This is a genomic window from Dielma fastidiosa (genome assembly GCF_003475485.1).
GTDB lineage: Bacteria > Bacillota_I > Bacilli_A > Erysipelotrichales > Erysipelotrichaceae > Dielma > Dielma fastidiosa.
Genome location: NZ_QRQL01000001.1, coordinates 831354 through 889024, shown reverse-complemented (window position 1 = coordinate 889024; position 57671 = coordinate 831354). Strand labels below are relative to the sequence as shown.

General features: G+C 44.9%; 53 protein-coding genes and 5 tRNA genes. 19 read left to right on the top strand and 39 right to left on the bottom strand.

Annotation, left to right across the window (positions count from 1 at the left end):
* The first annotated feature begins 964 nt into the window (after positions 1–964).
* Genes DWZ33_RS04550 through DWZ33_RS04530 form a run of 5 tightly spaced genes read left to right on the top strand, consistent with a single transcriptional unit; the run spans position 965 to position 4357 of the window.
* On the top strand, positions 965–1834 hold the full coding sequence (locus tag DWZ33_RS04550; protein ID WP_002578944.1) for a hypothetical protein: 870 nt from the start codon (positions 965–967) through the stop codon (positions 1832–1834).
* A 19-nt stretch (positions 1835–1853) separates the two neighbouring features.
* Positions 1854–2894 carry a hypothetical protein gene (locus tag DWZ33_RS04545; protein WP_002304399.1) on the top strand — a complete coding sequence of 347 codons (1041 nt, stop codon included), beginning with the start codon at positions 1854–1856 and terminating at the stop codon, positions 2892–2894.
* Positions 2895–2903: 9 nt separating this feature from the next.
* Complete coding sequence (locus DWZ33_RS04540; protein WP_002588965.1) at positions 2904–3158, top strand: hypothetical protein; 255 nt, start codon at positions 2904–2906, stop codon at positions 3156–3158.
* Between the two features lie 16 nt (positions 3159–3174).
* Positions 3175–3438, top strand: a complete 264-nt coding sequence (locus tag DWZ33_RS04535; protein WP_002304397.1) for a DUF1292 domain-containing protein — start codon at positions 3175–3177, stop codon at positions 3436–3438.
* Positions 3439–3487: 49 nt separating this feature from the next.
* Positions 3488–4357 (top strand): zinc metalloprotease HtpX, encoded by an 870-nt coding sequence (locus DWZ33_RS04530; RefSeq protein ID WP_002588966.1) that lies wholly within the window; start codon positions 3488–3490, stop codon positions 4355–4357.
* A 278-nt stretch (positions 4358–4635) separates the two neighbouring features.
* Here the strand turns inward: DWZ33_RS04530 and DWZ33_RS04525 are convergent, their stop codons facing one another.
* From DWZ33_RS04525 to DWZ33_RS04370, 31 genes are all read right to left on the bottom strand, one after another.
* Positions 4636–6048: a relaxase/mobilization nuclease domain-containing protein gene (locus tag DWZ33_RS04525; RefSeq protein ID WP_002578945.1), complete on the bottom strand. Its 1413-nt coding sequence runs from the start codon at positions 6046–6048 to the stop codon at positions 4636–4638.
* A 62-nt stretch (positions 6049–6110) separates the two neighbouring features.
* Entirely contained in the window at positions 6111–6395 is a 285-nt protein-coding gene (locus tag DWZ33_RS04520; RefSeq protein WP_002578946.1) for a hypothetical protein, read from the bottom strand.
* 116 nt (positions 6396–6511) lie between these two features.
* Positions 6512–6844, bottom strand: a complete 333-nt coding sequence (locus DWZ33_RS04515) for a plasmid mobilization protein (RefSeq protein WP_002578947.1) — start codon at positions 6842–6844, stop codon at positions 6512–6514.
* Entirely contained in the window at positions 6844–15174 is an 8331-nt protein-coding gene (locus DWZ33_RS04510; RefSeq protein WP_118453927.1) for an LPD11 domain-containing protein, read from the bottom strand. The genes DWZ33_RS04515 and DWZ33_RS04510 overlap by 1 nt, the downstream gene beginning before the upstream one ends.
* A gap of 18 nt (positions 15175–15192) precedes the next feature.
* On the bottom strand, positions 15193–15396 hold the full coding sequence (locus DWZ33_RS04505) for a transposon-transfer assisting family protein (RefSeq protein ID WP_015564218.1): 204 nt from the start codon (positions 15394–15396) through the stop codon (positions 15193–15195).
* The gene (locus DWZ33_RS04500) at positions 15396–15992 is read right to left on the bottom strand and encodes a YodL domain-containing protein (protein ID WP_002304389.1); all 597 of its coding nucleotides are present in this window, start codon (positions 15990–15992) and stop codon (positions 15396–15398) included. The genes DWZ33_RS04505 and DWZ33_RS04500 overlap by 1 nt, the downstream gene beginning before the upstream one ends.
* Before the next feature lie 13 nt (positions 15993–16005).
* Positions 16006–16851 (bottom strand): LPD16 domain-containing protein, encoded by an 846-nt coding sequence (locus DWZ33_RS04495; protein WP_002304387.1) that lies wholly within the window; start codon positions 16849–16851, stop codon positions 16006–16008.
* Complete coding sequence (locus tag DWZ33_RS04490; RefSeq protein WP_002578949.1) at positions 16848–18923, bottom strand: DNA topoisomerase 3; 2076 nt, start codon at positions 18921–18923, stop codon at positions 16848–16850. Before DWZ33_RS04490 ends, DWZ33_RS04495 begins: the two co-directional genes overlap by 4 nt.
* A gap of 177 nt (positions 18924–19100) precedes the next feature.
* Positions 19101–20297, bottom strand: a complete 1197-nt coding sequence (locus tag DWZ33_RS04485) for an ATP-binding protein (protein ID WP_021386785.1) — start codon at positions 20295–20297, stop codon at positions 19101–19103.
* 187 nt (positions 20298–20484) lie between these two features.
* On the bottom strand, positions 20485–21168 hold the full coding sequence (locus DWZ33_RS04480) for a DUF4366 domain-containing protein (protein WP_002578950.1): 684 nt from the start codon (positions 21166–21168) through the stop codon (positions 20485–20487).
* Positions 21158–21415: a DUF4315 family protein gene (locus tag DWZ33_RS04475; protein WP_002304378.1), complete on the bottom strand. Its 258-nt coding sequence runs from the start codon at positions 21413–21415 to the stop codon at positions 21158–21160. The genes DWZ33_RS04480 and DWZ33_RS04475 overlap by 11 nt, the downstream gene beginning before the upstream one ends.
* Positions 21416–21429: 14 nt before the next feature.
* Positions 21430–23166: a C40 family peptidase gene (locus tag DWZ33_RS04470; protein WP_002304377.1), complete on the bottom strand. Its 1737-nt coding sequence runs from the start codon at positions 23164–23166 to the stop codon at positions 21430–21432.
* A 3-nt stretch (positions 23167–23169) separates the two neighbouring features.
* Positions 23170–25557, bottom strand: coding sequence for a VirB4-like conjugal transfer ATPase, CD1110 family (locus DWZ33_RS04465; protein ID WP_002588967.1), 2388 nt, complete (start codon positions 25555–25557; stop codon positions 23170–23172).
* Complete coding sequence (locus tag DWZ33_RS04460) at positions 25517–25951, bottom strand: PrgI family protein (RefSeq protein WP_002304375.1); 435 nt, start codon at positions 25949–25951, stop codon at positions 25517–25519. The genes DWZ33_RS04465 and DWZ33_RS04460 overlap by 41 nt, the downstream gene beginning before the upstream one ends.
* 17 nt (positions 25952–25968) lie before the next feature.
* Positions 25969–26835, bottom strand: coding sequence for a VirB6/TrbL-like conjugal transfer protein, CD1112 family (locus tag DWZ33_RS04455; protein ID WP_002304374.1), 867 nt, complete (start codon positions 26833–26835; stop codon positions 25969–25971).
* 25 nt (positions 26836–26860) lie between these two features.
* Positions 26861–27076 (bottom strand): Maff2 family mobile element protein, encoded by a 216-nt coding sequence (locus DWZ33_RS04450; RefSeq protein WP_002576404.1) that lies wholly within the window; start codon positions 27074–27076, stop codon positions 26861–26863.
* Between the two features lie 83 nt (positions 27077–27159).
* On the bottom strand, positions 27160–27552 hold the full coding sequence (locus tag DWZ33_RS04445; RefSeq protein ID WP_002304334.1) for a helix-turn-helix domain-containing protein: 393 nt from the start codon (positions 27550–27552) through the stop codon (positions 27160–27162).
* 5 nt (positions 27553–27557) lie between these two features.
* Positions 27558–27878: a hypothetical protein gene (locus DWZ33_RS04440; protein WP_002304332.1), complete on the bottom strand. Its 321-nt coding sequence runs from the start codon at positions 27876–27878 to the stop codon at positions 27558–27560.
* 12 nt (positions 27879–27890) lie between these two features.
* Positions 27891–29642 carry a VirD4-like conjugal transfer protein, CD1115 family gene (locus tag DWZ33_RS04435; protein WP_002588968.1) on the bottom strand — a complete coding sequence of 584 codons (1752 nt, stop codon included), beginning with the start codon at positions 29640–29642 and terminating at the stop codon, positions 27891–27893.
* On the bottom strand, positions 29642–30124 hold the full coding sequence (locus tag DWZ33_RS04430; RefSeq protein WP_002304320.1) for a PcfB family protein: 483 nt from the start codon (positions 30122–30124) through the stop codon (positions 29642–29644). Before DWZ33_RS04430 ends, DWZ33_RS04435 begins: the two co-directional genes overlap by 1 nt.
* A gap of 36 nt (positions 30125–30160) precedes the next feature.
* Positions 30161–30472: a DUF5720 family protein gene (locus tag DWZ33_RS04425; RefSeq protein WP_002304317.1), complete on the bottom strand. Its 312-nt coding sequence runs from the start codon at positions 30470–30472 to the stop codon at positions 30161–30163.
* 10 nt (positions 30473–30482) lie between these two features.
* The gene (locus DWZ33_RS04420; RefSeq protein ID WP_002588969.1) at positions 30483–31124 is read right to left on the bottom strand and encodes a DUF3846 domain-containing protein; all 642 of its coding nucleotides are present in this window, start codon (positions 31122–31124) and stop codon (positions 30483–30485) included.
* A 54-nt stretch (positions 31125–31178) separates the two neighbouring features.
* On the bottom strand, positions 31179–31706 hold the full coding sequence (locus DWZ33_RS04415) for a hypothetical protein (protein WP_002304315.1): 528 nt from the start codon (positions 31704–31706) through the stop codon (positions 31179–31181).
* An 8-nt stretch (positions 31707–31714) separates the two neighbouring features.
* Entirely contained in the window at positions 31715–32641 is a 927-nt protein-coding gene (locus tag DWZ33_RS04410; protein WP_002304314.1) for a ParB/RepB/Spo0J family partition protein, read from the bottom strand.
* On the bottom strand, positions 32598–33425 hold the full coding sequence (locus tag DWZ33_RS04405; RefSeq protein ID WP_002304313.1) for a ParA family protein: 828 nt from the start codon (positions 33423–33425) through the stop codon (positions 32598–32600). Before DWZ33_RS04405 ends, DWZ33_RS04410 begins: the two co-directional genes overlap by 44 nt.
* 6 nt (positions 33426–33431) lie before the next feature.
* Positions 33432–34361 (bottom strand): DUF6017 domain-containing protein, encoded by a 930-nt coding sequence (locus DWZ33_RS04400; protein WP_002304312.1) that lies wholly within the window; start codon positions 34359–34361, stop codon positions 33432–33434.
* A complete protein-coding gene (locus tag DWZ33_RS04395) occupies positions 34358–34513 on the bottom strand; it encodes a hypothetical protein (RefSeq protein ID WP_227131618.1) in 156 nt (51 codons plus the stop codon). Before DWZ33_RS04395 ends, DWZ33_RS04400 begins: the two co-directional genes overlap by 4 nt.
* 617 nt (positions 34514–35130) lie before the next feature.
* Positions 35131–35207 (bottom strand) — tRNA-Arg (locus tag DWZ33_RS04385).
* Positions 35208–35428: 221 nt separating this feature from the next.
* Positions 35429–36382, bottom strand: coding sequence for a 2-hydroxyacid dehydrogenase (locus tag DWZ33_RS04380; RefSeq protein WP_118453925.1), 954 nt, complete (start codon positions 36380–36382; stop codon positions 35429–35431).
* Entirely contained in the window at positions 36372–36902 is a 531-nt protein-coding gene (gene idi / locus DWZ33_RS04375; protein ID WP_118453924.1) for an isopentenyl-diphosphate Delta-isomerase, read from the bottom strand. Before idi ends, DWZ33_RS04380 begins: the two co-directional genes overlap by 11 nt.
* A 65-nt stretch (positions 36903–36967) precedes the next feature.
* Positions 36968–37044, bottom strand: a tRNA-Arg gene (locus tag DWZ33_RS04370).
* Between the two features lie 108 nt (positions 37045–37152).
* Between DWZ33_RS04370 and DWZ33_RS04365 the strand changes: the two genes are divergently transcribed.
* The 4 genes from DWZ33_RS04365 to DWZ33_RS17885 all read left to right on the top strand — a co-directional run bounded on the left by DWZ33_RS04365 (position 37153) and on the right by DWZ33_RS17885 (position 42081).
* Positions 37153–37710: a LemA family protein gene (locus DWZ33_RS04365; RefSeq protein ID WP_022936639.1), complete on the top strand. Its 558-nt coding sequence runs from the start codon at positions 37153–37155 to the stop codon at positions 37708–37710.
* A gap of 58 nt (positions 37711–37768) precedes the next feature.
* Positions 37769–39670 carry a DUF2207 domain-containing protein gene (locus DWZ33_RS04360; protein WP_244925845.1) on the top strand — a complete coding sequence of 634 codons (1902 nt, stop codon included), beginning with the start codon at positions 37769–37771 and terminating at the stop codon, positions 39668–39670.
* A gap of 146 nt (positions 39671–39816) precedes the next feature.
* Positions 39817–40404: an N-acetylmuramoyl-L-alanine amidase family protein gene (locus DWZ33_RS04355; protein WP_118453923.1), complete on the top strand. Its 588-nt coding sequence runs from the start codon at positions 39817–39819 to the stop codon at positions 40402–40404.
* 96 nt (positions 40405–40500) lie between these two features.
* A complete protein-coding gene (locus DWZ33_RS17885; RefSeq protein ID WP_220452388.1) occupies positions 40501–42081 on the top strand; it encodes a collagen-like protein in 1581 nt (526 codons plus the stop codon).
* A 31-nt stretch (positions 42082–42112) separates the two neighbouring features.
* Here the strand turns inward: DWZ33_RS17885 and DWZ33_RS04335 are convergent, their stop codons facing one another.
* The gene (locus tag DWZ33_RS04335; protein ID WP_118453921.1) at positions 42113–47245 is read right to left on the bottom strand and encodes a diguanylate cyclase domain-containing protein; all 5133 of its coding nucleotides are present in this window, start codon (positions 47243–47245) and stop codon (positions 42113–42115) included.
* A 244-nt stretch (positions 47246–47489) separates the two neighbouring features.
* Positions 47490–47708, bottom strand: coding sequence for a ribbon-helix-helix domain-containing protein (locus DWZ33_RS04330; protein ID WP_022936644.1), 219 nt, complete (start codon positions 47706–47708; stop codon positions 47490–47492).
* Between the two features lie 210 nt (positions 47709–47918).
* Between DWZ33_RS04330 and DWZ33_RS04325 the strand changes: the two genes are divergently transcribed.
* The gene (locus DWZ33_RS04325) at positions 47919–49004 is read left to right on the top strand and encodes a tetratricopeptide repeat-containing glycosyltransferase family 2 protein (protein WP_118453920.1); all 1086 of its coding nucleotides are present in this window, start codon (positions 47919–47921) and stop codon (positions 49002–49004) included.
* Positions 49005–49092: 88 nt separating this feature from the next.
* On the opposite strand, the gene DWZ33_RS04320 is transcribed toward DWZ33_RS04325, so the two are convergent.
* The 5 genes from DWZ33_RS04320 to DWZ33_RS04300 all read right to left on the bottom strand — a co-directional run bounded on the left by DWZ33_RS04320 (position 49093) and on the right by DWZ33_RS04300 (position 52079).
* Positions 49093–49542 (bottom strand): NanQ anomerase/TabA/YiaL family protein, encoded by a 450-nt coding sequence (locus tag DWZ33_RS04320; RefSeq protein ID WP_118453919.1) that lies wholly within the window; start codon positions 49540–49542, stop codon positions 49093–49095.
* Between the two features lie 103 nt (positions 49543–49645).
* Positions 49646–50263 carry a thiamine phosphate synthase gene (gene thiE / locus DWZ33_RS04315; protein ID WP_244925844.1) on the bottom strand — a complete coding sequence of 206 codons (618 nt, stop codon included), beginning with the start codon at positions 50261–50263 and terminating at the stop codon, positions 49646–49648.
* Entirely contained in the window at positions 50250–51059 is an 810-nt protein-coding gene (thiD, locus tag DWZ33_RS04310) for a bifunctional hydroxymethylpyrimidine kinase/phosphomethylpyrimidine kinase (protein ID WP_118453918.1), read from the bottom strand. Before thiD ends, thiE begins: the two co-directional genes overlap by 14 nt.
* A complete protein-coding gene (locus DWZ33_RS04305; protein WP_118453917.1) occupies positions 51056–51712 on the bottom strand; it encodes a thiaminase II/PqqC family protein in 657 nt (218 codons plus the stop codon). The genes thiD and DWZ33_RS04305 overlap by 4 nt, the downstream gene beginning before the upstream one ends.
* Positions 51713–51993: 281 nt before the next feature.
* Positions 51994–52079 (bottom strand) — tRNA-Leu (locus DWZ33_RS04300).
* A 123-nt stretch (positions 52080–52202) separates the two neighbouring features.
* On the opposite strand from DWZ33_RS04300, the gene DWZ33_RS04295 reads away from it, so the two are divergent.
* From DWZ33_RS04295 to DWZ33_RS04260, 8 genes are all read left to right on the top strand, one after another.
* A complete protein-coding gene (locus DWZ33_RS04295) occupies positions 52203–52925 on the top strand; it encodes an aspartate kinase (RefSeq protein ID WP_022936650.1) in 723 nt (240 codons plus the stop codon).
* Between the two features lie 50 nt (positions 52926–52975).
* Positions 52976–53170, top strand: a complete 195-nt coding sequence (locus DWZ33_RS04290) for a hypothetical protein (RefSeq protein WP_022936651.1) — start codon at positions 52976–52978, stop codon at positions 53168–53170.
* 91 nt (positions 53171–53261) lie between these two features.
* Positions 53262–54254 carry a LolA family protein gene (locus tag DWZ33_RS04285; protein WP_022936652.1) on the top strand — a complete coding sequence of 331 codons (993 nt, stop codon included), beginning with the start codon at positions 53262–53264 and terminating at the stop codon, positions 54252–54254.
* Entirely contained in the window at positions 54255–54587 is a 333-nt protein-coding gene (locus DWZ33_RS04280) for a type II toxin-antitoxin system PemK/MazF family toxin (RefSeq protein ID WP_022936653.1), read from the top strand. It begins immediately after the preceding gene.
* 43 nt (positions 54588–54630) lie between these two features.
* On the top strand, positions 54631–55143 hold the full coding sequence (locus DWZ33_RS04275; protein WP_022936654.1) for an ECF transporter S component: 513 nt from the start codon (positions 54631–54633) through the stop codon (positions 55141–55143).
* A gap of 94 nt (positions 55144–55237) precedes the next feature.
* Complete coding sequence (locus DWZ33_RS04270) at positions 55238–55534, top strand: hypothetical protein (protein WP_022936655.1); 297 nt, start codon at positions 55238–55240, stop codon at positions 55532–55534.
* A 102-nt stretch (positions 55535–55636) separates the two neighbouring features.
* Positions 55637–55712, top strand: a tRNA-Asp gene (locus DWZ33_RS04265).
* 6 nt (positions 55713–55718) lie between these two features.
* Positions 55719–55792, top strand: a tRNA-Gly gene (locus tag DWZ33_RS04260).
* 145 nt (positions 55793–55937) lie between these two features.
* Here DWZ33_RS04260 and DWZ33_RS04255 read toward each other — a convergent pair.
* A complete protein-coding gene (locus DWZ33_RS04255) occupies positions 55938–56543 on the bottom strand; it encodes a sugar O-acetyltransferase (protein ID WP_118453916.1) in 606 nt (201 codons plus the stop codon).
* 162 nt (positions 56544–56705) lie between these two features.
* On the opposite strand from DWZ33_RS04255, the gene DWZ33_RS04250 reads away from it, so the two are divergent.
* Positions 56706–57563, top strand: coding sequence for a hypothetical protein (locus DWZ33_RS04250; protein WP_118453915.1), 858 nt, complete (start codon positions 56706–56708; stop codon positions 57561–57563).
* The last annotated feature ends 108 nt before the right edge of the window (positions 57564–57671 follow it).

The window sequence follows — 57671 nt, the reverse complement described above, 5'->3', positions numbered from 1 at the left end:
CCCTAAAATGGCTTCCCGCCCATTTCAATTTTTAGAAAAGAAACGCTCCAAAATCAGAAAGAGAGCGTCCAAGCACTTTGAGGGATTGGCCGCCTTGTCCACCCATTCAGCGGGACAGCGGGCGGAGGTCAAGGCCGGGTGTAAACCCGTTCATTTCAGCTTAGAAACCCTTCATAAAACGGGCTTATTTAGCGATATAAGGCTTTATAATAGAGAAGGAGTGAAACTTCTATTCAAGTTTAGAAACGCCTTCCATTAGTCCGAAAGAGACCTTAGAAAGAGAATTAAATCGTAAAGTATCAGGGAAAGAAATTCAACCGACTTTGGAGAGAATAGAGCAAAAAATGGTTCAAAATCAACACCAAGAAACCCCTGAATTTAAAGCAATTCAACAAAAATTGGAAAGCTTGCAGCTACCTACACCACCAATACCCAAAACACCTAAACTTCCAGGACTTTAAACCTTAAAAAAGGAAAAGAGTAGTTACCAAAAAACGGTAACTACTCTTTTTTTATAAAAACCTTTCCTCATGTTTGAAAAGCTGATCGAGAAATAAAGCACACAACGGTATTCTTTCTTTTTTCAGTTGGTACATTTTGCAGTCTGTAACGTGTCATTTACTGTTTGTTACCTTAACATATCCAGTCGAAAACACAAGGGTATATAAACGAGCAAGCTCGCCCTTGTGTTTTCTTTGTGTCTATGTTGCGTTCTCGTCACAGCAAACGACACGAACACACTGGCGAAAATGAACCAACAAAACGAAAAAAGAAAGGAGCGTATACTTCACAGACGGTGTTAAGGATACTTACCAGATGAAACCGTACATTGCACCGACCGCTGCTGAGTTGGAACAATTTCTTTCCTCTCTAAATTAAATCTTGCCGAAGCAGTGATGTGTCAGACTTTCCTGACACATCGCCGCTTTGCACTTCACAAAATCCGCTGCCAGGAGGTGATGAAATGAGTATGGTAAATGCTGACTCCGTTCAGCTATTCGCAATGCTGAAAAAAATGCAGGATTCCATTTCCTCCATCGAAACTACCAAAAAATCTGTAAAGATGAAATATGAACAGTTAGGTGCTGGATGGCAAGATAAAAAATACAACGAGTTGGGCGTGGTTGTAAGAGACTGCAACAAGGCTCTCAATGACATATTGGTAATTATGCTTCAAGCAGAAAAATATGTGGCTTTACTCGCCAAGAGCCTTAGTGAATACGAAAGTGTTCAACTAGGATCTACAAATGGAATATCTGCAAGCACACCTCAGACCAGTAGTTTTGCTGTTACACCATCAAGTGCAGATACAACCACCTTTGAGTCAAATACCTTTGGTTCTAATCTTGCATTTGTTCAAGACAGACTATCAGCTGAACGATATTTTTCCCGTGGAAATCACTATGAAGAATATCGAGATTATTGGGAGAACGGGAACTATACCTTTTCTCGAAATGAAAATCCAGAACTCGTATACGTTAGAGCAAGGGATATTGAAGGAGTTTATCTCAGTGACCGAGAACTTGGGAACCCGGAAGGATTTTGGACACGGAATGGTCGAGAGGGATGGTCGAGAGAAAACATTCTAAGGCGAGCTTCGCACATCCAAGATGTTCGTCAAAATACTGAGTCAGGAATGTCTTTGGATGAGCTTTCACAAAACCCAGTGTTAGATGATACCATTCGTAGCTATTACAATAATCCTGTCCAGGTTGCGCAGGTAGGTTCTTATTATGTATTTCAGAGTGATGGGCGACATCGAACACTTGCAGCTCAATCGCTTGATACATATATCCCGGTTTTAGTAACAGGTAGCTACACTCGAAATGATTAACAAATGAGGAGGTGAGTGTTTGAGCAACGTAAATGCTGATGCAACTCAATTACTGACAATACTGAAAAATATGCGGACCTCCATTTCTTCTATCGAAACTACAAGAAGTTCTGTGAAGATGAAATATCAGCAATTGGGAATTGGATGGAATGACAAGAAGTACGATGAGCTGGGAACTATCGTAAAAGATTGCAACAAAGCCCTGAATGATATTTTACAGATTATGCTTCAGGCCGAAAAATACGTTGCTTCACTTGCCAAAAGTGTACAAGAATATGATAATGTTAATTTGGACACTCCTTCTGCACGAAATTCTTTCCTCCAGGGTCTGCAAACACCTAATGTTGGTAATTCGTCTTATCAGTATTGCCTTGGCGTGCTAACCCAAGGTAGCACACCAGACGGATATATCGCTGTTATATCACAACGCCATGAAAATGCAGAGCAGAATGTCAGAGAAGTGTTTGACCATTTCGCTGGTAAACTGATGATACAAGATTCTGAATATCCACCGGATCAGACAGCACATTACTCACCGGGAAATTATATAGGGCATTCACGAGGAGTCTACTACAATGCAGCTTCTGATATGACAAATCCAAGAGGTGCAGGAACAACTTATTTCCACGAGCTTGCTCACATGATCGACCATGCTTCGTGCAACTATCGGAGCAATCTATCCAATACTCCAGAATTTGCTGAGGCACTGGTTGAGGACGGACAAAGAATCCTGAGCTTATATAACAATCTTCCAGTGGAAAAGCAAACTGCTTTTCTGACCCGTATTAGGCAGGATTCAGCTCACTCCTTCTCGGACTTAATTGATGCGACAACAAATGGTCAATTGCACGGAAATTATGGTCACTCAAGGAACTATTGGACGAGACCGGGCAATCTACAAGCAGAAGCCTTTGCCCACTTTTTTGAAGCGTCTATGGGAGACCAAGGCAAATTAGAGCTATTAGCAAATTTCTTTCCTACAGCGTTTGGTATTTTTTCTTCAATGATTGATTCTATTAGACCAGATAATCATGTTAGGGTCTTGAGCAGAGAAAGGTAGGTGCATACAATGGACAAAAACAAGAGCGTTGCAGATTTTATGAATAGCTTCCTTAATACACCTGAACCGAAAATTGATAATGAGTATTATGAAATCGAAGAACAGTATTTTCGGCAATTCGGTCATGGTGTCCCAAGGGAAATGTTGCCTGATAGCATTTCAACGGAACAAATTAAACAAGCCATGAAAAAATGCATTCTTTCCAAAAAGGATAATCTCTTTGAACTATTAGGCATCATTATCAACGATAATTATTTATATTAAGAAAAGGAACGACGACATGGATGAAGACAACATTATAACTTTGAATGATGAGAATGGGAACGAAGTTGAATTTGAATTTCTTGACTTAATACCGTATCGCCAGAACGAATATGTTGTCCTGCTTCCTATTGGAGATTCGGATGGGCAAGTTGTTATTTTGCAGCTGAAAGAAATTGACGATGAAACAGAAGAATATGTTGGTGTTGAAAACGAATTTGTGTTAGAGACTGTCTTTGCTCTGTTCAAAGAGCGAAACAAAGATTTCTTTACATTTGAGTAATTAAACAATGCAAGCTCAAACCAACAACACGATAAAAGGGGGGTGCATTATGGATATTTGGCATCGTGTAGGCAGAATTGTTCGCTTCTCAAACTTAGGAACTCTTCTGTTCTTTACTCTTAATATTCTGCTGATTGTTGCTGTGTTCGGTTCGTCAGGAAGCATTGTTGAACTGATTTGTATTTACTTTTTCACAGTAGCTATCAGCTTATCCCCATTAGGCGAAATGTGCCTGGCTGCCTTCGCAGGAGCAAGCGATATAAAAAGAGTAGATATAAAACTTCGAGTTGTCCCGCTGGTTCAATATGTTTTAGATAAAGCAAAAGAGAACACATCATACTGTCCTAAAAAAGTGAAAGTGAAGATTATCCATGATCCTGCTCCAAATGCATTTGCTCTAGGTAGGCAAACACTATGCATAACTGACGGATTGCTTTTACTCTCCGATGATATGATACTTGGAATTCTCGCCCATGAGATCGGACATCTCTCATACGGACATACTGTTATCCAATTATTGATTGGCGGGGGCAATATATTTATATCCGGGTGCCTCCTGTTAATCAAAATATCCTACTGGATTTTTTCTGCAATCATGGGGCTGTTCGCAATATGCTCTCGTAGTGGTGTAATGGGTATAATTACCGCAGTTTTCGCAGGAATATCAACAGCACTTTCTTGGTTATGGGTAAAGTTCTGTATGCTTTTTCTGATGTGGTCTATGAGACAAAATGAGTATCTGGCTGATGAATTTGCTTATAAAATTGGTTTTGGTCTTGAATTAGCGACGGTATTAGACCAACATATCTCAGATGTTCCGCATGATGGTTTTCTCAGTGCAATATACTCAACTCATCCATGCAACGATGATAGGGTTGCAGCATTGCAAAATTTAGGTGTACCCTATTCTCGATACTAAATTCATAATCTCACAAATTGGCAAGCAGTGTAAACCTGTACAGGTTCACTCATTTTCTCGATTTTCCCTTCGGTGCAATCTTCGCAAATTTGCTTGTTGGGGAAGCATCCCCAATCCCCTTTGAACATCATCTGCCGATGATGGCTACACGATTTTCAATCGTTTCTCAAAGAACAGTAGAATAAAAATTTGCCCATGGTTGAAAGCACCGAAATCGAAAAGCAAAAAAGCAGCCACGATCCGCACCCTTTGGGGAGTGCAGACCGTGGCTTTTTGCTTTAACGGAAGTTCTTCTTTTCCTCTTTCTCTTTCTCTTTTTCCTGCTCTTTCTGCCTGTCGATATTCAAAATCGTTTCAACCGTCCGTTTGGCAATCAGCAGTTCTTCTTTCTCTTTTCTGATCTGACGGTACTCAGCGTAGTCCTGCTTTTTCTGGACTGCCAGCTGATGAAACTCCTCATACAATGATTGCATGGACGGGAGCTTTGTAATCTGCAATTCATCAAAGGCTTGCTTCGCCGCTTTATGAATTGTGATTTCCTGACGGTGTTCTTCAAAGAATTTTTTGCTATATCCAGACTTGCGGTACTCGATATAAATTTGCCTTGTGTTGCGATAATTTTTGATGTGCTGCTGCAACGCCTGAACCTCAACCATACGTTTCTCTGCGACCTTGATAGAATCAGAAAGCGCATCGAACCGGGCAGACAGATTTTCAATATGAGCAGTCAGATCGTCGTAGTTGCCCAAGCCTTTTTCTTTCAGTAGGATTACCGTTCGGGCAGCTTCTTTTCGGTTGAACTTCTTCGCCCACTTTTCATAACCGACCGTCTTGCCCTCGGCCATCTTTGCCTGAATATCAATCAGCATCTGGAACTGCTTCGGGGCAGGAGCCTTGGCAGAGCCGCCTTTTGATTTGTGCAGGTTCTTGCCGGAGATAACCGCTTGAATTTCCTCTTTGCTATATCCTTCGCCCAGGGAACGCAGCCGAATGAAACGCTTCTGATTCTCGCCCTTGAACGCAGGCTGCTTTCCATCCTTGAACTCAAATCCCATGTCAGCCAGAGCCTGAACAAAGCCATCAAAGCTCTTTGGTTTCTGCTTCAGCACCGCATCAATCGCATCACATAATTCGTCACGCTGGGTACGCTTCTTGGGATAAACAGTTCTTTTCTGGCGCTCCCGATACGGCTTCGGTGTAATAATGGACAGCCCGTGTTCCAGGCAAACCATATCACTGAGTCTTTGCACCGCCAGACCGGAAAGAAAGAAGTTTTTGAATTTCCGTGTGGCATCCAGCGAGGTCGAATTATAAATGATATGATTGTGAATGTGGGATTTGTCGATGTGGGTCGCAACGATGAAAGCGTGTTTTCCCTTTGTCCATCGCATCGCTGTTTCATAGCCGACTTGGTTCGCTTCTTCCGGGGTGATTTCTCCCGGCTTAAAGGACTGGCGTATCTGGTATGCGATGATATTGTTCTTCTGCTGTCTGCCGGTAATATGCTGATACTGCCGTTTGGAAAGCAGAAATTCCTCATCTGCTGTCTTTGGATCACACTCATAGGAACTGATAAATTCGCCATCATTGGTTTTTGCGGCATTTTGTGAGTAGTCGGTTCTGTCTGCCAAACATTGAGCGACCGTCTTTCCCTTATTCACATGGAGTGCAATCAATCTTGTCGCTGCCATTCCCATCACTTCCTTCCCAAAAAGAAAAAGCCACCGGTCGGTGACTTTTCTCTGATATTATCTTATGACCTGATAAATGCTCCCAGACTTTCTCCAATATTCTCGACTTTCATAACAGCCCAGACGAGCAAGAACACCGCTGCTATTGTCGCAATTCCAAGAACCACAAGAATAAGCAGGGACTGCCACAAAGCCTTTACAATGCAGTAAATCGCAGATCCGCCAATGACCAAGAGCAATAAACCAATTACATAGGACACAACATTTGTAAGCAGATTTCCAAGAATGCAAATCACTTTTACAACGAACAGCACCGGCAGTGCCAATATCTTCAATACCAGCTTCATAGGCTCAACCCCTTTCTTTTAATTATATTGTACAAGGGTATCTGCCATAACGCAATGATGTCAACCCTTATGTAAAAGCCGCAGCCGAAACTGCGACTTCCCAACAAGTTGTCGGATTACTGGATTGAGGACAGGCGAACAAGAACTTCTCTCATGTCCGTCCAGATCTCCTCCAGCCGTTTTTGCAAATCCTCAATGTCAGCACGATAGATGCTGCCTGTTTCGTTCGCTCGCTTTGCGTACTGGTTCAGGTTGTTGGAGCAGATTCGCAGGAGCGAAACCAGGGCTTTCACATCCTGCAAATCCAGTCTGATACAGTAACCATCCAGAGCCATTTTCCGCAGATAGGCTCCCATGCTGCGGATGCCAAGCTCGTCCATCTTCTCATGGATTCGCTCGACCTCCTCCTTGGATGCAAGGAAATGAACATCCTGATCTCGCTTTGCCATTACAACACCTCCTCACGGGTTTCAGAGTATTTTGCAGGCGGGATATGCTCCGCTTTGGATTTCAGATCAGCCAACACAGAAGGACGCTCTGACTCGCTTCTTTCGTCACGATTTTCCACAGAGTCCTCCATATTCAGGGCTGCATCCAGTTCTGCCAGTCGCTGACTTTTGGCTGTCAGCTCTGCTTCCTGCGGGAACGGTTTTCCAACCTCCGCCTTGGCTGCTTCCTGCTGATTGTAGAGATTATTCAACTGCTCATTGGCTCGTTCTAAGCGCTCAAGGATGCCTGCAAGGGCATTGTCCAGTCGGGTGATATTTCCTCGTGCGTCCGTTCCAAGGGCTACTCTGTGGCTCACAGCGCCCTTCAGGGTCACATCGAACTCGTTCCGGAAACTGTCAAACGAAAGCTCCATCTGAAAGCCACGGTAACTGCCAAGAGGAACCGGATCGGCACTTTTCGTGTCCTTACAAGCCGCAAGGAGGATTTCACCGGCATCTGCCTTTTCGGTGTAGGCTTTGCCCATGATTTCCATGCCGCAAAAGCCATCGGCAATCTGCGGGTGTGCTTCCACGGTTTTAATATCAGCTTCAAAGCCATGAATATAGCCTGTCTGCTTTTCAATCTCAGCCGGGAAGTATTTCAGAAGCTTATCTTCCATACGGTACTGCTGGCTCTGGTGGTCAGCTTTCAGCACCTTCAGCCTTGCCACATCAATGTCCAAGTCCATCTTTTCCTTGATAAGCGGATTGCCGGCACACAGCGCCTTGATCTCCGCATAGGACAGCGCCTGCTCATCCACATCGTCACAGGAGCGAACCGGTGATTTGGAGGTCATAATCTGAGAAATAAACTTCTGCTTGTTTTCCAAGGTCTGATACAGGTAGGCATCGAAGGTTCCCTCGGTCACATACTGATACACCTGAACCTCTTTGTTCCGGTTGCCCTGACGGATGATACGACCGTTTCTCTGGGTCATATCAGACGGACGCCAACCCACATCCAAGTGGTGAACTGCCACCAATTTGTCCTGGACGTTGGTTCCTGCACCCATCTTTTGCGTACTGCCAAGAAGCACTCGCACCTGCCCGGTACGAACCTTGGCAAAGAGGTCTTTTTTCTTTGCCTCGGTATCTGCATCATGGATAAAGGCAACTTCTTCCGCAGGCACACCGTTTGCAATCAGCTTGGTTTTGACATCATCATAGACATTGAAGGTTCCATCATTTTTCGGTGTGCTAAGGTCGCAGAACACCAACTGGGTCAATTTGTCAGCCTGACCGTCCTGCCAGATACGCAGGATATTTCCCACGCAGGCATTGAGCTTGCTGTCAGGGTCATCGGGTAACAGGGTGTTCATTAGCCGCTGATCCAGTCCCAATTTTCGTCCGTCGCTGGTAATCTTGAGCATATTATCGACGGACGGGTCTACAATACCGGCATGAACATCTGCTGCTCTCTCTGAAAGGGAAGCCACCATATCCTTCTGGTACTCAGAGGGCTGAACCACAACCGTTTCAAACTTTGCTTCGGGAACAGGGAGATGCAACTGGTCAGAGGTCTTGATGTCGGCAACCTCCTTGAACATATTCATCAGTTCAGGCAGGTTGAAGAACTTCGCAAATCGGGTTCTGGCACGATAGCCGGTTCCCTCCGGTGCAAGCTCAATCGCAGTTGTTGTTTCTCCGAAGGTCGATGCCCAGGAATCAAAATGGGTCAGGTTCTTTTGCTGGAGCGTACTGTACTGGAGATAGCGCATGACCGTATAAAGCTCGGTCATCGAGTTACTTACTGGAGTACCGGTTGCAAAGATCACACCACGCCCGCCGGTCAGCTCATCCATATAGCGGCACTTCATAAACATATCCGAAGATTTCTGGGCTTCGGAGGTGGACAGACCTGCCACATTTCGCATTTTTGTGTAGAGGAACAAATTCTTGAACGCATGGCTTTCGTCCACAAACAGCCGGTCTACACCCAACTGCTCAAAGGTAATGACATCATCTTTCTTGTCAGCGGCAAGGAGCTTGTCCAGTCTGGCTTCCAATGATTTTCGTGTTTTCTCCATCTGCTTGATCGTGAAGTTTTCGCCACGCTGCCATTTCAGCTCCGCAATCGCACCCTCGATCTCATCAATCTGCTCCCGCAGCTGCCGTTCCTGTCGTTCGGCAGAAAGCGGGATTTTTTCAAACTGGCTGTGACCGATGATGACTGCATCATAGTCACCCGTTGCGATACGAGCGCAGAACTTCTTACGGTTTGCTGTTTCAAAATCCTTCTTGGTGGCAACAAGGAGCTTGGCACTCGGATAGAGGTGCAGGAACTCGTTTGCCCACTGTAAGGTCAAGTGATTCGGCACAACGAACAGGGATTTCTGGCTCAATCCAAGCCGTTTACTCTCCATAGCCGATGCAGCCATCTCGAAGGTCTTGCCCGCACCAACTTCGTGTGCAAGCAGCGTATTTCCACCATATAGCACATGAGCGATAGCATTTCTCTGGTGTTCACGGAGGGTAATATCCGGGTTCATGCCGCCGAAACGGATATGAGAGCCATCATACTCACGAGGTCTGGTGGAGTTAAAAAGTTCGTTGTACTTGGTGGAAAGGGTTTCTCGTCTGTGCGGATCTCTCCAAATCCAATCTCGGAACGCATCCTTGATTGCCTGCTGTTTCTGCTGTGCCAGGGTAGTTTCTTTTTTATTGAGGACACGCTTCTGCTTACCATCTGCATCTTCAATCGTATCATAGATACGAATATCCTTCAGATTCAGCGTTTCCTCCAGAATCCGATATGCGTTGGCTCGCTCTGTACCGTAGGTGACATACGCCGCCACATCGTTGTAGTTGGGAGAACTCTTACCGTTGATGCGCCACTCTGCGGTCAGCTCGGAGAACTTGACCTCAATGGAACGGCGCAAGTAATACGGCGTTTCAAAGGTTTCCTCCATGAACTGCTGAATATAATCGGCATCAATCCATGTTGCACCCAAACGCACATCAATCTCGGACGCATCCAAGTCCTTCGGCTGTGCTTTCTGCAAGGCTTCCACATTGATGTGGAAGGAAGAATCCCTGTCTGCCGCCATCTGTGCGACACGCAGCTTGCTTCTTACATCACCGGAAAGGTAATCATCGGCAGTCTGCCATCCAACTTCCACAGCATCGGGAGCCATCGGGTCTTTGAAGATCACCCCTCGAAGCTCTGCCTGAATCGCATCGTATTCTCCAGGTGTTCCAAGCAGCTGTGCCATAAACGGCAAATCCACCTTGCCACGCTCACCGATAGAGATTGCCAGAGCTTCGGACGGCGTATCCACGCTCGTCACTCTGCGTTCCGGCTTGATGGTTCGCTTGGTGAACATATCCGCCTTGCTTTTCAGATTGCCGTCCTCATCCACATTTTCCAGAGAACACAGGAGATAGTAGGAGGAATCGTCAGCAAATGCCTGACCATTGGCTCGATTATTGATAAGCCCGTTCTTTGCGGCAAACGCATCGTAGGCATCATTCAGTTCTGCCTGTTTCTGAGTAATCATTTCATCCGGGTAATCCTCAAGCTGATATTCGATCAGCTCGTTGACGATACCACGAAGTTCCACCATGCCCATCACACGGTCTTTTGCTTTCTCATTCAGGTCTACACGGCGCATCAGGGAGTTTTCACGGAAGTACACATTGCCATCCACCACGGTATAAGAGAAATTCTTTACATCCGGGGTTGCAGGAATGGTTTCGATTTCCTTACCCTTGTCAGCTTCGGGAAGCTCCACAGCCTGATAGGTTCCTTGGATGTGGGAAACTGCTTCTTTCAGAAGTTCGGACAGTTCCATGCCCTCAATGGGACGCACTGTAATGTCCATGCCGTAGGCGGTACTTTCTTCCACCGTATCGCCCAGAACCATTTCAGGATGAGCGACAAAGTAGCTGTTCATGGTGTGTCCTTCTTCGGTGCGGTCAAGGTTTACCCATTCCGGTACAATGTCAATCGGATGGTCACGCTTTTGCAGGAACAGGATGTCGGACACGACTTCCGTGCCTGCGTTTTTCTTAAAGGCATCGTTTGGCAGACGGATTGCACCAAGCAGTTCCGCCCTCTGCGCCATATATCGCCTTGCGTCAGAGTTCTTGGAATCCATGGTGTAACGGCTTGTCACAAAAGCGACCACACCACCGGGACGAACCTGATCCAAAGCCTTGGCAAAGAAATAGTTGTGAATGGAGAATCCCAGCTTGTCATACGGCTTGTCGGACACTTTGTAGTTGCCGAAAGGGACATTACCCACAGCCAGATCGTAAAAGTCTCGGCGGTCTGTCGTTTCAAAACCGGCTACTTTGATTTCTGCGTTGGGATAGAGCTTCTGAGCAATTCTGCCGGTGATGGAATCCAGTTCCACACCATACAAACGGCTGCTCTGCATTTCAGGAGGGAGCATACCAAAGAAGTTGCCGATACCCATAGCAGGCTCCAGAATATTTCCTGTTTCAAAGCCCATCTGTCCGACCGCATCGTAGATGGAGCGAATGACCGTAGGGGTGGTGTAATGTGCGTTCAGGGTGGAAGCTCTTGCCGCAGCATATTCATCTTCGGAAAGCAGGTTTTTCAGTGTCTGATACTCCTTCGCCCAATTTCCCTTGTCCGGGTCAAAGGCATCTGCCAGACCGCCCCAACCGACATAATTCGACAAAATCTCCTGTTCTTCGGTAGTGGCGTTCCTGTTCTCGCTTTCCAGTTTGAACAGAGTTTCAATGGCTGCGATGTTTCTTGCGAATTTCTGCTTCGGTCCACCTTCACCGATGTTGTCATCCGTGATGTGGAAGTTCACCGCAGGAACAGGTGGGATTTCTCTGGTGGTGATGGACTGCTCAAGCTGAGCGATAATGTCCATGACTTCGGCATTCTGCCATCCGTCCACCTGGGCATAATCCTGAATGATGGTGTCCTTTCCATCTACGCACTGTACGAAGTCCAGACTACCCGGCAGATCTCTGGTATTCATTGCACCCAGGGCTTTTCTCTGCGTGTCAGGAAGTGCATAGTAGGCTCGCAGGGCATCATCAAAGGAACTGTATTCCTTGATGTCCAGCGCACCCCGCTTCTGAATGTCCTCGGCAACATAAAAATGATCGATGAAGTGTTCCGGTTCCTGCTGTTCGGGTTCCGCACTGGCTCTGACCTGTGCGTGTGCCTTTTCGTCAGGGTAGTCCCCATAGATACGGATGCACTTATGCTCCTGCTGATCGTAAACGGCAGCACCATCGTACTTGAATCCGTCATCCTCCATGGTTCCGTCCACATAGCCCTGGGCAGCTTTTTCCGCTTCTTCCAGAGTGTAGTAGTCCAGTTTATCATCGAAGCCGTTTTCAAAGTGATGGTAGGCGGCAACCAGATAGCGGGGAGCCATGCGCTCCTCGTAGCTGTTAATCATCTCAGGTGTCAGCCATTCTGGTTTGTCGGGAATCATTTCATACAGCTCACGCATCTTGGCAATCTGTGCATGGCGGTTGCCTGCCCACAGATGCTTTTCGCTGTGCTGTCCTGCACCAAGGAAGTATTCGCAGTCCATACGCAGACGGTCTAACAGCTGATACTCAGGGGTGTAGTCCCTCGGTTCGGTTTTGCCCAGAAAATCCTCTGTAACGGGCTTTTCTTCGGTTTGGGCATCAACCCTTACCGCATGGTTTCTTTCGTCCTGAGAGAGCATACGCTCGAAATTCTCACGATTCTCGGCACGGAAGATGGGATAAGCAAGCGTAGGGTCACGCAGCTGAACTTCTCTGTCCGTGATCTGCTCCACACGGAAAGCTGTATCGTCCAGATATACCGTGTCACCGACCTGATAATTCCATTTCGGTTCCTCGGAAGCAGATGCTTCCACAACTTCGGCAGGCTCTGCCACAGGCGCTTCTGGCTGAACCGACTCCATCGCAGCTACGGACTGACGAACTTCCTCCAAATAGTCATTGGCAAGCCATTCGTCCGTGAAGTATTCCGTAACGCCTTCCGGGTCTACATAGTAGTCATCGGTCTGATTATCCCAGATCGCATACTCGCCATCCTCGGTATCAATCACTGCGAAACGGTCATAAACATCTTCCAACGGATCAGTTTTAGCTTCTTCGATAGCCTGTCGTTCCGCTTCTTCCTCCGGGCTGAGGTAGCGTCCCTTTCGTATCAGACCGTCGATTCTCTGCACCACCTGCGCCCAGGACATCTGCAATTTATCGCAACCGCTCTTGGTGTAAGCAACACCCTTGGCATCGTGATCCTGACCGCTGTGCGTTGCACCAGAGCAGGCATGGGAATGACCACCGGTTCCGTATTCATGCTTCAGGAAGTCCATCTTTTCCTTGGCAGAATGATTCTCCTGCCAGTAGTTATAAATACGGGCTTTACCACCGGAAAAGCCGCTTCCACGGGTCAAGTCTGCATTGACTTCATCATCCGTAATGAACTGGCGGACAAGGGGCATCTGCATCATATCGGTCTGATACTCACGCAAAGGCATATTCAACTCATACAGCTGTTTCTGAATGAGATTCAGCTTGTGATAGTGAAAACGAAGCAGATCGGGATTTTCCGCAAGGGTTTTTCTAAATTCCGAATACTGCTGTACCAAGGTTGCGTGGAAACGAGGGTCATCCAACTTTTCAGCCAAGTCTGCGGTTTCGTCAGGGAAACCACGAAACGGTTCCTGATGAAGAATTGCCAGATAGTTGCTGGAACGGGCTTCTTCACTCAAATCGTGATAAAGATGCCACAGGGATTCTGCCAACTTCTGACGCTCATATCCGGATGCTTCTACCAGTTCCACATTAGTTGCGAACCGACCATTTTCAAGCAGTTCTCCAATGCGCTCGGCAACCGTTTCCCAAGAAACGATCTGCGCTCTGGGGCTGTCAATGGCAGAGGAACCTTTGGCAAGGTGGATACCGTCCTCGGCATACCACGCACAGATATTCCCGCTATCTTCTTTCAGACCATAGCCGCCGTGATAGACCTGCTTTAAGGTCTGAACGATTTCTTCCAACGGCTTCTGCTTCATATATTCCAGCGCTACGACTTTTCGGGCTTCATCGGTATTGCTACCAAGCAGAAGGAAGTGGTCGATTTCTTCCTGGGCAAAAGAAAAAGCAGAGGGCGTAAAGCTCTCTGCTCGGTCGATAAAACTGATTTGTTCATTTTCGGAGAGGAAAAGGTTCAGACTCAGCTGTTGATAAGCTCCGTCATCACGACTTCCTCCGCCTGTGCTTTCAGGCTGTTCATGTGCTGCACCCACGCCATCTGCTGCGTTTCCTTGTCCGGTGCGGGGCTGTCCTTCAGGTACTGCTCCATCAGAAACTCCACTCTGGCTTTCGCTGTTTCCTCGATCTCCCACAGGTGCGGGAACAGGCTCTCCGTCAGAATCATGTCGTTCAGGAGCATCGGATTGTTCTGTTCCAAAAATGCTCGACGCATCCTGCCGTACTTGCCCAGAGGTTTCTCTCCCTCGTTCTCCAACTGAAGGTTCGGAATCTGATAATCTCCGGCCTGTCTGTAAGTCATCTCGCTCATAATCTGTACTCCTTTCGGTAGCTTTAATCTGCTCATGTTCTCCAATCGCTTTTTCGATTTCCTGAAACATCCTTGTGCTGATGGCATTCACCGCAGTACCAAGGGCATTTACCGTCTGTCTGGTGTTAAAATCAAACACCTTCTGGAAATCCTCATGCTCGAAGTAGTTGTCGGGACTTTCCACGAACCGGCAATACATCGTATAGGATACGCTGTTTGCCACCGCATTTTTGAAAGCTACTTCGATGTTGAGTTCATCATACTCCTCAAGGAAGCTGTTGGCAACGATGTCGAGGAACTGCTTTTTGTAATCGTCCCAATACTCAGCCGCCAGTGCGGATGCAATATCTTCAAGCTGTGCTTCCAGTACCCCGTCAGCGGCAACACCGAAGGTACGCTCCATCGCTTCCATGACATAGGAGCGGTTTTCAGGCGTCACCTCCCACGGTTTCAGTTCCGGGGAAGAACGGCGAACGCCGGTATCCGCCACATCAAACACATAGCGCAGATACGGTTTATCCCTGTTCATCACAAACAGAGCAATGCCGGTAGAGCCACGCTTTACATATCTGCGGTAATTTTCAGCGTTCCAGTCCTCATAGGGCTTGCAAAAGGTCGCATTGGGGCGCTGAGCATAAATCATCACCTGTTCCGGATAGGTGAACTCATAGTTGCGGGACATCGTTCTCAAAAACGAAGTCCAGTTATCTGTGTTCGAGGTGATTTTCCCAATCGTTTCTTTTGCTAATCCGGAATAAAATCGCTCTTTTGCGTTCATTGTATCCCTCCAATCCTATCAATCCGGATAAAGGTTCAGCTTCTCAAAGGCGGCATCGTCCATGGCTGAAACTTTACGGAGAACCGAGTCTGCCAAAGCAAAAAGCTCTGACTCGTCCTCCGAAAGCTGTTCCTTCATCAGTGTCAGTGCTTCACACAGCCCTGACCTTGTGCCAGGGCTGTAAAGCATCATCATGTTCCGCTCATCCTGTGTGAAATCCATCATTCAATCTCCCTTTCCGGGTGGCTCTTGGGCGGCTTATGGGAAACATCCGGCACGGGCTTTTCCTTTAACTGCTCCAACACCGAAGGACGTTCCTCTAATCCGGACGCTTTTCCGTTATTGATGATACCGTCAATCATCCCATAATCATCTTCCATTGCCATCTCTGCGTTTTTCAGGTAGTTTTCGGACTTCATAAAGTTTTCCAGCTTCTGAAACCCAACAGAATCTACATAGTGAAAGGATACCTCACCGACTACCTTTAAGGCTACGATGTCGCTGACCGACATACTGTGACCACGGAAATCATCCGGGTGGTCAATATTGAACTTTACATACAAATCTTCCAGCTGCCGATTCACATCCTCGGACATAGAAATGGAGCCATGATAGACCACCTCGTAACGGTCAATCTCAGGCTCCATTTCTTTCTTCTGAAGGTAGCTGTAATTTGCAAACATGAGCGGGATATTATCGTCTACATCTTCCCGCAGCTGAAGAATCGCATAGGAATCCGTGGGGCTTTCCAGAAAAGCAACCATTCTGTCATCCGGGGTGGTATTTCCGTGAACATCATCCCATTTTTCGTTTTTCATATCCGTGTCCTCCTTATCGTTCAGGCTCTTTGCGTTTGGGAGAGGGACTGGCAGGCGCAGCTTTTTCTGCGGCCTGTGCCAGTTTTTCCATGACCGACTCACGCTTCGGAGAGTCGAGCTTATCCAGCTGACTTTTCAGCACTTTGGCAACCTCAACCGCAGTTTCCTCACGGGCTTCTTCAATGGCTGTATTCAGGAACTCACGATACGGAGCCGTATTACCAGCGGCAAGATCTGCCTTGATTTCTTGGATATGCGCCTGCACATCATCGACCTGATCCATATATTCATAGGGGTCGAAGTTCTCTGCAAAACGGTCGAGCTTAAAAGCAAGCTCAGCGATAGGGTCATTGACCACCACCGCCTGTCTGCCGACTTCAAAAGCCTGCTCCATGACATCCTCATAGAACATTGCCCGCAGTTCCCGGCGCTCCAGCCCGAAGGATTCCAGAATATCCCGGCGGACTTCGAGCATGGACAGTTCAGGGTTATCAACCTGACCGCCATCAATCTCGTTGTAGTTTTCATCCAACAGGGTGTAGTCGTAACCATCTTCGCAGGTCTGCACCGCAAGGATTCTATCCTTTCCGACCTTCCATGCGGCTTCATCGCCCATAATCTCAGGCTCCGGCATATAGCTTGCGCCGTTGCGCTCCATAATTTCTGCAAACTGGCAGATATGAAACACATTGTATCCGATCTGCGTATGATACTCGTCAATGAAGGTGCAGGGCTTCACAACCATTTCATCCGGGTAGTGAATCTGCACACAGCTGCCATCGGGGATATGAAACAAATCCTTATAATGGCTGTCGATAAATCGGATTTCCTTACCATCCGGGTTGTACTCATTTGTCATTTGCGCTTTCCTCCATTTTCAAATTCCATACTGAACTTCGTTTTGCCATCATCTGATACCTCCATAAAGACGGTGGCATCAAAGGTGTTGCCCGTTCTTTCGGACTTGCAATTCTTGAGCTTTACCTTGCCGGAACCAAGCAATTTCTGCGCCGTGGCAGAAGTCATGCTCTTGCCGATGCTCGCAAAGTAGCGATTGTTTTTCCAGAGGGCAAATTTGCAAGCTCTGTTGGAACAGAAAAATGCCTTGGCTTTGTCCTCTACAGCACTGCCGCAGAGCGGGCATTTGCCGATAGAATTGGCTTCTTTCGACATCATAACCTCGGAATCACGGATTACTTCATAGTTCTGAATCAGACCGGCAATCACATCTTTGATCTCGTCCATAAAGTCCTCGCTGGCATATTCGCCTTTCTCAATGAGCAACAATTTTTCTTCCCAATCCGCCGTCATGGATGGGGACTGAATCTGTTCCGGCATGACTGTTACCAGAGCCGTACCCTTGTGGGTCGGAATCAGGTGTTTGGTTTTCTTATCACCCTTACGCTCCAGAAAACCGATGCGAACCAGCTTCTCAATGATACCGGCACGGGTCGCAGGCGTTCCCAAACCTTTGCGCTCCACCTCATCAGGCATTTCGTCCGCACCGGCAGTTTCCATAGCAGAAAGCAGAGTATCCTCGGTAAAGTGTTTAGGGGGAGATGTTTTCCCTTCCTTGATTTCCGTGCCGCTGACGGTCATTTCGTCACCAACGGAAACAGAAGGGAGTGTCTGCACGTTTTCGTCGGATTTTGTCGAATCATTTTTCTGAACCAGAGCTTTCCATCCATCCTGCACAACAGTTTTGCCTTTGGTGGAAAACACGGTACCGCCACAGTCCAGCTCAATAACTGTCTCTGCGTATCGGTGCGGATCGCCAACAGCTACGCACAACCGATTCGAGATCAGTTGCAAAATTGCAAGTTCACCCTTGGGAAGTTCGCTCAGATTGCATTTCTGCAATTCTCTGGTCGGAATGATGGCATGGTGATCTGTGACCTTTTTGTTATTCACAACCTGCTCTGCATGAACTGGTATGTTATCCACATCCTCCACGGGGAATGTGTGGAAAGCCAGCTTTACGAGGTCGGTCAGGCTATGTGCCATATCTTCCGTCAGAAACCTGCTGTCGGTACGGGGATAAGTGACCAGTTTCTTTTCATAGAGGTTCTGCGTGTAGTCCAAGGTCTGCTGTGCCGTGTAGCCAAGCACACGGTTGGCTTCTCTCTGTAAACTGGTCAGGTCATAGAGCGCAGGCGGCTTTTCTGTTTTCTCCTTACATTCAGCTTTCTGAACGATTGCCACCGAACAGCTTTGTTTGACAGCTTCGGCTGCTGCCTTGGTTTTGAAGCGTTCGCTTGCAGCCGTAAAACCATCCAATCCAATCTGAACTGTGTAGAACAGTTCAGGCTTGAATGCGGAAATGGCAGCTTCTCGCATAACAGCCATAGCAAGGGTAGGGGTCATAACACGACCAACATTCAGGGTCTGCCCGTAAAGGGTCGAAAAAAGTCGAGTAGCGTTAATACCAACAATCCAGTCGGCTCGTTCTCGACACAGTGCTGCTTCATACAAAGCATCATATTCCGTTCCAGACCTGAGATTTTCAAAGCCCTCCTTGATTGCTACATCTTCCATCGAGGAAATCCAAAGCCGCTCAAACGGCTTTCTGCACCCGGCTTTGTGGTACACCAACCGAAAGATCAGCTCGCCCTCACGACCGGCATCTGTTGCACACACAAGACTCGCAACATCTTCTCTGGCCATGAGCTTTTTCAGAATCCCAAACTGTTTTTTCGTACCGGCAGAAACCTCATACTGCCAGTCCATCGGGAAGATAGGAAGGTCTGCATAAGCCCATTTGCTGTACTTCGCATCATAGACTTCCGGCTGTGCCAGCTCCACCAAATGCCCTACACACCAGCTGACCACATATCCGTTTCCCTCTAAGTAGCCATCCTCACGCTTGGCAGCACCTAACACTTTGGCAATACTCTGTGCAACCGAAGGCTTTTCAGCCAAAACTAATTTCATTTGCATCTGCTCCTTTCACAAAAAAATAAGCAGCCACACACCGTAGTGCATGACTGCTATGTAAAAAGTTCGGAAAGGATTTTTGCAACCTGATACAATTTTCTGTTCTACAATCTCCGTCATAATAAAAATATCTCCATCATTTCAAAAGAGAATGACGGAGATATTTCACCTTGCTTATTCTTGTAGCAACCAATCGGCTATATCGTGAATTTCGATTCCTTCATAGCTATATTGGGGATGTTTGGTTCTGGCAATAATCATTTTCGGATAAGCGTCTCGAATCTGAAGCAGAGGAGAGCATTCTCTCTCAAATGTTTCCTGCCCGGAAATGTTGTCGCTGACCTGAATATAAATCTTTTCGCTACCTCTCTGAGCAACAAAGTCGATTTCCTTTTGATAGAGCTTGCCGACATAGACATCATATCCACGGCGAAGAAGCTCGATACAAACAACGTTTTCATATACTCTGCCATAGTCTATATTTCTGCTTCCCAGTATTGCATATCGAATACCGCTGTCACACAAATAGAACTTTTCAGAGCTTTCAAGGTATTTCTTACCTCGGATGTCATATCTCTTAATATCATAAAATACAAAAGCATTGCACAAATACTTAATGTACTTGCCGACGGTTACATGATTGGTTGGAGTCTCATTTGCTGTCAGTAGCTGACTGACCTTATTCGGAGAAGTCAGGTTGCTGATATTATCCATAAGGAACTCGCTCAGACGTTGTAAAACCAAAGTGTCCGGGAGAGTATATTTCTGTACCAAATCCCTTGTAACAATCGTTTCGTAGACCTCTTTGATATAGTTTGTTCTGTCTTTTTCGGTTCTATAAGCATAGGAACCTGCTAAACCGCCCTTGATAGCGTACTCATCAAAGAGCTTATCTTTGTCACTAATATCATCATAATACTGGCAATATTCCTGGAAGCTGAAAGGAAACACATGAATTTCAATATAGCGTCCGGTAAACAGAGTTGCCAGATCTGCACTCAACAGGAAAGCATTAGAGCCTGTTACATAGATGTCGTATTTTCCCTTAGAGTACAGGCTATTGATTGCCAACTCAAACTTGGGACACATCTGAACCTCGTCTACAAACAGGTAGTTCGTTTTTCCTTCCTGATAATGTTCTTCCACATAGGCGTGTAAGGCATGGTATTCCTTGATTTCTTCATACGCCAAATCCATGAAGTCGATGAAGATAATATTGATGTTTTCAAAATTGCTTTTCAGATACGCAATATACGCCTGCATCAATTTGGACTTACCAGATCGACGAATGCCCGTGATGATCTTGATGTCAGGAGTACCATTCAGTTCAATGATTCTATCGAGATATTTTGCTCTCGTGATTGTTTTCATATAGTCACCCGCTTTCAAAAATTGAAGTTTTTTCATTTCTCGAAACCGCTTCGCTGTACTTATTATACTGTCTGCTAATAGTATATGCAAGATGTCACTTTCAAAAACGCAAATTTTTTTATTTTTTGAAAGCGGAAACTATGTAAAGGCAACCCGAAGGCTGCCCCAGGCATCAAGCCTATCCTGTTTACACAGGTTCATTATCATCTTCATCGACGGAGCTATCTTCATCGTCGTCCTCAAACTCCGGATCGTACCCATAGTCCTCGTCATCGTCCACATAATCAGCATCTGGGTCAGGCTTTGCCGCTTCCTGTGCCTTCTTCTTTTCCTGGACTTTCTTAAATACGAAGAATCCACCACCACAGGCAAGCACAATCAGAGTAAGAATCGCCGGGAGCATATTTGTGGATTTCGGCTTTTCCTCCGGTGTCGGTTCTGTAATTTCAGGAACTGTTTCAACTACTTCCGGCTTTGTTTCCTCAACCGGCTTGGTGAACTCTGCAACTTCTTCCTCGTCCATCAGCTTGAGCAGGTCGGCTTCATCCACCTGATTCAGAAAATGCACGGTTTCCTCGCCCTTATCATCACGGTCAATGATGATATAGAAGTAGTTTCCGTTTTTGGTTACAGCGGTAATGAACTGCTTTCCGCTTTTCGTAGGCGAGCCAGCGTCATCAACCAAAGTCAGATTGCCGTCGGGAGTAAGCGGTAGCATCGGCTCCTCCGGCTCTGTTTCGGGAACTTTTTCTTCGACCGCAGGTTCTTCAGTCGCTACGCTTTCATCTACATAGGCAAATGCCGTTGTAGAAAACACGCCAAAACACATTGCACACGCCAGCAATGCGGCTCCAATTTTCTTAAATCTCATTCTGCGTTTCCTCCTCATTCATAGTATTGATCGTATCAGGCTTCGGAGCCATATCCGCAGCAAACATACGGAGCAGCTCGGAAAGCTGTTCGGGATTCAGGTTCGCAGCATGAACCATCTCATGGATTTCGGAATTTTCCTCCTCACGGTATCTGCGTTCCAGGTCTTTCACCTTAGCATCCCATTCTGCCCGTTTCTTACGGGCTTTTTCAAGGTCTGCACCTATTCTGTCTAACTTGGCACTCAATCGCCATCCCTCCTTTAGTTTCTGATTCTGCCGAAGCAGTAAAAATGCTGTTGCCAGTAATTCGATTCGATAGAAGCGTAGGAAATGGGGTTTCCGCAGTGGATCATCATACCATTGCCAACATAGATACCAACGTGTGATGCACCGGAGGTATCATAAGTGCCTTGGAAGAAAATCAAATCTCCCGGTTTGGCAGAGCTTTTCGGGATAATGTCGCATACGCCCATCAAACCGTTTGCGGTCAAACGACCAACACTCCAACCGTTTCCGCAGTGATTGATTACATAGGAAACAAATCCGGAGCAGTCAAAGGAGGTAGACGGGCTGCTGCCGCCCCACACATACGGGTATCCCAGATATTTTTCAGCTTCCCGAATCATATTGGCAAATCTTGTGTCTGTCAGCGCTTCGCCCGGAATATCATAATCGGTGTACTCGCCGCCAGGGGTGGCGTAAATGTCATTTCCGAAAATATCCGGTCTGTTGCCCCTTGTCTGAAGCAAAATTCTATATCGCTCCATATCATCTTCCGACAAGCCGGAATTTGAAATCACACTGTTCAAGCCCTTATTTCTGAGCTTCACATTCAGAATATAATATTCGTAATCTTCTTCCTCTGTTGTTGTCTCTCCCGTTTCGGGATCAGTAGAAGATGTTGTTCGTGTACGAATCTCTACTACTTCCGTCAGGGTCAGCTCATATTGTTGCTCAAATAGCCATTGCAGGGTAGCCTGCACCTCATCTCTGGTGTAATCCTCAAACTTCACCGTCAAATACGCCGCCAGCTCATAAGGATTGTGGTTGATTTCATCAAGGTCATACCGGTACTCGTCATATCCGCTATGAGTACGCTCGATATTATTGATTTTATTGCGGAGCGCAGCTTCCAAAGCCTTGTAATCATTGTCCGCACCAATAATATCTTCCTCTTTTGCAGTAAAAGAAGTTCCCAGAATGATCTGTGTGCCGCCTTGGAACATAGCCGAACAAGACGAGAACATCCCTGAGAGTATCATAAAAAGCAGTCCGGCAATCAAAACAAACAGAATCGTTTTAGAGTGTGTGGTGCAGAACTCCGTTACTCTTTCTGTGATGTTCTTGGCTCCCTGAGCTGCTTTGCCCGTTGCCTTGCCTGCACCCTTAGATGCAGAAGCCGTTGTCGAAGCGGTATTCTTACCGGCTTTGGCGGCAGCATATTCTTTCTTGATTGCCCTTTTCTGTTGCCAACGGGAAAAGGGATTGGAACCGGCATCGGGGTTGTCCTTTTTGAACTTCTCATACAGGGCATTTACATTTGCTTTATCTGACTTCTCAACCAGCTTTTCCGCCTTGTCGTAGGCTTTCAGCTTGTGACTGTAAACGGCATGATCGACGGTATAGACAGTGGATTCAACAGCCTTGGTCGTTTCCTGCACAGCCTGAACGCCGATATTATCATCCTCATATTCTGACACCGCCCGATGTGCTTTGGATGTGAGCGTGACTGCGGCACCACGGCTTGCCATGTGCTTTGCCACAGATGGGCGCTCGATTTCCGTAAACTCCGCTTTTTCAAAACGGAGCTTTGCTTTACGGGAACCGGCTGCATCTGTTTCCAGCTTTAGCTTCGGCTTTGCCTTTTTAGAAGCCAATTTGTCTGCCGCTTTTTCAGCCCTATCAACCGCCTTATCTGCACGGTCGGCAGCTTTCTTCACATGAGAATCTGCAAGGTCATCTTCGGTAAAACGGAGTCGTGTAGGTCTTTTCGCCATACATTACGCCTCCTTTTCCTGTGCCACCTCGTTTAACTTCGTGGTCATAATGCGATACAGTTCCAGATCTGTCGGGAATCGGTCAATGAACGGCAGAATCACATTGCCATAGAACAGAAGTCCTTCGCCCTCACCGGAGTTGGTTACATAGGACAGCTGATGCGGCGAAATGTTCAACCGCTGTGCCAGAATACTTCGGTCATCGCTTGCCTGATTCAGCATATAGATGAAATCAGAGTTTTCGAGGATGTTGGCAATCTCCGGGGAACGAAGCAGGTCTTTGACATTCTGAGTAATACCGGTCGGCAAGCCGCCCCATTTACGGAATCGCTTCCAGATTTCTACGGAATAGGTTGCCGTCTGTTCTTCCTTCAGAAGCAGATGGAACTCGTCAATATAATATCTGGTCGATTTACCGGCAGAACGGTTGGCAGTTACACGCCCCCAGACCTGATCCTGAACGATCAGCATACCGATTTTTTTCAGCTGATTGCCCAGCTCCTTAATGTCGAAGCACACCAGACGATTCTGAATATCCACATTGGTTCTGTTGTTAAACAGTTTCAGAGAACCCTTAACATAGATTTCCAAGGCGGTCGCTACATGGTGGGCTTCCTTTTCGTCCTGTTTCAGAAGGGCATCATACAAATCCTCAAGGATCGGCATATTCTCAGGGGCAGGATTGTCGAAATATCTCTGGTAAATCTGATGCACACAACGGTCGATAACCGTCTTTTCGATAGGCTGCAAGCCATCCTTACTGCCCATAATCAACTCACAGAGGGACAGGATAAAATCAGCTTTCAGTGCTACCGGGTTGTCATCCTCAGAGTAGTTCAGGTTGATGTCCATAGGGTTGATATAGTTGGTACTGGAGGAGCTGATTTTTACCACCTGACCATTGAACTTGTGAACCAGAGCCGCATATTCCGCTTCGGGGTCGCAGATGATAATATCGTCATCCGTAACCAGGAACGCATTGGTGATTTCACGCTTTGCGGAAAAGGATTTACCGGAACCGGGAGTACCCAGAATCAGTCCGTTGGGGTTCTTGAGCTTCTTTCTGTCCACCATGATAAGGTTGTTCGACAGAGCATTCAGCCCGTAATAGAGCGTTTCTCCACCATTCTGGAACAGCTCCTGCGTGGTGAAAGGCACAAAAATAGCCGTGGAACTGGTAGTCAGGCCACGACGAATCTCAATCAGGTTTTGTGCCAAAGGCAGGCTGCTCATCAGTCCGGATTCCTGCTGAAAATCCAAACGACGCAGATTGCAGTTATGCTTCTGGGCGATGCTCTGTGCCTGGAACACATTGTTCTCCAGTTCCTGCTCGGTGCGCCCGGTGTTCAGCACCAGAAATGTCACCATGAACATTCGCTCATTCTGGCTCTGCAATTCTTTCAGAAGTGACTTCGCATCTTTACCATAGGTAGCAAGGTCAGATGGGATAATGTCCATGTCATAGCCAGAACGCACAGCCTTTTTCTGTTCCTCGATTTTGGAACGGTCAAGCTCGGTGATGATTCTCTTGATGGTCTTAATCGCCGCAGTCTGGTCAACCGACTGGATGTGCATGGTCACGATCTGCGTGGATTCCATATCCAGAAAATCCGCCAGCATACGATCAGACAGGTCTGATGCCGTAATTGCCAGATAAGACATCGAACCGAAGATACTGCCCATCTGGAAGGTGCGGTTGGTCTTAAAGGCAAACGCCGTCGGAGCAATGAAGTCCTTTACGGACAGCCCGGATTCCACAAGATACTTCCAATCGAAGAAGAACTTATCATTATCACCCATGTGGAACATAGAGTGCATCAGATGCAGCCGCTCTTTGCCGTTCATGGTAGTGGCAATGACACCCAAACGCCGAAAGTTATTGAGCAGATCGTTTTCGATATGGTTGAGTCTCGGCTTTGCCTGCCGCATGGATTCGGCTTCAATGCCGAATGTCAGGTACTTGGTTTTGGTCAAGCCGTTGTTGCCCTGCGCCAACTGCTTTTTCAGCATCTGGCTATACTCGGCACGGACGGGATTGAAGCTGTCCTTCTTGAACGGGATACGGATACTCTTTTCAAAGCTTTCAGCATCGGTACTCAGGTTCATAAAGGAAAGCTCAAAGTGAATGGAGCTGTCAAAGAAATTCAGGAAACTGCACCACTCATCGAAGATGGCAGTCTTATCTTCCTGCTGTGCCAGCTGATAGTTGATGTCCTGAAACTGAATGGTCTTGGTGTAATAACTGTCAGTGACACGGCAGATGCCATCCGGGAACATTCTCTGAAAGGGAATGGACTGCTGTGCAGTCTGCGGAATACCGTTGTCCTTCTTTGCCCGTTCCACAACAGCTTTAATTTCTCGCTGCTGCTTCCGATTCAGATTTGCAGGCATTTTGATGTTTCTTGCCTGTGGCTTCTTTTTGAAAAACAATTCGTTCAACCTCCTTTTCCAGTTTGTACTGACGCATCAAAGCGTCATAATAGTTGTCCGTCTGATAAGGGCGAACCTTGGGACGAACGAATTTGGTCTGAATGAAGTGTTCTACAACCACTTCCAACGGCTGACTATCCTTTTCATACATTGCCAGAAAGAACAACGGTAACATGACGATCATCATGGACAGTGCTGCAAGGCTCACATTTCCGGTTGCTTTGACCAGAAAGAAAATCGGCACTCCGATGAGCGCCGCCGCACCAAAGCAAAGTAACTGCCGTTTCGTCAGATTGAAGAACACTTTTGTTTTTACCCTCGTCAGGTCACGAGGTACGGGAATATACGCTGCCAAACAATTTCCTCCTTCCCTTAGTGAGCGCTGAATACACCCTTCGCAAGCGAACCAGTCTTAAACAGGGTGAAGCACAAAAGGACGGTGTAGCCCATAACACCCCAGATAGAACCGATGATGTCATCACTGAATGCGATAGACTGAATCAGCACCGCATAAATGCCCACGCAGATCATAATCAGGAATCCCTGGAATCCGATTGCAAACAGCGAACGCAGATAATTCTGTCCGATATTGCTCTGTTCTCTGTTTCCAAAAGTGGAAAGCGGAATCGGGGCAAGGCTGACCATCAGATAAATTTCAATCATTCGACCGTAGACGATCACAAAGATGATGATTGCCAAAGCGGACATCGTGACCTGCACGATAAAGGATTGCAGGAACAAGCCGAGCAAAGGACCCAAATCCATTGCCATCAGCGTTTCTTCCATTGTTTCCAATGCCGAAGCATCTATGGCAGTATTTCCGGATATGATACCGGCGCTTGCGTTTATAACGTGCTGTGTCACATCAAACACAGCCATCGTGATATTGAATGTGTTTGTGATTAACATGACCGCAACAAAAGTCTTGAACACCCATTTGAAGAAGATCCAGGTTTCAAAATTTGCCAGATTGTTGTGGTCAATAATCATCTGAATTAGCTCATAACAGGCAATGAAGGTCAGAATCAAGCCTGCGATTGGGATAATCACTGACTCGGAGATGTTTCGTACCATGGCAAAGACACCCGGCGAAAAATTCGCCGGGGTCATGCCAACGGAGGTTGCTATCTCGCCAACCTGGTTGTTGACGGACTCAAACATCCCCGACAGATTTCCCATAATAGCTGAAACGAGCATTTCTTTCAGCCAGTCTGTGATCTGTTGGAGTATGCTGTCCAAAGGCGATTACCTCCTTGTTTTGTGATTAACCGAACAGTCCGGAGAGCAGAGGTACAAGGGTGGTGCCGATGAGGGCAACACCGCCGCCAGCCATGAGCTGCTTCATGCCCTGGGACTTTGCGCCGGGGTTATCGTTGCCGTAGCCCTCAAGCAGATTGATTGCACCCCAGATGCCAAGACCTGCGCCCAGAGCGATAACGAGAGTCTGAAGAACGGTTACTGCGCTATTGAAAAATGCCATAATATTTTCCTCCTAAAATTTGAAATTGTTTTGAGAATAGAAAAAGCCCTCCGTACTACCGGCATCAAAACCGGACGGAAGGCTTAGTTTACGAGAATCTTTTCAAGGAACTCCTCGACGGTTATCACGCCAAGTTTCTGTTCCATTCTGCTTCTTGCATATTCAGTTTCACAATCATATATATCACCACCACCTTTCATAAGAAACAGCCAATACATTGACTGCAACAAATCTTCACGAGAAGCACAGATTGTCGGTGAAAAAACGACAGGTGAAACCTTCAGAACCTCTGCGAGTTTCGCTGTGGTTTCTGCATTAGGGGTTCGAGCGTTTTTCTCATACTGAGCAATACGGACATCCGCTGTTTTCTCGGAATACCCCATCAGGAGTCCAAGCTCTTTCTGGGTAAGGCGGCGAAATCGTCTAACGAACTTCAATCGCTGCCCAATAGAGGTATCCGTGATCCACCAAGTCATTTTTTTTACACCTCGCTTTCTGCAAATTCTCGATATACAACCTCATTTTTTGCTCTGCGCTTGCCTACGGCTTCACTGGGAGCAAGGTCAGGGTAGGTTGCCTGCACTTTCTGTCTGCTTCTGCGGACAGTTTCAAACCCCGGAAAGCTGCGTCTATCCAGTTCCTTCAAAAACACAGGAACCGTCATGGCATGAATGTCGATGCCACGCAGACCGGAATAGTGTTCCAGTACCATCAGGTACAAATGATTGTCGGTATTTCTTGCCTTGTGGTCGTGTTCCAAGATGTTCTTAACCAGGGCAGATACCGTTTTCAGATTTTCCAAACAGAAACCTCCTTAATCCGCATCGACTACCACAAACTCATCACCTGCCTTGAGCTTCAACCTTCGACTCAGAAACTGCTCAATGTTGAACTCATTTCTCTTATCAAAGTCTGATGTGTACTTATAATTGGGGTGCTGCGTCAGATCGTACTTGTCAGAAAGAAACGGTCTGACACCACGCAACTGCAAAATACACTTGCTGCCATCCAGAACCGCAAGCTCATCTACGCTCGCAAGGTCTTTGCCTAACTTCTGATAATTCAAGCCGTAAGACGGGCTGTTACCTCTGGTGTTGGAGGTGTTGTAGGTGTCGATAGTTTCTTTTCCCAATGCCTGATTCAGTTCTTTGAGCGTGGTTGGCTCAGAACCACCCAGGAAAATTCGGGAATCCATGTTGCCGATGATGGTATCGGCATTGTCTTTATAAATGGCTTTCAGCTGTGATTGTGCCTGGAGAACAAGGCAAGCCGATATTTCACGGCTTCGGATTGTCGCTACCAGTTTTTCCAGATTGGGAATCTGACCGATGTTTGCCATCTCATCAATCAAGCAGCGCACATGAACCGGCAGTCTGCCGCCGTACACATCATCTGCTTTCTCGCACAACAAGTTGAACAGCTGTGTGTAAATCATGGAGATCAAAAAATTAAACGTCGCATCCGTATCTGACATAATCAGAAAGAGCGCCGTTTTCTTATCTCCGAGAGTATCCAACTGCAACTCGTCATAGGCAGTCACATCTCTGACCTCCTGAATATCAAAAGGAGCCAGACGAGCGCCGCAGGAAATCAAAATCGACTTAGCGGTCTTGCCGGCAGCCAGCTTGTATTTTTTATACTGACGGACTGCAAAGTGATTCGGCTTTTTCTTTTCCAGGGCTTCAAACATCAGATCCACCGGGTTCTGGAACTCCTCATCATCTTCCCGCACCTCCATTGCGTTCAGGAACTCAATCAGGGTGGAGAAATTCTGTTCCTCAACCGGAGCTTCATAGTGGATATATCCGATCAAGGCACAGTAGAGCAGCGTTTCCGCCTTCGTCCAGAACTCATCACCGGCTTTTCCATCACCCTTTGTGTTGGCAATCAGCGTTGTCACCAGTTTCAGAATGTCTTTTTCTGAATGGATATAGGCAAATGGGTTATAGTGCATCGACTTCTGAAAGTTGATGGTGTTGAAAATCTTGATGGTGTAGCCATGCTTCAAAAGGGCGTTGCCGCACTCAATCACGATGCTGCCTTTCGGGTCAGTGACCACATAGGAACTGTGCATCTGGAGAAGGTTTGGCTTCAACCAAAAGCGAGTTTTACCGGAACCCGAACCGCCGATAATCAGAACATTCTTATTTCGGGCATTGGCAGGATTCTTCGGGCGATTGCTCATCATCAGCCGCTCCGTTTTCGTCAGGATCACATTGTCCTCGAACTTTGGTGCAATAAACGGCTCAATATCTTTTGCCGTTCCCCAACGAGCAGAACCGTACTCAACATTGTGTCGGTACTTCTTTGCGTTTTTGCCTTTTAGATAGACAGCCAGCCGAAGTCCTGCGCCGCAGAGAATACCAATCAGCAAATCCAACGGGTGAAAGCTGGGAAACGGATTGTTCAGGGCTATCGGAAGGGCATGAAAAAAGCTGAGGATTTTCGCAGATGAATCTGCCCCCTCAGCCAATCTCCATGCTTCTCCTAAATTCGTAGCGAACAACCCTACCAGAAAATACGGTAAATTCAGAATCAGGAGCTTTTTCATTTTTCTCTTATCCATCACAGATCACGCTCCTGTTTCTTCTCTCGAACCTTCTTCGGAATCGCTGCGACAATTTCCTTGAACTTCTTCAGCTGCGCCAGAACGCTCGGCTTTTCATTCTTGGTTAATGCCCTTGCCTGATGTTCCTTGCAGATTGCATCCAAAGCATCTGCATCTTTAGAACGGACAAAAACAAGAAACCGGGGAGGATCAACGGACTTATCTTTTCTTACGGCAAAGTCCACGCCATACTTCTTGGCGAGCTTTTCAAAATCACGGATACTCTCTTTGTCGATCTCAACATTCGTAGCACCCTGATTCTGTCCCAAAAGCTGTTTCACGGATTGCTTTCCATGAACGGCAGGGTCTCGTGCCTTTTTCATCTTCACTTTTTCCCGGTGCTGCAAATACTTGCGGATACCGGCAATGATAGTGCGCCCCGTCAGCTTGGTTGTGCTGATCGCCAGGTTTACTGTTCTGTTTTCAACTTCTTCCTGCATGATTCATCACCTCCTGCAAGCAGTAGAGTGAACAGATTATCGTGCCATATCTCTGTGGTCGTAATACAGATTGCCCTTGGCAACTGCGGCATGGCTGATAATCTTGATATTGCCAGCTTTCTGGTTATCCAGAGCCTTCTGATAACCCACATCGCTCAAATACAGGCGATTTCTTTCGCCTTTCCAACCGACAGGCGATTCATCGGTCAGCACATCGAAAATAATCATGTGCTTGGTGGCGTCATCAAATCGTGCCAAGTCCATATAGGTATGTCCCTGGTACTCCTTGGCACCATCCTGAATCCGCTTTCGCTCCATCAGCTCTCCAATCGTCGAATTTCTTTGCATAAGAACCTCCTTACAGAACATCTCGGTCAGGGTTACTTTTGTGGGGAACCGAATCAGCTTTGACAGGTGCATCTTCTTTCTTCACCATGTCATCCGGCAGGGGAAGCGCCATAATGCTGCGCCCCATGCGTACAAAAGTCTCAGGCTGATGAAAGTGTTCCTCAAACTGCTTCATCAGTTCCGGGGACAGAGAACAAAAATCATCCTCGCCCAATCCCACAACCAGAAAATCACCGGCGATAATGTCATAAATATCGCCGTCATCATCACGCAGCGCACGGTTCAGTTCTTTGCCTACGAGTTTACCTTCGTCGTGCATCACCAGTGCAACCGGCTCATTGAACGGATAAGTTGCCTCAATATCGCCACCTACGGCTTTCTGCAAATCCTCCAGCTCACAGCCGATCTGCACAGCCTGCGGATACATGAACGGCTTTACCAGCAACACATTCATGGTATCTGCCTGTTCTTTCTGAACCTCCCGTTCCTCGGTCGTGCCGAACGCAACACCGGTAAAGTTTTCGGAGTCCAGAATGTACTCCGAATTGTAATAAGCGGCTCTAACCTGTTCCTCTGCCGCATCGTGAGATTCTGCTTGCACCGTAACCGTTTTCTCCAAGGTTTCGGTGATCTTCACATCGTATTCTTTCAAGTTTCGATACCTCCGTTTCTTTGGAAATAAGAAAAGCGACCATCCATGAACCTGTTACAGTTCATAAATAGTCGCATCCACATCGGCTAAAAGCTCGAACAAGCAAATATCGTCCAGTTCGCAAATCAGGGAACCCATGTCGAAGAAAATATCGTCCTCGCATTCCACCGTAGTAACCACGCTGCGGTGTTCGTTAAGACAAATGGCTTCTTCCTTGTCCATCGTGATCGTAGACATACAGGACACCACATAGAATGTCATATCTTCTGCTAACCACAGCTCCTTGCTCTGAATCGTGCGAACTTTTTCATCGCCGCTCATATCTTCTACATAGGACAGAAGCCGCACGGCTCTGCTGTTCAGAAGTACCTTTCCCTGATAGTCGATACCCTCACCAGCAGAGGACAATACTCGATACTCGCTAATCATCTCGGCATTTTTCTGAAACGACTTTGCCAGAAGCGCAGGAGAAATATCATCGAACTCCTCACTGTAGTTTACGAGCATATCTACCATATAATCAGGATCGCAAAGGTCGTAGAGTTCTTCCAAAGCGCCCTGAATGTTTTTGGGTGTAAACATTTTTTACCTTACCTTTCCATTGATTTTTCTCTTTTTTTCTGCCATTGCTCCAAAAGCTGAATGATTTTATCCTCCATCTGCTTGTTGGTATAGGACTTCGGGAAGTATTTTCGCAACGAATCCGTTTTGAAGGTTACTCTGTCCAGCTCTCCCTTCTTGATTTCATTCATAATCTCGCACATCGCATCCAGCGTACACTCGCCCTCCTGTGCGAGCTTTTTAATTCGCTGTGCTTGCGAAAGGGAAGGAGCTGCTTGAGCATAATCCATTGCAGAAAGAAAATCCTTCTGTTCTTCACTTGCCAGATAGGAAAGCTCCACCGCAGGATTGAATTTGATCTGACCCGTATCTACCATATCCAGCAGTTCCGGAATCAGTTCGGTCAGACGGATATAACGGTGTACCTGATTTCTGCTTTCTCCTGCCTCCTGACCGACTATATCCATTGCCTGCAACTTCATCCCAACTTGGGATGAAGTTAAATCGGTGCGTTGACCTTGATGTTTAATCGCATCCAGCTTCATCTTATAAGCAAATGCTCTTTCACTCGGCAGGATACTCTCCCTCTGCAAATTCGCATCAACCATCAAAATAATGGCTGCATCATCGTCCAGGTCACGAACAATCGCAGGCATGGTTTCCTTACCCGCAAGCTCCGATGCCCGGTGCCGCCTGTGACCAGAAACGATTTCATAACCACCGTCGGGGTCAGGACGGACAATCGCAGGAGTGAGAACTCCGAAATCTCGGACGCTCTCTGCCGTTTTCATCATTTCTTCATCATCAACCACACGGAAGGGGTGTCCCTCAAAGGGGTGTAGCTCAGAAAGCGGAATTTCCTGCACACGCTCCTGCTGGGCTTCAGCTCTGGATTGATCGGTGGAGAAAATATCATCGTACCCCTTCAAGCTGATGTTTGCGCCTTTTTTCTGCATTGTTTAACACCTCCTTCGTCAGAATTTTATAGGCTTCGGCAACTTTGCCTTTGGGATCATGCTTGAAGATACTGGTTCCCTCTGCGCTGATTTCCTCTGCACGGACAGAGCGGGGAATGTCGGTCTTGTAAACCTTCAGCTTTCCGCCGTAGCTCTCCCGAATCAGATTGCTGATGTCTTTGGAGTAGTTGGTGCGGCTGTCCACCATCGTCAGAAGAATCCCTTCAATCCTCAGTTTCGGGTTGATTTGCCTCTTGACCTTGTTGATGGTTCCAAGCAGCTGTTCCAGACCCTTTGCAGGAAGGTATGCTGCCTGAACCGGTATCAGCACATTGTCGGCAGCTGCCAACGCATTGACGGTCAGCATACCCAAAGACGGCATACAGTCAAGAAGAATGTAATCATAATTCTGTTTGACTGTATCCAGGTATTGCCGGAGAATGGTTTCCCGGCTCATGGCATTGACCAGTGCTACCTCCATACCTGAGAGTTCGATGTTGGACGGCACCAAATCAACGCCCTCCGGATGATGAAGAATCCCTTCATCGGGAGTAATAGGGTTTTCCATCATAATCTTTCCCATCAGATCGGAAAGTGTCGGAGACAGATCATCCGGGCAGGGATTGCCCAAACTGACCGTCAGGGAAGCCTGGGGATCGGTGTCTACCAGAAGCACCTTTTTTCCTTCAAGAGCCAAGCCAACGCCCAGATTCTCGGTGGTGGTGGTCTTTCCAGTGCCTCCTTTCTGATTGACCACCGCAATGATGGTTGCTTTTTTCGACATTTATCGTCACTCTCCTTCCTCTCGCTTCATTTTCAATTTCTTAAATCCTCCTTCCAAATATCCGTGTGACATATCGTGCCGAACAAGAGCATCGTAGTAGGTGTCTATTGTCGTCGGCGCATTGTATATCGTAGTCAGCATATACTGACGGATATTTCTAATCTTTGTGGTGTTCTCCTTGAAGCAGTCCATAACATATCGAATGTGTTCGGCATTCAGTTTCATAAACCGACTGCGGACAATTTCTGCCGGACGCTCCTCTGCACCAATGCGAATCAACGGTCGCTTCGTGCAAACTGTTTCAACGATCAACTCCAGAATGTTATCCAGCATTTCGGAATCGTAAGGGTAATCCTTCTTCAACAAATCCATACTAAGCTGATCCGAGAAATAATCAAAGTATTCTTGATACCGGTCATTCTCGTCCATCATTCCACCATTTCCGGAAGGAAAGATAGAATCAGTATCACTAAATTCAGTATTTTTAATATCAGTATTATTACATTGTGATTTCGGAAGTTCTTGAGTTGTGATTTCCATTGTTCCAGAATTGTGATTTTCACAATTCAAGAGTTGTGAATCCACAGCAGAGATAAAGTTCTTCACATAGATCAGGTTGGGCTTTCCCAAACCCTGGCGCTTACGTTCAATCAATCCTGCTTTCTTCTCAAGTTCACTGAGCAGCTTGATAGCCTTTTGTTCAGCACAGTTCAGAGCCATCTTCGCTTCGTCGATTGTAAAAATGATATACACTCTACCGTTTTTATCTATCCAACCATTCTTGGCAGACAGGCTCATGCGGTCAAGCAAAATGCCATACAGCATCTTGGCATCGGCAGAAATATTCCAGAACCTCTCGTTCGTGAACAACACCTTCGGAACTCGATAGAATGTGAATAGATCGGATTGCTGACCGTAAAAATAATCAAAACTCACACGGCTTCACCACCTTCTTTCTGCGGAAAACTTTCTGTTGTCAGCGGAATGCTGCGGAAAGTCGTATCCGTCTTTTCGTAAGGACATCGGGCAAAATAGTAGAAGCGGTATTCCTGTTCATACACATCCATATCAACGAAGCCCCACTTCACGCATAACCTTCTTCGTACACCAACCAATGCACGGGTGATCTCGTCCATAGGGACAGCCATCACATTCCGACTTGGGTTTCGGCGGCAAAGAGATTAAGTAGTAGCAATTATTTCTACCCAGACGGCAGCCCTTTCTGCCATTCGTCCAGAAGTAGCAGTAATGACAGTCGCTCGGCTTGTCTGCGGTATAAACAGGCTTGCTCAAATAAAACACCTCCAATCTCTTGTATTTGCCCATGGGTTTGGGCATAAAAAAAGAGCGCCTATCCATCCCCAATGCGGGGCAAATAGACGCTCTATGTACATAACGATATTTAATTTTATCTGCTATAACTGCATGGTATTCAAAACATCCGCCTTTTTTGATTAGCTGGATTTTTGGCACGATTTTGGGGCTGATTAGCAGGAAGGGCATTTTCATTAGCAAGAACAGCCCGTTTTCTGCTAAAAATTAGCTGGCGATTTTGTCTTATAACAACCGTTCGATTCTGGAGGGGTTGTCAAAAATCAAATTTTGGAGTAGAATTTTATCTCATACAGTGAAAGAGCTTTTTCGTAGCTTTTTATATAAGAAAAGCCGAAAACCCTTGAAAACAAAGGCTTTCGGCGTTGTTCACTGGCGTCCATAAGAGGATTTGAACCTCCGACCCCACGCTTAGGAGGCGTGTGCTCTATCCAGCTGAGCTATATGGACGTGTCTGATATATGATTATAGCCCGATCAAAGTCGAACTGCAATCCCTTATTTAGTTTTTTTTGAGGTGGCCGTTGTAACGCAACCTTAGGAGGATCTTGTTATATCCATTTAACTACGGGGGCATGTTCGCGTTTATTATTTTATCATAAAACAGCCAAAACAACAATCAATAAATTATGGCAGGGATGAAAAAGGAGAGGCAGCTAAACCTCTCCTTAACTATTTTAAATGTACGGCATTAATCGGCTGTCCGTTTTCATATGCCCGAATATTTTCCGCGAGCAGCTTCAGTAAACGCTGCCGGGTTTCCAATCCCTTCCAGCCCATATGCGGTGTCACCAGGACATTCTCCATTTTAAACAATTCACTGCTGCTCTGTAATGGCTCATGTTCCTGAACATCTAAACCGGCGCCTGCCAGTTTACCTGCTTTCAGTGCTGCAATCAATGCCTGTTCATCGATCAGCGCACCGCGTGATGTATTAATGATAAAAGCGGATGGCTTCATTAAAGCTAATGTTTCAGCATTGATGAGATGATGTGTTTCATCGGTTAACGGACAATGAAGTGAGAGGTAATCACACTTGCGCAGTACGGTTTCTAAATCGGTAAATTCAATCTCGCTGTCCGTTCTTGGCGTGCGCGTATAAACGAGGATTTTCATGCCCAATGCCTGAGCAATCTTAATCACTTCACGGCCGATGCTGCCATAACCGACAATTCCCAAAACCTTATTATTGACCTCAAAATGATTGACCATCAAATGCTTGGTGAAGTTATCATAACAATTGCGTTCCTGCATGCGAATCTGTTTTTGAACCTCAGAGCTTAGATTTAAAAGCATCATGATTGCTGTCTGTGCTACCCGCTGGGTACTGTAAGCAGGGATGTTGCAGACGATGATGCCTTTTTCATCTGCGGCTTTTAAATCAATATTGTTATACCCGGTACCGGCTTCACAGATACATTTCACGGAAGCAGGGAACTGGGCGATAAGGCTGGCTGGCAGCGTCAGTTCTTTTGTAACTACAATTTCATAACCATTAACCCGTTCAAGAATCTGATCAGCTTGACTATGACGATAAATCGTTACTTGCACGCCAAGCGCGTGAAAATCTATCTGATTATCATAATCTACCAATTCAGAATTTAATACGACAATTTTATGCTGCATCACTTTCTGCCTCCTTCATACAAATTGCTAATACGCGCGGACAGGCGATAATAAACCAGGGGGTATATTTTTCAGGATGCTGACGTAAATCCTCTGCCAGCTCATCATAGCTGATCCATTCAATGGCTTCTGCTTCATCAGGATTCAGCTTGATTGTTTCAGCACTGTCAGCTAGAAAAACATGATCATATTCATATTCAGCGATCCCGTTGTCAAAAGCCGCGTGATAGACAAAGGAGAATAATTCCCGGCATTCAGCATCGATTCCTAATTCTTCCATTAAACGGCGATGTACGGCATCTTTAAGGTTTTCGTTATAACGCGGATGGGAACAGCAGGCGTTGCTCCAAAGCAGCGGTGTATGATATTTATCAGCCGCCCGTTTTTGGATAAGCATCTTCCCATCGTGCACAATAAATACAGAGAAAGCTCGATGCAGCAGTGCTTTCTGATGGGCTTCCATTTTAGATGCGGTGCCAATTGGCTGATCAAAGAGATTCACTAAGAGTAAGTTGTCCATAGAATCCTCACTTTCTGTTACGGATAATAAAAATACCGGATGATTTCATCCGGCAGCAATTAATTTGGCGCGCCCAAAGGGACTTGAACCCCCAACCTTTTGAATCGGAATCAAATGCGCTATCCAATTGCGCCATGGGCGCATGGCTATTTAATATTATATGACAGAAATGTTATTTTGAAAAGCCCTAATTTGATTGTATCTTAAAATTCTTAATGATATAATGCTGTTAAACAAAGGAGTGAGTTAAATGAATATAGCTATCTGGGTAGTAGTAGTTATTGTTGTGCTGCTGATTGTCTGGGGCATTATGACATATAATGGTCTGGTAAGGGGTTTAAATAAAGTTGAAGAAGCATTTTCAACAATGGATGTCTATTTAAAGAAAAGATATGATTTGATTCCTAATCTTGTGGAAACGATTAAGGGCTATGCCAAGCATGAATCGGAAACCTTGGAAAAAGTAATCCGTGCCAGAAATCTTGCGGTAAAAGCCAATACGATGGATGAGAAAATTTCCAGTGAAAAGAATTTCCAGTCAATGTTGGGACCGTTATATGCGATTGGTGAACAATATCCTGACTTAAAGGCAGATAAGAATTTCCTCAGTCTGCAGAATGAGCTTCAAAATCTTGAATCAGAGATTGCTAATTCACGTAAGTACTATAATGCTATTGTTGTTAAGTTCAATAATATGGTTATGACATTTCCTAGTAATCTTCTGGCAGGTATGTTTGGTTTTCATCGCCAGCCGATGTATGAAATTACGGATGCAGCTCAACGTGAAAACGTTAAGGTTCAGTTTTAACTGATAGGGGCGCTCTGCCCCTTTTTAATTTGTGATGATTTAGAAAGGAAGTGACGAAATGAATTTTAGATCATGGCTAAAAAAAGGATTGATGGTCACAGCGATGCTGATGCTGACAATCATGCCAGCTAAAGCACAGGAGGCTTTTACCATTGATGATTATGATATTACAATCAATGTTGAAGAGAACGGAGCTTTGCATATTCAGGAAACCTTGATGCTTGATTTCAGTCAGTATCGGCATGGTTTTTATCGGAATATACCGACGTCCTATTCTATGACATGGATGATTGATGGCAAATCGGTTGAGAAGAATTATTATTTTCCGGTTACTGATATTCAATGCGGCGGGACAAAATGTTCGCTTGATTATGACAGTCAGGGTGTGATTATTCAGCTTGGCGATGCGGATCGGGAAGTGATTGGATCTCAGCTTTATACGATTTCCTATACGGTGCAGACAAAGGATCTTGATTTAAAGGATACCCAAATGCTTTATTGGAATCTTGCGGATAATTTTGATACGACAATCAAGCATTTGAGCTTTACAATCAATATGCCAAAGTCATTCAGTGATGAGGATATTTCAGCTTATACTGGATATTACGGCGGTATTGAAAACAATATGCATTATGAGGTTAACGGCAATACAATCAGCGGTGAAACGTTAGTACCGCTGGATAATTATGAGGCGGCAACGATTATGGTGCGTCTGCCTTCTGATTATTTCCGCTTCCCTGAACCTAAGGACTATACTTTTTTACTGATGATTTTCAGTGCTGTTTTGCTGGTTGTTTCATTAGTGCTGTTTTGGAAGTTTGGCAAGGATGATGAGGTTGTAGTTACCGTTGAATTCAGCGCGCCTAAGGATCTAAATAGTGCGGGTGTAGGTTATGTCATTGATGGTTCAGTTGAATCAAGAGATGTATTGTCTTTGATTATTGAATGGGCCAATAAGGGATATTTGAAAATTAAGGAAGAAAAAGAAGCTTTAACTTTAATCAAGCTGATGGATATTCCAAAAGATGAAAGTACCGATTATGAGCGTAAATTCTTCGATGCTATTTTTAAGAAGAAGGATGAAATGAGTGAGGATGATTTAGCCGACGGAAAGGTTGGCGAAGCACTGTACCGAGCTAAAAATCAGGTCAGCAGTTACTTTACCAGAGCCAAGGGAAGACGGGTTTTCTCACAGGCCTCTTCTGTGATGCAGTGGCTGTTTGTCATTGTGGCAGGCTTGCCTTCCATTGTGTTTACACTGCTGAGCGCATATTCTTATTATGAGATATTGCCATTGGCAATTCCATTTGCCATCCCTTCATTATTCTTTATGTTCTCGTTGGTACTTTGGATCGTGATTATGAAAAAACGCTATGTGATGAAACGGGGATCATTAATTATGGCCTGTGTCGGAACGATTGTTTTGAATGCTATTGTTGCATCAATCAATGTTATTATTCTGATTTTCTTTAAGGCTTCCCTGCTTTCAATTCTGTGTTATATCGCGTTGAGTGCCGCGTTGATCATCATGATGGCATTCATGGAAAAACGTACGCCTAAGGGAAATGAATGGCTCGGACAGATTCTGGGCTTGAAGGAGTTTATCCTGTATGCTGAGAAAGATCGCATCGAGATGCTTGTTAAGGAGAATCCTTCAGCATTCTATGATATCCTGCCTTATGCGTATGTGCTTGGAATCAGCGATACATGGTCAAATAAATTTGAGAATATCATTATTGAACAGCCTGATTGGTATGAGACGGATCGTCATTTCTCGACCTTCTCTTCAATCTATTGGTGGCATAGCTTCCACCATTGCTTCCATTCTATGTCTTCGTCAGCCAGTTATGTGCCTGCACCAAAAGGCGGCAGCGGCGGCGGTAGTTTTGGCGGCGGCTTCTCGGGCGGCGGTGGATTTTCAGGCGGCGGCTTCGGCGGAGGCGGAGGCGGCAGCTGGTAAGCTTAAAGCAAATAGAATCTTTAGATGTATATGCTAAGGATTCTTTTTTTGTTTTTAAGTTATGATTTTTAAAAAAAGTGCTTGCTTGTGCGTTTATCTATGATTGAATGGCTTGACAGCATAGCCTGTTTAAAGGAGGGTGTTTTATGGCAATAAATATCTATGTTGATCAGGGTCATAATCCAGGTACAATTAATGCCGGCGCAAGCGGCAACGGAATCATAGAGAGTGAGGTTACTTATTGGGTAGGCATCTACTTGGCGGGTTTTTTGTATGCAGATCCGCGTTTTGGGGTTCGTGTTTCCAGACCGTTTCCTGATACGGTAGTAGGAGAAGATACAAGCAGCAGCCTGCGTACCCGTGTAGAAGCTGCTAACCTCTGGCCGGCTGATTATTTTATCAGTATTCGTGTTAATTCTAACCCAAGTCCGGCATTGAATGGATCAGAGGTATATGTTTATCGGGCGAACTCGGCGGCGGCCGATTTAGCGGCTGAGGTGCTTGCTTCGATTGTGGAGCTAGTTGGGACTCGCTATAATATGGTTCGGTTGAATCCATCCTTATATGTACTGCGAGCGACAGTGATGCCGGCGATATTAGTGGAACTGGGTTATCTGACTAATTTATCGGATGCGGAAAAACTGAAAAATGATCAATATTTATTTGCTTTCGCAATTTATATTGGAATTTTAAATTATTTTGGTTTCAGTTATGATGATTTTCCAAATCGCTGATAAATAAGGGATAAAATAGGCAGGTATCATTAAGCCGTTCAAAGCCAAGCATAGTATGAATTGAATGAATGTTTCATTCAGAAAGCAGGCGATTTAATGAATTATAATAAGCATAATTATAACCATCCGCAAGCGGACTGGTATGAGGAGAACCGGGATTGCTGTCCAAAGCCATGTAATCCTTGTCAATGCTGTCCTGGCCCAACAGGCCCAATGGGTCCGCGCGGCTGTCCGGGTCCAGTTGGTCCGCGCGGCGCTGCCGGCAGGCAAGGGCCTTTTGGTCCGCAGGGTCCGCAAGGTGCAACAGGTCCCATTGGTCCTATTGGTCCGCGTGGTGTAACCGGTCCAACCGGTCCGACAGGCCCAAGAGGCATTCAAGGCCCGCAGGGTATTCAGGGTGTGCAGGGAGTACGCGGTGCAACTGGTGTACAAGGTCCAACCGGCAGCATCGGTCCAATCGGCCCAACGGGTATCCAGGGTATCCAAGGGATACAAGGACTACGCGGCAATACCGGTGTGACAGGTCCAATGGGCCCGACCGGTCCGCGTGGACTTCAAGGTGAACGAGGTATTCAGGGTGTGCAGGGCAATACTGGTGTGACAGGTCCGCAGGGACTGCAAGGGTTACAAGGCATTCAGGGACTGCGCGGCGCAACTGGCATTCAGGGGCCAACCGGCATTACTGGCCCAGCTGGTCCAACCGGGATTCAAGGTGTGCAGGGTATTCAGGGACTGCGCGGTGTAACGGGTGCAACCGGCCCAGCCGGCCCGCAAGGCATTCAAGGCGTAAGCGGTGAACAAGGTCTGCCGGGTGTAACCGGCCCGCAAGGCATGCAGGGAGAACCAGGCATTCAAGGCCCGCAGGGTGAAATTGGTCCGACAGGCCCAATGGGAGCTACTGGTCCAACTGGCGCGCAGGGCATTCAAGGCATTCAAGGTGCCGCTGGCAATACCGGTGCAACCGGTCCGATGGGTCCAACCGGCCCAACCGGTCTTCAGGGCGAACAGGGCATTCAAGGTCTTGTTGGCCCAACGGGTGCTACGGGTCCAATGGGTCCAGCCGGCCCAACCGGCATTCAGGGCGAGCGGGGCATTCAAGGTCTTATCGGCAATACGGGTCCAACCGGTCCAATCGGCCCGATAGGGCCAACTGGCGCACAAGGTATCCAGGGCATTCAGGGTTTGATCGGTGTAACGGGTGTAACCGGCCCAATCGGTCCAACGGGTCCGCAGGGTGAACGCGGAGCAACTGGCGCAACCGGCCCGGCCGGTACTTGTCCGGAGCAAATTTTCGCATCCTTCTTTAATATTTCCTCACGCTATATGAATGGAGAAAGAATTCCGCTCCAAACCGGTATCAGTGATCCAAGCGGTACTATTGAACTAACCGGCACCGCGTCAATTACCCTGAAACCGGGGATATATTCAATCACCTATCATATATCAGCTTTATTGGCATGTCCAGCCTATATGCAGATAACACCTTATTATAACGCTCAGGCGCATCTGGAACATGGCGTATATTTCAGAACCGCGGCGGCAAATGTCAGCGCTGTGGGATCAGCCTCATTTATTATTGAAGCTGCCCAGGAAACGATATTCAATCTGACCTATAACAGCCCGTCAGAGGCTCGTGAAGGTGAAATTACGGTTGTGATTTTTAAGCTGCATCGATAAATAGAAAAGAACTGCGGAAGCAGTTCTTCTTTTAATGTTCACGATAATTATGACTCGTATCAAACAGACTGGCGGCCACCGGCCGGCTGTAATAATAGCCCTGAATGTAAGTGCATCCCAATTCAGCTAAGATCGCAACCTGCTCCTTGATTTCTACACCCTCGGCTACATTATAGATATCCATCTTTTTACAAAGCGCGATGATGCATTCAAGAATCCAGCGGGCATTCTCATTTTGTACGAGATAGTCGACTAAACCTTTATCAAACTTTAAGGTATCAAATTTAAGATCGGAAATGATGGAAAGATTACTATATTTAGCTCCAAAATCATCAAGGGCCAGCCGATAACCGGCAGCTTTGATTTCCTGACCGATTTTGATAATTGTATTTCTTTCAATTTCTCCCATATTTTCTGTAATCTCTATCTCAATCAAATCACGGTCAATGCCATATTTCTGATTGATCTGATTCATCCGCTCTACCAGCTTATCACCCAATAAGGTAACCCTTGAGAAATTAAGTGAGATCGGAATTAATTCAATGCCCTTCTGCCGCCACATTGCCAACAGCTTATGAACTTCTTCAAAAATAAAGAAATCAACGTAGAAGATCAAGCCGGTATTTTCTAAATAAGGAATAAACTTATCCGGTCCGACAAGCCCATGCGGCTGATCCTGATAGCGAATCAAGGCTTCAGCACCTACCACATGACCATTGGCACTGTTTACCTTTTGCTGAAGGTACATTTTTAAATACTGCATCTCTACAGCCTGCATCAGCCTGTGATGCTCCTGTGTCCGTTCATCGTTTTTATTCAGTAATGCATATTCGCCATAATGAATCTGTTTATCCATCGTGCGCTGATCAACAGCACTGTTAATCAAATTATATAATGAAATTTGCTTTTCGGCCCATGCAAAGCCAATCGCTACACTGCAGATTGAATTTGCGTCATTTTTTACTGCCGCGGTCATTTCAATGAAACGCTCATAAGTAATATTCTCAAAGATAACTAAGAATTCATCACTGTCATAGCGATAAATATGCTCACAGCCAGTATTACTTAAAGCGGCTGCCAGTTCGGTGATGAGCGCGTCGCCATATGCCATGCCATATTGTTTATTTAAGTCTTTTAAACCATTAATATCAAGAGTAATTACACCTAAAGAAATCAATGCATCGACATTCAAATCCTTGCTGTACTGGAAAAAACTCATCCGGTTTTTAACCTTTGTCAAAGGATCAAAAGCCTGGTAATATTCGTTCTCCTCCTGAAAGCGCAAGAGATGCTGTTCATGAACCATGATAAAGAGAATCGCATGTAAAAACGCCAGCTGATCCTTATACTGTTTGACATTATCAATGCCGATAACAGCGATTAATTCATGATTTTCAATCATTGGTACCATTAAGGACGGATACTCATGATTAGCTTGCAGCGAATCTGCGTCACGTAATTCCTCAAGCTGCTTAAACTTAAGTAAAGCTCCCTCGTTATGCAAAGCGGCCCACTGCTTGATTTTATCAGCATTTAGTTTAAGCTGACTGTCATGTTCAGAGGTAACATCAGTATTGACTGTAAGCTGATCGTGAATAACATCATATAAATAGGCTCTGTCGCCTTGATACAGCTTGCGTATTTCACCTAATATTTCCTGCATGTTGATCGGCAATGCGGAAGAATAATGCAGATGATTGATAAATTCTGTCAAATCAATCTGCGTCTTTTCAGATGAGACAGGCACTTCATTCATCAAATCATTTGAACCTTCAATATAGATATTCTGTGACATATCCTGCATCGCTTTTTTAGCACGGCTGTAAAGCTCATCAAATGATTTTGACGTCTGATCGATAACGGCTCCAAAAAGGATATTAATCGGCTCCTGAATCCCAGGGATGATTGAATACATCCGCATCGACTGTTTAATTTCATTGATATAGCGAAGAATGCTTTCTTCATCAAAATTACTGTATATAAATACAGCAAACTCACCGGCATATAATTTACCAACCAGCTTATTTTTAGAGAAGCAAAGCAGCAGATGGCTTGCCAGCTCCTTCAATACTTTACTGATATTATCCTGTGTATCCGCATTAAAATTATTGGAATCGACATGGAAAAGCAGGAGTGCAAAAGGCTCGTGATAAGGCGGTGCTTCAAACAGAATTCTTTCAATCATCGCGATTAACGTCTCTTTTGAATAGACATTGGTTAAAGGATCTCTTTCAATATTTTGGTGAATCATATTTTCCAATGTCTTATTGGCATCGATATTCTGCAGGACACCTAGCATATGCAGATCATTGCCGTTGCCGTCTAAGAATATCTTGCTTAATGCACGCACCCAAGACAGATTGCCGTTTAAATCCTTGCGGCGGTAATCACAGAAAATGAAATTCTCACCGTGTGAGTAGGCGCTGATAACCGCTTCCTTGCTGAGAACATTCTGAACTCTCAACACATCTTCCTGACTGGCAGAGAATACTTTCTGCAGCTCCAGCACATCATCATAGGTCAGGATTTCATAGTCATGAACCGCAATGCCTTCAATTGTATCAATCCGGTTCTTGGTAATATTGCCTTGGAAGGAGGCAATCAGATCTTTGTTTTGAATAACTTGGTAAAATAATTCCTTTTGATAGTGCAGCTGAGTCTCTTTCTGTTTCGTTACATCTTCACCAATCGCAACCGCAAGTTCAGGCTGTCCGTCCTGATCATAAATCATATGGTAATTGATGCGTTCCCACCACCAGCTTTTGCCGTCTTTATCTCTGGTTAAGACATCAGCCTGAATCTGCTTGATGCCTTCATCCAGTTTTTGATAGAGCTGACGAACGATGGGAATGCTCATCGGATGGATGATGCCTTTTTCAATTAATGTTTCAGGCATATTTCCTTCCGCAACATTCAGCGAATGCTTTTCTACAGCACTTTCAGTCAGAAATAAGGCTTTTTCTTTCACATTATATTCCCAGACGTTAACGTGTGATTTCTGAAGGGCGGTGCGGTATAAGAATTCTTTATGTTCAAGCTGCATCAGCTTTTCTTTAATTTCGGTAAATTCAGTGTACCACAGGATGATAAACGGCTGATCCTTGATTATTTGGCCTTCTGCTTTTACCCATATGGAATGCTTATCTTTACCGATTATTTGATATACAGCGTTATATTTGCCATCGTTTTTTGCTTTGGTTAAGGCTTGATAAGCAAGAGTATGATGCTCTGGTGCAATCATATCGATAAAACTGCCGGTGCTGCTGTGCAGATACTGTGATTCATTTTCATAGCCAAGCATCTTCAGCAGCTTATTACTGATGGCTTTCAGCTGCGGCTGATCCGTATCAAGACTGTATATACATGCTGGAAAATCGTCAAAATCAGCTGTAGGAACAACCTCTTGCCTGCTGCTGTGAGAAAGCTTTTTCAAGAGGATTGTTGAGATCAGTTCGCAGATTAATTGAATGGTGTATTTAGATTCTTCTGTCACATCACGGGTTGCATGACAGTCCTCGATGCAAATGATTAACTGACTGCCGGCTGTCTTAGATAAAACCGCTGCCAGCGCCTGCCGCTGCTTCAGCCATGTTTTGATTGCTGATGCGTCAACGGTTTCTACATTATCATAAAAATAGATACCGCCCTGTTCATCAAACAGTGTTTCAATTATTGATGAATCGGAATCAGTGATTTCATATTCAGCCAAACGGTACCACGCATAGATTCGCTGCCGCGCCGCATAAATAGAAATCCTGTCGCAGTTGAAAACATTACCCAAATAATTTAAAAGTTCAGGAATGAGATCGCTGTGCTCAGGCTGTTTCATGATTAAATCAAGAATATATTCAATGCATTGATCACGGAATGTTTTCTTCATGATTTTTTGCGGTGCGTTAAAGAAATAATGGTTTTCCTTATACATCACAAATTGCTGCTTGCCATTCTTTTTAGCCTCATACATGGCCGCGTCAGCTTTATCAAACAGGGAAAGGAAGTCTTCGCCGTGAAGCGGATAAGCGCTTGCACCTACACTGAAGCCTAAATCGATATGATAATCAGCATAGAACTGCTGCTGGATATTGGTTTGGAATGCTAAGATTTTATTACTTAATGCTTCTTGGGTATAGGGCATCGTCGTACAGATAATGAACTCATCACCGCCGTATCGGCCAATAATCTGATCTTGAAAGGCAAGCTTCAGACTTTCCGCGACTTTATATAATACATGATCTCCCTCTAAATGACCCAGATTATCATTGATATCCTTAAAATCATCAAGATCGATCAGAATCAGTGTGAAGGCCTGTTTATCTGCCAACAGCGTATCAAACTGCTTCAAAAAGCCGCGCCGGTTGTAAAGGCCACTCAGCGCATCAAAATCAGCTTCTTTCATCGATGTTAAAATGGCCTGTTTTGTTTCATTGATATCGGTAATAATTCCAATCATATTCAAGAGTTTGCCTTGCTCATCACGGATGGCCGTCGCTTTTACCTCGACCCAGTGATAACCCTGATTGCGGTATTTTAAGCGATACTCACACTGCATTGAATTGCTGCCATTGCGCAAAGACTGAAAAGCGTTAAACAACTTATCCTTATCTTCTTCATAAATGATATCACCGGCAAACATTGAAGCGGGGAAATTATCCAGCGGGACTTTATAGCCAAATGCTTTTTCATAATTGTCAGAGTAATAGACATGGTTATTTTTCACATCCATTTCAAAAATGACATCCTGAGTCTGAGAGATGATGACTTGGAATCTTTTTTCACTTATTATTAAATTTTCATAAGCATTCTTATCCTTAGTGGTGTCATGAAAGATACAGTGAAAATAAGGACGGCTCCCCTTCATTATCTGTGCGCTGATCCAAATCCACTTTAGCTGGCCGTCTTTACATACCAGTCGGTTTTCATACATAAAAACATGTCCTTTTTTCAACTGGACATTTATTTCATTCATAATGCTGCTGCGTTCAGTCTCATAAATAACATCCATTAAATGATCCTGAAAACGCTCATAGAATTCCTGACGCGTATAGCCAAGCAGCTGAAACAGTGAATCGTCTGCGGATAGCAATGTAAAATGTTCATCAAATAAACATTCAAACACTCCCCCAAGTGATGGATCGATAAGTTTATTGCTCATTATTCCATCCATTATGATACCCCTTTTCGAGAATTCTTTTCTTTTTTATTATAACATTCTTTGTACGAAAATGAACAAAAATGATTAAATAATATTAAAAAAATTTGCATCACATGCAAATGAATTAAAAAATAATTTTCAGAATCCTGATTCGCTGTCACTTTGATCAACAGGGGAGATTGAAAAGTATCAGATAGTTTGCCTAAATTGCTGATTTAAATTCGCTGACCGTTTTTTTTGAACGAGATTTAGACTGTTACTGCTGATCATCATCCATAAACTCGATGTTTTCAATGGCATAAGCTAATGCCATGTTCATCAATTCATTTCTGGAACGGTTTGTTTTGCTGGCCCATAAATCATATTGCTTCTGTAATTCTTTATCAATACGGATCGTCATATTAACCGATTTATCTTCCTTGTAGAGAGGTTTTTTAGTAACAGTGAATTTTCTTGGCTTTTTTTTCTCATACATTGTTATATACACCTCCGATATATATATTATAGTATGGTTCAAGAACTAAAAATATATCACAATTATGAAATGATAATTATACTATCAATATGTATTCAATAATATAATACAAAAATGCAATATAGATTTGTGATATTCATAGCTGTAAATCTGATGTTGAAGTAACAGGTTATAACGCGGGGCATAGGGTAAAAGGAAGGAGCTGGGGGTATGATTACGATTAGCTTATGTATGATCGTGAAAAATGAGGCGGATGTTTTGCATCGCTGTTTGAGCAGTGTGGAAGCGGCAGTGGATGAGATTATTATTGTCGATACCGGTTCAGAGGATGAAACCATCACGATTGCTGAGACGCATCAGGCGAAAGTTTATTCATTTCCTTGGTGTGATGATTTTGCGGCAGCCAGAAATTATTCCTTTGATCAGGCATCGATGGATTATATCTTATGGCTTGATGCCGATGATGTTGTGCCGGCGGCTGAACTGGCAAAACTGAACCAGCTTAAACAAACGATGGATGAAGCGTATGATATGGTTATGATGCAGTATCATACGGCTTTTGATGTGCAGGGAAGGCCAACCTTTAGCTTTGCGCGGGAACGGCTGATCCGCCGTAAAGCAAATCTGCGCTGGGAGGGGGCTGTTCATGAAACGATTCCGCTGGCGGCTCATTGCCTTAATACGGATATTGCTGTTGAACATCACAAGCTGAAACCAAAAGATACTATGCGTAATCTGCGCATTTTGGAAAAAATCAGCAGGTATGGCGGTTTGTCGGCACGGCAGCAGTTTTACTATGCGCGGGAATTAGCGGATCACAAGCGTTATGCAGAAGCAATTGATCAATACACTGCCTTTTTGAATGCGCCGGATGGCTGGGCTGAGAATCAAATCGAAGCGTGTCTGGGATTAGCGGCATGTTATGAATCACTTCATCACGAAACAAAAGGCGCCTTAGCCTTGCTGCAAGCCTTTCTGTATGCACCGCCGCGTGCGGAAGTCTGCTGTGCATTAGGGAACTATTTTTATCGGCAGCAGGCATGGAATCAGGCGGTTTTTTGGTTTGATTTAGCAACCAAATGCCCAGTACCGCTGAAAAGCGGTGGTTTTATCCGCTTAGATTGTTATGGCTATATACCGTGGATTTCACTTTGCTGCTGCTATGATAAGCTGAAGGATTGGCGGCAGGCATGGCTTGCTAATGAAGCCGCGGGAAGCTTTAAGCCTGATGATGCCGCATATCTGTATAACCGTCAATATCTAAGACAATTTTATGATTCATCAAAAACTGAATAATAAAAAAGAATCTTTGTTCGCAAAAGATTCTTGTTCATCGCAATCAGAGCATTTAGAAAGGGTAAGGAATGTTCTGATTTGATACGGATTATAATTTGAATTTAAAACAGAGCTTGTCAACCGTTTCAAGTGATGGATTGATTTTAGCCATATGGGCGTCCCCGGCGAAGAAGACGGCAGCCATTTGCTGGTTTAAACAGCAAAGCGTCAACGGTGAGCCAGAACCATGAACGATGTCTCTGTCTGGATCATAATCATCACATAGCTTAATATCGGCCAGCGGGGTATAACCCATATATTCACAGCCAATTAAGCTGATCTGCACATCACCATAGAGGCGGTGCGCTTCAAAGCGGCATTCTGCCTGCGGCTTTGTCTGATAAGTCATTCGATTCACCCAGCATAAATCTTCTTCGATGATGGTTTTTCCCATCGGCAGCTGACTTAAGTCATGCGTTTGTATCATTTCGATGACGCGGTCAAGATTGGGGTGAATACCTTTATATAAATGCATATTATTTAATGTGTCGTAGATCATAAACAGCCTCCGTATCTAAGCCTATTATAAAGGAATGGCATGCGGCTGAATAGTTCAAGTTTTGTCTGCTGTTCAAACTAAAAGTAAACGGATGTATGTCTGCTTATAAGCATTGTTTCAATTCAGCGGCAGCCTGAGTGATATTTGGCTGATCGAGGATCGCGGATATGACAGCTATGCTGTCAATGCCGGTTTGTTTCAGCAATTCAAGATTCGTTTTGTTTATGCCGCCGATGCCCATGATGGGGATGGTGACCGCTTTTTTAATATTTTTAAGTTCTTGCAGTGTTACATGCGCGGCATCTTTTTTAGTGTTAGTAGGGAAGAGGGCACCGACACCCAGATAGTCAGCGCCTTCCTTTTCTGCCTGCAATGCTTCCTTTACGGAGGTAACTGAAACACCTAGCAAAGCATCGCTGCCAATCATGCTTCTGATGACGTATGCCGGTAAATCACTTTGTCCGACATGGACACCTGCCGCCCTGATCGCTATGGCAATGTCTGTGCGGTCATTGATAATCAGCGGCACATGATAAGCGTCAGTAATACTTTTGATTCTTTTGGCTAGTTCATAAAATGCTTTTGCGCTGTAGTTTTTTTCTCGCAGCTGAATCATTGTACAGCCGCCGCATATTGCCTGTTCAACAGCTTCTTCAAGTCTGATGCCGTGTAAAAGGGAACGGTCGGTGACGAGACAGAGACGATAATCAATCTTCATCATAAGTCACCTTCCCCCTATACAGATCGTAGAAGTGATGGGTTGGACCGTTGCCCTTGCCGATATTCAGGCTGTGTTCAATTGCGGTAGTTACATATGCTTTCGCATCAGATACGGCATCGATTAATTCTTTGTCCTTAGCGAGCTGTGCCGCTATTGCGGATGAAAAGGTACAGCCGGTGCCATGCGTATTTTTCGTGTTGATCCGTTTTGCTTTGAAAGGATAAAACTGTTTTCCATCATACATCAGATCAACGGCATCCCCATTGGCATGACCGCCCTTTATGACTACGCTTCTGCAGCCCAGAGTCATGATTCGCTTGGCTGCCTCGGCCATATCTGAAAGTGAATGGATCTTCATGCCAGTCATGATTTCAGCTTCAGGTATATTAGGGGTTACAACATCTGCCAGCGGTACGACCTCTGTCAGCAGCGGTTTTACGGATTCTGCGTTCATTAAAGGACAGCCGTTTTTAGCCGTCATCACTGGATCAATGACAACATTTTTTGGCTGATATACCAACAGCTTTTCGCTGACTGCCTGCATGCATGCGGGTGTAGAAAGCATGCCGATTTTAACCGCGTCTGGGGTGATATCTTCAAATACGGCATCTAACTGTTGGCGGATCATGGCGGGAGATATATCCTCAATGGCAAGCACCTGGCATGTGTTCTCGGCTACCACGGAAACAATGACACTCATGCCAAAGACACCTAGCGCTGAAAATGTTTTTAAATCAGCCTGAATACCGGCACCGCCGCTGCAGTCTGAACCGGCAATGCTTAGAACCTTTTTCATTTTGTATCCTCCTTGTATGCCATTTCCCAAAAAGCCAGCTCAAATTTGCTTGCTTTTTCAAAGATTGCCGACAGCTCTTTTTTCTTCAAAGCATTAACCGTTTCACATTTGGCATCTGCAAACTCACACCATAGCTTGAACTCCTCATTAATATTCTCCTCAGCATAGCCTTTGATAAAATCGCTGTAAGGGGATTGAGACACGGTGTCTGCTGCCAGTTTATGAAAAATATAAGCATAGCTCAGCATGCAAGGCAGTATCCCCATCAAGATTTGCGCACTGTCATTCGTCTTTGCCAGCTCAAGTAAAAAATGGGTATACTGCATATTCACCGCTGCCTCTTCGGCTGTTTCAAGGATGTTTTCAGCCATCTTCAGCTGGTGCAGATAATCATGTCTTACCTTCGCTTCGGTATCTGTGACAAAGCTGAGTATTGAAGTGTAAAGCTGAATTTCGTTTAAATTTTCGGCAAGATAAATCGCTTTGCCTAAAACCTTGGCATAGCTGTTCAGATAAAGAGTATCCTGAATCAAATAGAATGCAAATTTTTCCATCGGCAATGTGCCTGCCTGCATTTCTTTGATAAATTTTGTTTGCAGACAGGCATCCCAGACTGCCAATGAATTACGAATCGTTTCTTCCATGAATGTCATCGATAAGCTTCCTCCTTTAAATAAAAAGAGCCTCTAAGTTAGAAGCTCTTTCAGACGCAAAACGGCGTAAGAAATTGCTTCCCTACGCCGGTATTAACCGACAGGTCCAGAGGTCAGGTCTTAACCTTTTTCAACTTTTCAGTTCCCTCGCAAACACAGTACATATTTAATTGGTAATAATAAGTAAACTTATTAGGCTCATATAAGTTATAAACGCAAGAACAAGTATTGTCAAGCTCATTAGACAAAAAAAGCCTTATTTCTAAGGCTTTACAGTCAAATGGTGCGAACGATGAGACTTGAACTCACACGAGCATACGCCCACTACCCCCTCAAAGTAGCGTGTCTGCCATTCCACCACGTTCGCATGGAATATCTGCTGCTTAAATATAATAACGTATTTTGCTGAACTTTTCAACTGCTTTCTTTAAGATTTGCCTATACATACTGCTAATAAAACCATAGTCTAAAGTGTCAAAGGTGATTAAATATGAACATTCAAATCTGTAAATTCGGCGGTACATCGCTCAGTAATGATGAACGTTGTCAATATGCACTCAATATATGTAAAGAAAAAGCAAAACAAGGCAAGGTCATTGTCGTTGTCAGTGCGATGGGACGTTACGGCGATCCCTATGCGACAGATACATTGGCATCCTTGGGTAATGAATACTTGTCGGAACAGGAAACTGCCCGGCTGTTAAGCATGGGAGAACTGGTGTCAAGCATCCGCTTCTGTTCAAAACTGCGCGCGTGCGGGATTAATGCCTATGCTCTCAGCTTTAAAGAAACCGGAATCCTGACCGATGATAACTATCTTTGCGCCAATGTCGTGTCGATGGATTCTCATGACTTTAAACAAATGCTGGACGCCTATGATGTACTGGTCGTCTGCGGTTTTATAGGGATGAATTCAATAGGTGAAATTACAACATTAGGCCGGGGCGGGAGCGATTATACGGCAGTCTTGGTAGCAAAAATGCTGGATGTCAGTGAGGTTGAAATCTATACTGATGTTGACGGAGTCTATGACAGTGATCCTAAGATCAATAAAAATGCGAAGAAATATAAAGAGATCACATATCATCATATGCTGGCTTTGCATTGCCGGGTAATTCATGACCGCTGTATTGATTTTGCCGCTCAAAACCATATTCGAATCTTTTTAAAGGGAACCTTCAGCGATGATGTAGGAACGATTATCAAACGATAAAATAATTGTTTCTTTTTGTGTTTTGAGTATAATAAGGATGAGGTGTTCTGATGCGAAAAATACTGATTCTTACAAATATGAAAACTGATGAGGATGTCCGTGAAATAGATTCTATCATGAGCAGTTTTCTGGCTGCTTATGAAATTAATCTATATAATCATTCCCTGACGATTGACAATGCCGGCAATGATCAGCTGGCCGCTATTCGCAGGGCATTGATGGAAAATGGTTATATCGTAATGTAAATTACTCTTTGGAGTAATTTTTTTCTTTTTCATAAAGTCATGTTTATTCACGAAGCTGCATAAGTTGTAGGGAAAGTGAAGGGAGATCAATATGAAAAAGAAAGGTATTATAGCCGCAGTAGTTGTCCTCTGCATCGGCGTTGCGTGTTTCTTTGCGTTTAAACCTAAGTCATTCACAAAAGAATGTGACAAGATAATGAGCAATCTTACATCGTATACTCTGCAGGGTGAAATGGAATTAAATAAAGGAGAGGATATTAAGAGTTATCTGATTGAAGTGAATTATAAAAAGGCTGAGACAGATGAATATTACCGGGTAAGTCTTTTTGATAAGAATTTGAATCAGGAACAGATTTTACTTAGAAATGCGGATGGTGTTTTTGTGATTACACCGAGCTTAAATCAGATTTTTAAATTTGAAGGTGAATGGCCGATGAATTCTCCGAAGCCTTATCTGATTCAGACAATGTTTGAGGTTATGAAGAGTGAAGAAGCCGTCATTGAACAAAACAAGAACGGCGCTCATATTACTGCTCCGGTCAGCTATCCGAATAATAAGAATTATATCCGTCAGGAAATGGATTTTGACGGTGAAGCAAAACCGCAGGCAATTCAGATATTTGATGAAGATAATACTGTGCAGCTGAAAATGGTATTTGAGAAGGTTGAATATAATAATGATGTGAAAGATGATGTATTTGCGGCGCCTAAGGAACTGGATTCATCTGTAGCTTCATTACCGCTGGCTCAGGAGGATCTGCCGTTATATCCGGTAAGCACCTATGATTCCAGATTGGTTTCTAATAATGTGATGCAGGTGAATGGCCAGACCCGTCATGTGCTTGAGTTTACCGGTGAAAAGAATTTTACGATTGTGGAAACCGTGAAAGCGGCGAGCGATGAACTGCAGACTGTCTTCATGCCAGGTGAAATGATTGATACGCTGGATGTGATTGGTTTCTATGATGGTGCCAGCATGAGCGCGTATCAGCAAAATGTGGAACTGACGGTTTTCTCACAGGATCTGACACCGGAAGAAATGATGAGTGTGCTGTCCAGCATGCAAGTGGCAGTGATGAAATAAATGATACGCCGCGGTGATGTCTATTACGCTGATTTAAGCGGGGTGGTTGGCAGCGAGCAGGGTGGTGTACGGCCTGTGGTGGTTGTTCAAAATGATAAAGGAAATAAATATTCTACCACACTCATCGTTGCTCCGATATCAAAAAAAATGAGCAAACCGCCGCTTCCGACACACGTGATATTTTCGGTGTCACAGCTGAATTATGTATCGATGATCTTGTTGGAACAGCTGCGGACGATTGATAAGAAGCGGCTGGGGCAATGGATCTGCACACTGGATCAGTCAACGATTGAGAAAATCAATGCTGCATTGCGTATCAGTTTGGAATTGTAAACAATATATGATATAATCACCCTATCAAAAGAGGGTGATTTTTATGAATTCAAAAACAAAAAGATTAGTAATGACAGCCTTATTTATCGCACTGGGAACAATCGTACCGCAGGCCTTTCATATGCTGGGGTTAGGGCCGAGCCAAGTATTTTTGCCGATGCATCTGCCAGTGATGATCTGCGGCAGTCTTTTAGGACCGATTGCCGGCTTGATCTGTGGTTTGATAACACCATTGCTTTCCTCTGTATTAACCGGCATGCCGCCATTGATGCCTGTTGGTCTGGCAATGGCTGTGGAGCTGGGTACTTATGGTTTGGTGATTGGCTATCTCATTAAAAAAAGCAATATTTGGATTGCTTTAATTGTTTCTATGCTGGCGGGAAGATTAGTAAATGGCATTGTCAATGCGTTAATAGCTGGATTCAGTGCTTCTGCGTTTGGTATTACAGCTTATCTGACAACCGTATTTGTGACGGCATTGCCGGGTTTGGTGATTCAGCTGATACTGGTACCGCTTTGTTATAAGCTTTTAGTTAAGACGCGTTTATTTGAATAAGCAGTGCTGCTTTGATGAAAATCAAGGCAGTTTTTCAATTTTTACTTAAAAATTATTGATGTTGGATGGTATAATAAACTAAAGGGGGAGTTTTATGGATAAACAGCGTCTGATAAAGGTGGGAGGCTATCTTGTTTATTGTATTATTGTGATTTGTATAGGTAAATATGAGAGCATGCAGGGATATGATTGGTGGCCATTTTGGACAGCGGGAATCGTATTATTAGCACTGCTTTGTATGTCGGCAGGCGGTTTGCTTTCTAAGTCTAATTATGTCAATGATTCAATGCGTTATCGTCAGTATCAGAAGTATAATGCTCATCAAGGCGGGATTGGGGAAGTGATTTTTTATATCCTTTTAATGCTGCCGCTGATCTATAATATGATGTAATTTAGGCTGTATTTAAATTTTTTGATTTTTTTGAAATTTATGCTTGCAATTTAATTCTGATTCATGTATTATATTAGGGCAGTCACATAAAATACATCGAATGGTCCAGTGGTGTAGTGGTTAACATGCCTCCCTGTCACGGAGGAGATCGTGGGTTCGAGTCCCATCTGGACCGCCATTTATTGCAGATGTAGTTTAATGGTAGAACACAACCTTGCCAAGGTTGATACGGGAGTTCGATTCTCCTCATCTGCTCCATTGATTAATAAACACCTTCGGGTGTTTTTTTTATCATATAGGAAGCTGCACTTTATATGTTAAAATATCATAATGGCATGAAAAAAAGACGGACTGACAGCTTTATATACAAAAACTATTATTGATCAGGCAATATTTTAATGAGTTATTCATTTCCTTTAGCACCGTTTATTTTTCTGATAACTTTACATGGATTTCCAACCGCTACACAATTAGCCGGGATATCCTTGGTCACGACACTGCCGGCACCAATTACACTGCCGTTGCCAATCGTTACACCTGGCAGAATGATTACACCGCCGCCAATCCAGCAGCCATTGCCGATTTTTACCGGCAAAGCGTAGGTACGGCAGAAGTATTCACTGCTTTCAGGCTGCCAATTAGGTGTTAGGCGGTCAGCTAATTCGACCGGGTGAGCCGCGGTATAAATCTGTACATTAGAAGCTATTAAAACGTTATCGCCGATTTCAATTTTATTACAGTCAACAAAAGTGCAGTTCATGTTTATTGATACGTTTGTACCTAATTGTATATTCTTGCCATAATCGCATAAAAATGGTGTGCCTACGGAAACGTTGCTGCCTATACTGCCAAATAATTGTTTAAGTATTTCGCTTTTCTCAGCCTTTTGATGATAGGCGAGTGCATGATATTGAGCTAATAAAGCTCTTGCGTTATTTTTATATTCTAAGAATATTTCATCATGACAATCATACCATTCACCTGCCATGCATTTTTCTAATTCGTTCATGTGCTGTCTCCTTTACTTGGTTATGCGTACATATTAACCATTTTCATTCTAATAGTGGTGATTAGAAATGTCAAATGGCTGAAACTTGTTATAAGTTTCGTCAGCTGATGTCTGTCACCTTTGATTCATGATTGAATACTATGAAATAGAAAGGTGGCAATTATGCTTGCAGATGAAAAATTAAAAACCGCCAGAGGTGTTGAAGTTATCCTTTGGCCGCAGACAATCATAGATTTAACACAGGGCAGTGGTGAGGATTTAGGGCATACATGGCTCTCTCATGAAGGAACATGGGCATTGGATAATGTGGATTGGGAGAATCGTAAAATCTATGCGCCAGTTACGATGCGCTGTATGGGTAAATACAGCATTGATAATGGCAACGAGGTAATCTGGGAATCGGTGGATGAGGTTTTGTTTGCGGATGGTTCGATTGATACGCTGACCCTCGATTTCTGGCATGATGATGATATCTCACATCTGTCGGTGGGTGATGTTGTCAAACAAGGTGAACATGCGCAAACGGCCGGCAGCTCAGGTGCGGCAACCGCTGTTCATATGCATGTGGAGGCAGGCAGAGGCAAGCTGAAGCTAACACCGGGAAAAAGCCCGCTGATTCCATCAACCGGCTGGACACATTATCCAAATGGACATAATGTGCATCCGTATACATTACCTAATGCAGTAGATCCGCGTCATGTTTTCTTTATGAATGGCACACAGGTCATGAATACGTTTGGCATGAGCTTTAAATTTTACGAAACTAATTCAGGCTGGAAATGGGACCCGCAGCTTGGTGAACAGACCTATTACCGTGACGGCAGGATGGTTAAGGATGAATGGATTTGGGATCGTGATTATCAATCCTGGTATTATATTAAACCGGATGGCCGGATGGCTAGAAATTACTGGGTAATGAATAACAAGAAATGGTGTTACTTAAAGGTATCAGGAAAAATGGCTAAAAATGAAGAACTTACCTGGTATTTTAATAACTCGGGGTATGGTGAACTGCGCTGATATAAATAAAAGTGCTCTTTAAAGGTGCACTGTCATAGACGCATTTACTTTTAGAAAGAATTGATAAATAGGCTGGAAAGCTTTTGCTTCTTGTGCCGGTGTTTTTAT

Bases quoted from the DNA above. Each gene is read 5' to 3' on its own strand.
- DWZ33_RS04410 (WP_002304314.1), bottom strand. From the start codon at position 32,641: ATGCAGAAAAAAGGCGCAAACATCAGCTTGAAGGGGTACGATGATATT.
- DWZ33_RS04535 (WP_002304397.1), top strand. From the start codon at position 3,175: ATGGATGAAGACAACATTATAACTTTGAATGATGAGAATGGGAACGAA.
- DWZ33_RS04270 (WP_022936655.1), top strand. From the start codon at position 55,238: ATGGATAAACAGCGTCTGATAAAGGTGGGAGGCTATCTTGTTTATTGT.
- DWZ33_RS04365 (WP_022936639.1), top strand. From the start codon at position 37,153: ATGAATATAGCTATCTGGGTAGTAGTAGTTATTGTTGTGCTGCTGATT.
- DWZ33_RS04525 (WP_002578945.1), bottom strand. From the start codon at position 6,048: ATGGCAGCGACAAGATTGATTGCACTCCATGTGAATAAGGGAAAGACG.
- DWZ33_RS04500 (WP_002304389.1), bottom strand. From the start codon at position 15,992: ATGAAAAACGAAAAATGGGATGATGTTCACGGAAATACCACCCCGGAT.
- DWZ33_RS04250 (WP_118453915.1), top strand. From the start codon at position 56,706: ATGCTTGCAGATGAAAAATTAAAAACCGCCAGAGGTGTTGAAGTTATC.
- DWZ33_RS04290 (WP_022936651.1), top strand. From the start codon at position 52,976: ATGCGAAAAATACTGATTCTTACAAATATGAAAACTGATGAGGATGTC.
- DWZ33_RS04405 (WP_002304313.1), bottom strand. From the start codon at position 33,425: ATGTCGAAAAAAGCAACCATCATTGCGGTGGTCAATCAGAAAGGAGGC.
- DWZ33_RS04450 (WP_002576404.1), bottom strand. From the start codon at position 27,076: ATGGCATTTTTCAATAGCGCAGTAACCGTTCTTCAGACTCTCGTTATC.
- DWZ33_RS04465 (WP_002588967.1), bottom strand. From the start codon at position 25,557: ATGCCTGCAAATCTGAATCGGAAGCAGCAGCGAGAAATTAAAGCTGTT.
- DWZ33_RS04515 (WP_002578947.1), bottom strand. From the start codon at position 6,844: ATGGCAAAGCGAGATCAGGATGTTCATTTCCTTGCATCCAAGGAGGAG.
- DWZ33_RS04295 (WP_022936650.1), top strand. From the start codon at position 52,203: ATGAACATTCAAATCTGTAAATTCGGCGGTACATCGCTCAGTAATGAT.
- DWZ33_RS04510 (WP_118453927.1), bottom strand. From the start codon at position 15,174: ATGAACGCAAAAGAGCGATTTTATTCCGGATTAGCAAAAGAAACGATT.
- DWZ33_RS04360 (WP_244925845.1), top strand. From the start codon at position 37,769: ATGAATTTTAGATCATGGCTAAAAAAAGGATTGATGGTCACAGCGATG.
- thiE (WP_244925844.1), bottom strand. From the start codon at position 50,263: ATGATGAAGATTGATTATCGTCTCTGTCTCGTCACCGACCGTTCCCTT.
- thiD (WP_118453918.1), bottom strand. From the start codon at position 51,059: ATGAAAAAGGTTCTAAGCATTGCCGGTTCAGACTGCAGCGGCGGTGCC.
- DWZ33_RS04325 (WP_118453920.1), top strand. From the start codon at position 47,919: ATGATTACGATTAGCTTATGTATGATCGTGAAAAATGAGGCGGATGTT.
- DWZ33_RS04540 (WP_002588965.1), top strand. From the start codon at position 2,904: ATGGACAAAAACAAGAGCGTTGCAGATTTTATGAATAGCTTCCTTAAT.
- DWZ33_RS04355 (WP_118453923.1), top strand. From the start codon at position 39,817: ATGGCAATAAATATCTATGTTGATCAGGGTCATAATCCAGGTACAATT.
- DWZ33_RS04320 (WP_118453919.1), bottom strand. From the start codon at position 49,542: ATGATCTACGACACATTAAATAATATGCATTTATATAAAGGTATTCAC.
- DWZ33_RS04530 (WP_002588966.1), top strand. From the start codon at position 3,488: ATGGATATTTGGCATCGTGTAGGCAGAATTGTTCGCTTCTCAAACTTA.
- DWZ33_RS04335 (WP_118453921.1), bottom strand. From the start codon at position 47,245: ATGGATGGAATAATGAGCAATAAACTTATCGATCCATCACTTGGGGGA.
- DWZ33_RS04470 (WP_002304377.1), bottom strand. From the start codon at position 23,166: ATGGCGAAAAGACCTACACGACTCCGTTTTACCGAAGATGACCTTGCA.
- DWZ33_RS17885 (WP_220452388.1), top strand. From the start codon at position 40,501: ATGAATTATAATAAGCATAATTATAACCATCCGCAAGCGGACTGGTAT.
- DWZ33_RS04495 (WP_002304387.1), bottom strand. From the start codon at position 16,851: ATGACAAATGAGTACAACCCGGATGGTAAGGAAATCCGATTTATCGAC.
- DWZ33_RS04415 (WP_002304315.1), bottom strand. From the start codon at position 31,706: ATGTTTACACCCAAAAACATTCAGGGCGCTTTGGAAGAACTCTACGAC.
- DWZ33_RS04425 (WP_002304317.1), bottom strand. From the start codon at position 30,472: ATGCAAAGAAATTCGACGATTGGAGAGCTGATGGAGCGAAAGCGGATT.
- DWZ33_RS04505 (WP_015564218.1), bottom strand. From the start codon at position 15,396: ATGGATTTCACACAGGATGAGCGGAACATGATGATGCTTTACAGCCCT.
- DWZ33_RS04430 (WP_002304320.1), bottom strand. From the start codon at position 30,124: ATGCAGGAAGAAGTTGAAAACAGAACAGTAAACCTGGCGATCAGCACA.
- DWZ33_RS04275 (WP_022936654.1), top strand. From the start codon at position 54,631: ATGAATTCAAAAACAAAAAGATTAGTAATGACAGCCTTATTTATCGCA.
- DWZ33_RS04550 (WP_002578944.1), top strand. From the start codon at position 965: ATGAGTATGGTAAATGCTGACTCCGTTCAGCTATTCGCAATGCTGAAA.
- DWZ33_RS04280 (WP_022936653.1), top strand. From the start codon at position 54,255: ATGATACGCCGCGGTGATGTCTATTACGCTGATTTAAGCGGGGTGGTT.
- DWZ33_RS04305 (WP_118453917.1), bottom strand. From the start codon at position 51,712: ATGACATTCATGGAAGAAACGATTCGTAATTCATTGGCAGTCTGGGAT.
- DWZ33_RS04435 (WP_002588968.1), bottom strand. From the start codon at position 29,642: ATGGATAAGAGAAAAATGAAAAAGCTCCTGATTCTGAATTTACCGTAT.
- DWZ33_RS04255 (WP_118453916.1), bottom strand. From the start codon at position 56,543: ATGAACGAATTAGAAAAATGCATGGCAGGTGAATGGTATGATTGTCAT.
- DWZ33_RS04380 (WP_118453925.1), bottom strand. From the start codon at position 36,382: ATGCAGCATAAAATTGTCGTATTAAATTCTGAATTGGTAGATTATGAT.
- DWZ33_RS04520 (WP_002578946.1), bottom strand. From the start codon at position 6,395: ATGAAGCTGGTATTGAAGATATTGGCACTGCCGGTGCTGTTCGTTGTA.
- DWZ33_RS04490 (WP_002578949.1), bottom strand. From the start codon at position 18,923: ATGAAATTAGTTTTGGCTGAAAAGCCTTCGGTTGCACAGAGTATTGCC.
- DWZ33_RS04480 (WP_002578950.1), bottom strand. From the start codon at position 21,168: ATGAGATTTAAGAAAATTGGAGCCGCATTGCTGGCGTGTGCAATGTGT.
- DWZ33_RS04330 (WP_022936644.1), bottom strand. From the start codon at position 47,708: ATGTATGAGAAAAAAAAGCCAAGAAAATTCACTGTTACTAAAAAACCT.
- DWZ33_RS04285 (WP_022936652.1), top strand. From the start codon at position 53,262: ATGAAAAAGAAAGGTATTATAGCCGCAGTAGTTGTCCTCTGCATCGGC.
- DWZ33_RS04445 (WP_002304334.1), bottom strand. From the start codon at position 27,552: ATGACTTGGTGGATCACGGATACCTCTATTGGGCAGCGATTGAAGTTC.
- idi (WP_118453924.1), bottom strand. From the start codon at position 36,902: ATGGACAACTTACTCTTAGTGAATCTCTTTGATCAGCCAATTGGCACC.
- DWZ33_RS04485 (WP_021386785.1), bottom strand. From the start codon at position 20,297: ATGAAAACAATCACGAGAGCAAAATATCTCGATAGAATCATTGAACTG.